General features: G+C 39.1%; 55 protein-coding genes (2 of these 55 cut by a window edge). 38 read left to right on the top strand and 17 right to left on the bottom strand.

The features are described from left to right. A protein-coding gene (locus AC4G3O_RS03550; protein WP_491135821.1) for a Cna B-type domain-containing protein crosses the window boundary here: on the top strand, positions 1 to 5,458 show its 3' portion. 1,436 nt of this gene lie to the left of the window's left edge; 5,458 of the gene's 6,894 nt are visible here — the last part of the coding sequence; its start codon lies off the left edge, out of view; its stop codon occupies positions 5,456 to 5,458. Between the two features lie 285 nt (positions 5,459 to 5,743). Here the strand turns inward: AC4G3O_RS03550 and AC4G3O_RS03545 are convergent, their stop codons facing one another. Continuing rightward, positions 5,744 to 6,034: a hypothetical protein gene (locus tag AC4G3O_RS03545; RefSeq protein ID WP_491135820.1), complete on the bottom strand. Its 291-nt coding sequence runs from the start codon at positions 6,032 to 6,034 to the stop codon at positions 5,744 to 5,746. 255 nt (positions 6,035 to 6,289) lie between these two features. Here AC4G3O_RS03545 and ypfJ point away from each other — a divergent pair, with 255 nt between their 5' ends. Further along, entirely contained in the window at positions 6,290 to 7,117 is an 828-nt protein-coding gene (ypfJ, locus tag AC4G3O_RS03540; protein WP_491135819.1) for a KPN_02809 family neutral zinc metallopeptidase, read from the top strand. A 113-nt stretch (positions 7,118 to 7,230) separates the two neighbouring features. Further along, the gene (locus tag AC4G3O_RS03535) at positions 7,231 to 7,668 is read left to right on the top strand and encodes a VOC family protein (protein ID WP_139891619.1); all 438 of its coding nucleotides are present in this window, start codon (positions 7,231 to 7,233) and stop codon (positions 7,666 to 7,668) included. 301 nt (positions 7,669 to 7,969) lie between these two features. Here AC4G3O_RS03535 and AC4G3O_RS03530 read toward each other — a convergent pair whose 3' ends face one another. Beyond that, entirely contained in the window at positions 7,970 to 9,145 is a 1,176-nt protein-coding gene (locus AC4G3O_RS03530) for an ROK family protein (protein ID WP_491135818.1), read from the bottom strand. A gap of 292 nt (positions 9,146 to 9,437) precedes the next feature. Between AC4G3O_RS03530 and AC4G3O_RS03525 the strand changes: the two genes are divergently transcribed. After that, complete coding sequence (locus AC4G3O_RS03525) at positions 9,438 to 11,078, top strand: hypothetical protein (protein ID WP_491135817.1); 1,641 nt, start codon at positions 9,438 to 9,440, stop codon at positions 11,076 to 11,078. A gap of 433 nt (positions 11,079 to 11,511) precedes the next feature. Here AC4G3O_RS03525 and rarD read toward each other — a convergent pair whose 3' ends face one another. The 4 genes from rarD to AC4G3O_RS03505 form a co-directional block, all read right to left on the bottom strand. After that, a complete protein-coding gene (rarD, locus tag AC4G3O_RS03520; protein ID WP_140461686.1) occupies positions 11,512 to 12,423 on the bottom strand; it encodes an EamA family transporter RarD in 912 nt (303 codons plus the stop codon). Between the two features lie 160 nt (positions 12,424 to 12,583). After that, a complete protein-coding gene (locus AC4G3O_RS03515; RefSeq protein WP_491135816.1) occupies positions 12,584 to 14,599 on the bottom strand; it encodes a metallophosphoesterase in 2,016 nt (671 codons plus the stop codon). A 38-nt stretch (positions 14,600 to 14,637) separates the two neighbouring features. After that, the gene (locus AC4G3O_RS03510; protein ID WP_491135815.1) at positions 14,638 to 15,171 is read right to left on the bottom strand and encodes an AAA family ATPase; all 534 of its coding nucleotides are present in this window, start codon (positions 15,169 to 15,171) and stop codon (positions 14,638 to 14,640) included. Continuing rightward, entirely contained in the window at positions 15,161 to 16,513 is a 1,353-nt protein-coding gene (locus tag AC4G3O_RS03505) for a methyltransferase domain-containing protein (RefSeq protein WP_491135814.1), read from the bottom strand. Before AC4G3O_RS03505 ends, AC4G3O_RS03510 begins: the two co-directional genes overlap by 11 nt. Positions 16,514 to 16,724: 211 nt before the next feature. Here AC4G3O_RS03505 and AC4G3O_RS03500 point away from each other — a divergent pair, with 211 nt between their 5' ends. Next, positions 16,725 to 17,342, top strand: a complete 618-nt coding sequence (locus AC4G3O_RS03500; RefSeq protein WP_491135813.1) for a histidine phosphatase family protein — start codon at positions 16,725 to 16,727, stop codon at positions 17,340 to 17,342. Positions 17,343 to 17,384: 42 nt separating this feature from the next. On the opposite strand, the gene AC4G3O_RS03495 is transcribed toward AC4G3O_RS03500, so the two are convergent. Continuing rightward, positions 17,385 to 17,651 (bottom strand): ribosomal maturation YjgA family protein, encoded by a 267-nt coding sequence (locus tag AC4G3O_RS03495; protein WP_306821545.1) that lies wholly within the window; start codon positions 17,649 to 17,651, stop codon positions 17,385 to 17,387. Positions 17,652 to 17,954: 303 nt separating this feature from the next. Between AC4G3O_RS03495 and AC4G3O_RS03490 the strand changes: the two genes are divergently transcribed. Next, the gene (locus tag AC4G3O_RS03490) at positions 17,955 to 18,674 is read left to right on the top strand and encodes an SGNH/GDSL hydrolase family protein (protein WP_491135812.1); all 720 of its coding nucleotides are present in this window, start codon (positions 17,955 to 17,957) and stop codon (positions 18,672 to 18,674) included. Positions 18,675 to 18,793: 119 nt separating this feature from the next. Here AC4G3O_RS03490 and trhO read toward each other — a convergent pair whose 3' ends face one another. Next, positions 18,794 to 19,759, bottom strand: a complete 966-nt coding sequence (gene trhO / locus AC4G3O_RS03485; RefSeq protein WP_066107775.1) for an oxygen-dependent tRNA uridine(34) hydroxylase TrhO — start codon at positions 19,757 to 19,759, stop codon at positions 18,794 to 18,796. 213 nt (positions 19,760 to 19,972) lie between these two features. Next, a complete protein-coding gene (locus tag AC4G3O_RS03480; protein ID WP_491135811.1) occupies positions 19,973 to 20,971 on the bottom strand; it encodes an acrylyl-CoA reductase family protein in 999 nt (332 codons plus the stop codon). Between the two features lie 328 nt (positions 20,972 to 21,299). On the opposite strand from AC4G3O_RS03480, the gene AC4G3O_RS03475 reads away from it, so the two are divergent. After that, positions 21,300 to 21,500 carry a cold-shock protein gene (locus tag AC4G3O_RS03475; RefSeq protein WP_066107773.1) on the top strand — a complete coding sequence of 67 codons (201 nt, stop codon included), beginning with the start codon at positions 21,300 to 21,302 and terminating at the stop codon, positions 21,498 to 21,500. 165 nt (positions 21,501 to 21,665) lie between these two features. Here AC4G3O_RS03475 and AC4G3O_RS03470 read toward each other — a convergent pair whose 3' ends face one another. Then, a complete protein-coding gene (locus tag AC4G3O_RS03470; protein ID WP_491135810.1) occupies positions 21,666 to 22,346 on the bottom strand; it encodes a DUF421 domain-containing protein in 681 nt (226 codons plus the stop codon). Positions 22,347 to 22,942: 596 nt separating this feature from the next. On the opposite strand from AC4G3O_RS03470, the gene AC4G3O_RS03465 reads away from it, so the two are divergent. Both AC4G3O_RS03465 and AC4G3O_RS03460 read left to right on the top strand, forming a co-directional pair. After that, positions 22,943 to 23,110 (top strand): SAP domain-containing protein, encoded by a 168-nt coding sequence (locus AC4G3O_RS03465; RefSeq protein ID WP_491135809.1) that lies wholly within the window; start codon positions 22,943 to 22,945, stop codon positions 23,108 to 23,110. Between the two features lie 156 nt (positions 23,111 to 23,266). Further along, entirely contained in the window at positions 23,267 to 23,488 is a 222-nt protein-coding gene (locus tag AC4G3O_RS03460; protein ID WP_491135808.1) for a hypothetical protein, read from the top strand. Between the two features lie 86 nt (positions 23,489 to 23,574). Here the strand turns inward: AC4G3O_RS03460 and AC4G3O_RS03455 are convergent, their stop codons facing one another. Then, the gene (locus AC4G3O_RS03455) at positions 23,575 to 23,742 is read right to left on the bottom strand and encodes a DUF4083 domain-containing protein (protein ID WP_491089707.1); all 168 of its coding nucleotides are present in this window, start codon (positions 23,740 to 23,742) and stop codon (positions 23,575 to 23,577) included. Between the two features lie 179 nt (positions 23,743 to 23,921). Here AC4G3O_RS03455 and AC4G3O_RS03450 point away from each other — a divergent pair, with 179 nt between their 5' ends. The 5 genes from AC4G3O_RS03450 to AC4G3O_RS03430 all read left to right on the top strand — a co-directional run bounded on the left by AC4G3O_RS03450 (position 23,922) and on the right by AC4G3O_RS03430 (position 27,411). After that, positions 23,922 to 24,278 (top strand): VOC family protein, encoded by a 357-nt coding sequence (locus tag AC4G3O_RS03450; protein ID WP_491135807.1) that lies wholly within the window; start codon positions 23,922 to 23,924, stop codon positions 24,276 to 24,278. A gap of 33 nt (positions 24,279 to 24,311) precedes the next feature. Then, positions 24,312 to 24,785 (top strand): GNAT family N-acetyltransferase, encoded by a 474-nt coding sequence (locus AC4G3O_RS03445; protein WP_491135806.1) that lies wholly within the window; start codon positions 24,312 to 24,314, stop codon positions 24,783 to 24,785. Positions 24,786 to 24,813: 28 nt separating this feature from the next. Beyond that, a complete protein-coding gene (locus AC4G3O_RS03440) occupies positions 24,814 to 25,227 on the top strand; it encodes a VOC family protein (RefSeq protein WP_491135805.1) in 414 nt (137 codons plus the stop codon). An 80-nt stretch (positions 25,228 to 25,307) separates the two neighbouring features. After that, entirely contained in the window at positions 25,308 to 27,110 is a 1,803-nt protein-coding gene (locus tag AC4G3O_RS03435) for a S9 family peptidase (protein ID WP_491135804.1), read from the top strand. A gap of 97 nt (positions 27,111 to 27,207) precedes the next feature. After that, on the top strand, positions 27,208 to 27,411 hold the full coding sequence (locus AC4G3O_RS03430; RefSeq protein WP_148629946.1) for a transcription initiation factor TFIIIB: 204 nt from the start codon (positions 27,208 to 27,210) through the stop codon (positions 27,409 to 27,411). A gap of 181 nt (positions 27,412 to 27,592) precedes the next feature. Here AC4G3O_RS03430 and AC4G3O_RS03425 read toward each other — a convergent pair whose 3' ends face one another. The 4 genes from AC4G3O_RS03425 to AC4G3O_RS03410 form a co-directional block, all read right to left on the bottom strand. Next, a complete protein-coding gene (locus tag AC4G3O_RS03425; protein ID WP_148629944.1) occupies positions 27,593 to 28,513 on the bottom strand; it encodes a VOC family protein in 921 nt (306 codons plus the stop codon). Between the two features lie 12 nt (positions 28,514 to 28,525). Further along, positions 28,526 to 29,488 carry a fumarylacetoacetate hydrolase family protein gene (locus tag AC4G3O_RS03420; RefSeq protein WP_139891638.1) on the bottom strand — a complete coding sequence of 321 codons (963 nt, stop codon included), beginning with the start codon at positions 29,486 to 29,488 and terminating at the stop codon, positions 28,526 to 28,528. 326 nt (positions 29,489 to 29,814) lie between these two features. After that, a complete protein-coding gene (locus AC4G3O_RS03415; RefSeq protein WP_139891640.1) occupies positions 29,815 to 31,029 on the bottom strand; it encodes an MFS transporter in 1,215 nt (404 codons plus the stop codon). Positions 31,030 to 31,355: 326 nt separating this feature from the next. Then, the gene (locus AC4G3O_RS03410) at positions 31,356 to 33,188 is read right to left on the bottom strand and encodes a XylR N-terminal domain-containing protein (protein WP_140461641.1); all 1,833 of its coding nucleotides are present in this window, start codon (positions 33,186 to 33,188) and stop codon (positions 31,356 to 31,358) included. 365 nt (positions 33,189 to 33,553) lie between these two features. Here AC4G3O_RS03410 and AC4G3O_RS03405 point away from each other — a divergent pair, with 365 nt between their 5' ends. The 20 genes from AC4G3O_RS03405 to AC4G3O_RS03310 all read left to right on the top strand — a co-directional run bounded on the left by AC4G3O_RS03405 (position 33,554) and on the right by AC4G3O_RS03310 (position 53,405). After that, a complete protein-coding gene (locus AC4G3O_RS03405) occupies positions 33,554 to 34,753 on the top strand; it encodes an acyl-CoA dehydrogenase family protein (protein WP_491135803.1) in 1,200 nt (399 codons plus the stop codon). A 98-nt stretch (positions 34,754 to 34,851) separates the two neighbouring features. Continuing rightward, complete coding sequence (locus AC4G3O_RS03400; protein ID WP_148629939.1) at positions 34,852 to 35,802, top strand: VOC family protein; 951 nt, start codon at positions 34,852 to 34,854, stop codon at positions 35,800 to 35,802. Between the two features lie 14 nt (positions 35,803 to 35,816). After that, positions 35,817 to 36,671 carry an alpha/beta fold hydrolase gene (locus tag AC4G3O_RS03395; RefSeq protein WP_140461638.1) on the top strand — a complete coding sequence of 285 codons (855 nt, stop codon included), beginning with the start codon at positions 35,817 to 35,819 and terminating at the stop codon, positions 36,669 to 36,671. 42 nt (positions 36,672 to 36,713) lie between these two features. Beyond that, entirely contained in the window at positions 36,714 to 38,216 is a 1,503-nt protein-coding gene (gene tcuA / locus AC4G3O_RS03390) for an FAD-dependent tricarballylate dehydrogenase TcuA (protein WP_491135802.1), read from the top strand. A gap of 22 nt (positions 38,217 to 38,238) precedes the next feature. Further along, positions 38,239 to 39,096: an alpha/beta fold hydrolase gene (locus AC4G3O_RS03385; RefSeq protein ID WP_139891653.1), complete on the top strand. Its 858-nt coding sequence runs from the start codon at positions 38,239 to 38,241 to the stop codon at positions 39,094 to 39,096. 27 nt (positions 39,097 to 39,123) lie between these two features. After that, positions 39,124 to 40,332, top strand: a complete 1,209-nt coding sequence (locus AC4G3O_RS03380) for an acyl-CoA dehydrogenase family protein (protein ID WP_140461635.1) — start codon at positions 39,124 to 39,126, stop codon at positions 40,330 to 40,332. A gap of 23 nt (positions 40,333 to 40,355) precedes the next feature. Beyond that, on the top strand, positions 40,356 to 41,309 hold the full coding sequence (locus AC4G3O_RS03375; RefSeq protein WP_139891657.1) for a VOC family protein: 954 nt from the start codon (positions 40,356 to 40,358) through the stop codon (positions 41,307 to 41,309). A 16-nt stretch (positions 41,310 to 41,325) separates the two neighbouring features. Next, the gene (locus AC4G3O_RS03370) at positions 41,326 to 41,796 is read left to right on the top strand and encodes a flavin reductase family protein (RefSeq protein ID WP_139891659.1); all 471 of its coding nucleotides are present in this window, start codon (positions 41,326 to 41,328) and stop codon (positions 41,794 to 41,796) included. 14 nt (positions 41,797 to 41,810) lie between these two features. Then, positions 41,811 to 42,581, top strand: a complete 771-nt coding sequence (locus tag AC4G3O_RS03365) for a 2-keto-4-pentenoate hydratase (RefSeq protein ID WP_140461633.1) — start codon at positions 41,811 to 41,813, stop codon at positions 42,579 to 42,581. A 9-nt stretch (positions 42,582 to 42,590) separates the two neighbouring features. Continuing rightward, the gene (locus tag AC4G3O_RS03360) at positions 42,591 to 43,478 is read left to right on the top strand and encodes an acetaldehyde dehydrogenase (acetylating) (RefSeq protein WP_140461632.1); all 888 of its coding nucleotides are present in this window, start codon (positions 42,591 to 42,593) and stop codon (positions 43,476 to 43,478) included. Further along, on the top strand, positions 43,475 to 44,476 hold the full coding sequence (gene dmpG, locus AC4G3O_RS03355; RefSeq protein ID WP_139891665.1) for a 4-hydroxy-2-oxovalerate aldolase: 1,002 nt from the start codon (positions 43,475 to 43,477) through the stop codon (positions 44,474 to 44,476). The genes AC4G3O_RS03360 and dmpG overlap by 4 nt, the downstream gene beginning before the upstream one ends. 316 nt (positions 44,477 to 44,792) lie before the next feature. Next, positions 44,793 to 45,746 (top strand): SMP-30/gluconolactonase/LRE family protein, encoded by a 954-nt coding sequence (locus tag AC4G3O_RS03350; protein WP_139891667.1) that lies wholly within the window; start codon positions 44,793 to 44,795, stop codon positions 45,744 to 45,746. Between the two features lie 141 nt (positions 45,747 to 45,887). Next, the gene (locus tag AC4G3O_RS03345; protein ID WP_139891669.1) at positions 45,888 to 46,838 is read left to right on the top strand and encodes a VOC family protein; all 951 of its coding nucleotides are present in this window, start codon (positions 45,888 to 45,890) and stop codon (positions 46,836 to 46,838) included. A 24-nt stretch (positions 46,839 to 46,862) separates the two neighbouring features. Beyond that, complete coding sequence (locus tag AC4G3O_RS03340) at positions 46,863 to 47,648, top strand: adenylyltransferase/cytidyltransferase family protein (RefSeq protein WP_491089701.1); 786 nt, start codon at positions 46,863 to 46,865, stop codon at positions 47,646 to 47,648. A gap of 14 nt (positions 47,649 to 47,662) precedes the next feature. Beyond that, positions 47,663 to 48,556, top strand: a complete 894-nt coding sequence (locus AC4G3O_RS03335; RefSeq protein WP_225983586.1) for an isocitrate lyase/PEP mutase family protein — start codon at positions 47,663 to 47,665, stop codon at positions 48,554 to 48,556. Then, on the top strand, positions 48,553 to 49,968 hold the full coding sequence (locus AC4G3O_RS03330) for an FAD-binding protein (protein WP_140461629.1): 1,416 nt from the start codon (positions 48,553 to 48,555) through the stop codon (positions 49,966 to 49,968). The genes AC4G3O_RS03335 and AC4G3O_RS03330 overlap by 4 nt, the downstream gene beginning before the upstream one ends. A 15-nt stretch (positions 49,969 to 49,983) precedes the next feature. Then, positions 49,984 to 50,718: an SDR family NAD(P)-dependent oxidoreductase gene (locus tag AC4G3O_RS03325; protein WP_139891675.1), complete on the top strand. Its 735-nt coding sequence runs from the start codon at positions 49,984 to 49,986 to the stop codon at positions 50,716 to 50,718. Between the two features lie 20 nt (positions 50,719 to 50,738). Beyond that, positions 50,739 to 51,182 (top strand): GlcG/HbpS family heme-binding protein, encoded by a 444-nt coding sequence (locus tag AC4G3O_RS03320; protein ID WP_139891677.1) that lies wholly within the window; start codon positions 50,739 to 50,741, stop codon positions 51,180 to 51,182. 4 nt (positions 51,183 to 51,186) lie between these two features. After that, positions 51,187 to 52,563, top strand: coding sequence for an FAD-dependent oxidoreductase (locus AC4G3O_RS03315; RefSeq protein ID WP_491135801.1), 1,377 nt, complete (start codon positions 51,187 to 51,189; stop codon positions 52,561 to 52,563). Beyond that, on the top strand, positions 52,560 to 53,405 hold the full coding sequence (locus tag AC4G3O_RS03310) for an aspartate/glutamate racemase family protein (RefSeq protein WP_148629935.1): 846 nt from the start codon (positions 52,560 to 52,562) through the stop codon (positions 53,403 to 53,405). Before AC4G3O_RS03315 ends, AC4G3O_RS03310 begins: the two co-directional genes overlap by 4 nt. A 79-nt stretch (positions 53,406 to 53,484) precedes the next feature. Here AC4G3O_RS03310 and AC4G3O_RS03305 read toward each other — a convergent pair whose 3' ends face one another. Further along, positions 53,485 to 53,823, bottom strand: coding sequence for a heme oxygenase (locus tag AC4G3O_RS03305; protein WP_148629933.1), 339 nt, complete (start codon positions 53,821 to 53,823; stop codon positions 53,485 to 53,487). Between the two features lie 730 nt (positions 53,824 to 54,553). Here AC4G3O_RS03305 and AC4G3O_RS03300 point away from each other — a divergent pair. The 4 genes from AC4G3O_RS03300 to AC4G3O_RS03285 all read left to right on the top strand — a co-directional run bounded on the left by AC4G3O_RS03300 (position 54,554) and on the right by AC4G3O_RS03285 (position 57,098). Beyond that, positions 54,554 to 55,813, top strand: a complete 1,260-nt coding sequence (locus AC4G3O_RS03300; protein ID WP_139891685.1) for a Y-family DNA polymerase — start codon at positions 54,554 to 54,556, stop codon at positions 55,811 to 55,813. A 28-nt stretch (positions 55,814 to 55,841) separates the two neighbouring features. Then, complete coding sequence (locus tag AC4G3O_RS03295) at positions 55,842 to 56,180, top strand: YolD-like family protein (protein ID WP_066107721.1); 339 nt, start codon at positions 55,842 to 55,844, stop codon at positions 56,178 to 56,180. Positions 56,181 to 56,421: 241 nt separating this feature from the next. Then, positions 56,422 to 56,634: a hypothetical protein gene (locus AC4G3O_RS03290; RefSeq protein ID WP_066107718.1), complete on the top strand. Its 213-nt coding sequence runs from the start codon at positions 56,422 to 56,424 to the stop codon at positions 56,632 to 56,634. A gap of 143 nt (positions 56,635 to 56,777) precedes the next feature. Continuing rightward, a complete protein-coding gene (locus AC4G3O_RS03285) occupies positions 56,778 to 57,098 on the top strand; it encodes an iron-sulfur cluster biosynthesis family protein (RefSeq protein WP_066107713.1) in 321 nt (106 codons plus the stop codon). A gap of 83 nt (positions 57,099 to 57,181) precedes the next feature. Here the strand turns inward: AC4G3O_RS03285 and AC4G3O_RS03280 are convergent, their stop codons facing one another. Further along, on the bottom strand, positions 57,182 to 57,671 hold the 3' portion of the coding sequence (locus tag AC4G3O_RS03280) for a DUF2339 domain-containing protein (RefSeq protein ID WP_490551296.1). The gene runs 1,160 nt beyond the window's last position; the window shows 490 of its 1,650 coding nt (coding positions 1,161-1,650); its start codon lies off the right edge, out of view; the stop codon is at positions 57,182 to 57,184.

The raw sequence follows: 57,671 nt of genomic DNA, 5'->3' as shown, positions 1-57,671 counted from the left end.
TGCATTAAACACAGGTGAAAAGAAAGCAACAAATGTTACTTTGACAGATACGCTTGATCCAGGATTATCATTAGACACAGATTCAATAACTTTGAATGGAAACCGTATCAATACTGCTACTTATGATAAAGATTCTAGAGTTCTAACAATCCCAATTGGAGAAATGGCAGCTAATAGTAGGGCTGAAATAAGTTTTAAAGCCACAGTTAACGTGGAAGAATCACTATTCGATAATGGGAATCAGTATATTATTCGTAACTCTGGGCTAATCGATGATACAGTCACAAACGAAGTTACAACAACCATAACTGGACCAGAGAAGACGAGCGTCAATGTCAGCAAGGTTTGGAATGATGCCAATAACCAGGAAAAACGCCCTGAAAACGTAACAGTGAAGCTGCTGGCTGATAAACAAGAGACAGGAAAGACGGTAGAATTAAACGAAGAGAATAGCTGGACTGCTACTTTTAGTGGGTTAAATAAATATAAGAGCGATGGAGAAGCAATCAACTACACCGTAGTTGAAGAAGACGTCGATGGCTATCGAGTTTCTATTACTGGTAATGCGACCGATGGTTATGTGTTAACTAATACCTTGCAGACTTCAGTGGAAGTAAAGAAAACTTGGGATGACGCAAACAACCAGGACGGAATTCGACCTACAAAAGTAACGGTGAACTTACTGGCTAATGAAAATGCGACGGGTAAGACTGTTGAGTTAGATAGTAATAACAACTGGACTGCTATTTTCGATGAGCTTGATAAATACTCTGAAAATGGAACGGAAATTAGCTACACAGTAGTCGAGTCTGCTGTTGAAGGCTATGAGGTTTCAGTCAGTGGAGATGCTGCCGCTGGATTTGAGTTAACCAATAGCCATAAGGTGGAGAAAATCTCTATCTCTGGTAAGAAAATTTGGAATGATAGCAACGATCAGGATGGAAAGCGACCTACATCTGTTACCATTAACTTGCTGGCTAACGGTAAATCAGTCAACTCTGTTACAGTAACGGCTGAGAATAACTGGGAGTTCTCTTTTAATAATCTTGATAAGTATGAGAAGGGAACGGAAATTGTCTATAGTGTGACAGAGATTACAGTTGAAGACTACAGCACTAAGATAGAAGGAACGACAATCACAAATACCTACACACCTGAGCAAACTTCTGTGACGGTGACCAAAGCATGGAATGACGGGCAAAAAGCGGACAATCTCCACCCTGACAAAGTAACAGTGAAGCTGCTGGCTGATGGAGAAGAGACTGGCGAGACTGTTGTGCTAAGCCCTGATAATAATTGGACCAGCACATTTACCAAACTTCCTGTGTATAAAGACGGCGGGAAGAAAATTACCTATACCGTAGCTGAGTCTGAAGTCGAAGGCTATCGGGCATCCATTACTGGAGATGCAAACAATGGTTTTGTGGTAACCAATACGGAGCAGACTTCAGTTCAAGTAACGAAAGTATGGAATGATAGCAATAATAAGGACAAGCTTCGTCCAGAAAAAGTATCAGTTAGTCTGCTGGCTGATGGGGATGAAACGGGAAAAACCATTGAATTGACTGGTGATAATGAATGGAAAGCCACATTCCTCAAACTTGATAAATACAATGAGAATGGGGAAGAAATCAACTACACGGTAGCTGAGTCTGAAGTCGAAGGCTATCGAGTATCTATTGCTGGAAATGCGACTGAGGGTTATGTGATAACGAATATCGAGCAGACTTCAGTAAAAGCAAACAAGGTTTGGTCTGATGCGAATAACAAGGATAACCTCCGTCCGGAAAAAGTAACGGTAAGTTTGTGGGCTAATGGTAAGGACACAGGTAAAACCGTTGAATTAAATGATAATAATAACTGGACAGATGAATTCCCTGCTCTTGATAAATACCATAAGGATGGGAAAGAAATCTACTACACCGTAGTTGAAGAAAACGTGGAAGGGTATCGGGTATCTACCACTGGAAACGCGAGCGATGGTTATGTGTTAACCAATACCTTGCAGACTTCAGTGGAAGTGACCAAAACTTGGAATGACGAGGATGACCAGGACGGAATTCGCCCGGACGAAATCACGGTGAGCTTGTTAGCTAATGGCGCTGAAACAGATAAAACCGTTCAGTTAAATGATACAAATAACTGGACAGATAAATTCCTCAAACTTGATAAATACAATGAGGATGGGGAATTAATCACCTACACCGTAGCCGAGTCCGCTGTTGAAGGCTATGAGGTTTCAATTAGTGGAGATGCTGCTAAGGGATTTGAGTTGACCAATACCCATAAGGTGGAGAAACTCTCTATCTCTGGTAAGAAGATCTGGGATGATGGAGACAATCGAGATGGAAAACGTCCAGAATCTGTCACTATTAACTTGTTGGCAAACGGTAATCTGCTCAACTCTGTTACAGTAACGGCTGAGGACAACTGGGAGTATACTTTTAATAATCTTGATAAGTATGCAAATGGAAATGAAATTGCCTATAGCCTAACTGAGAATAGGGTTGAAGATTATAGCACCAATTTTGAAGGAACGACAATAACTAATACCTATACACCTGAGCAAACTTCTGTGACGGTGACTAAAGCTTGGAATGACGGGGACAATGAGGGCAAACACCGCCCTGAGGAAGTAACGGTGAGCCTGATGGCTGACGGAAAAGAGACAGGCCAGACGGTTGCGTTGAACCCTGATAATAACTGGACCAATACTTTCACCGAGCTTAATGTATATAAGGACGGTGGAAAGAAAATCATCTATACCGTAGCTGAGTCTGATGTCGAAGGCTATCGTGTATCTATTACTGGAGATGCATCTCAGGGTTATGTAATAACCAATACTGAGCAGACATCAGTAAAAGTGACCAAAGTTTGGGACGATGCAGATGATCAGGACGGACTTCGTCCTGAGGAAGTAACAGTGAGCCTGTTGGCTGATGGTAATAAGACAGGTAAGAATATTGTATTGAATGGTAAAAATGATTGGACTTACACGTTCACTGAGCTTGATAAGTACAAGGAAAGTGGAGAGTTAATTGACTACACGGTAGTTGAACCCGAAGTGCCGAATGGCTACACCGATACTATCACTGGAGATGCAAATGAAGGTTATAAAGTATATAACATTCATCTGCCGAAACAGACTTCAGTGAAAGTGAATAAGACTTGGAATGACGCGGACAACCAAGATGGAGTTCGTCCGGATAAAGTCACTATGAGTCTATTTGCGGATGGTAAAGACACAGGCGAAACAATTGAGTTGAATGATGAAAATAATTGGACTGGCGTTTTTGCCCAACTCGATGTGTACAGGGATGGTGGTCAAGAGATTTCCTACACTGTAGTTGAGTCTAACGTACCAAAAGGCTATACCGATACGATTACGGGAGATGCTGCTGAAGGATTTAAGGTTACCAACACCCATGATCCTGAAACAATCGACGTTTCCGGTACAAAAACATGGAATGATGCCAACAACCAAGATGGTAAGCGTCCTGGAAGCATCATGGTGAACCTATTGGCTGACGGTAAGAAAGTTGACAGCAAGACTGTCACTGAAGAAGATGAGTGGACATACAGTTTCACCAACCTACCGAAATATAAGGTGGGTAAGGTAGGTCAGGAAGTCGAGTACACTTTAACCGAGGAAGAGGTCAAAGAATACAAGACAACCGTAAATGGCTATAACATCACCAACACCCATACACCTGAGAAAATCGATATCTCTGGAACAAAAACATGGGATGACAACAAGGATCAGGATGGTAAACGTCCAGAATCTATCACGGTGAATCTGTTGGCTAACGGCAAGAAAGTCGATAGTGTCAACGTGACGCCAGATGAAGATGGCAACTGGATGTATACCTTCAAAAATCTTGACAAGTACGCTGGTGGTAAGGAAATCAAGTACACTGTGACTGAGGAACCAGTTCCTGGATACAAAGCAACAGTTAAGGATTTCGACATCACTAACAGCTATGAGCTTGGTAGCGTATTGGTGAATAAAGAGGTGACTGGAGTATCTAAGGATCACTTGGATGCTGCTGAATTTTCCTTCATTATTACAGGCCCAGATGATTCTGAGCAAGAAATCATCATACCTGCCGGAGATAGTAGGGTACTTAAAGGCTTGAACCCTGGCAAGTATACCATCGAGGAAGTAAAACCTGATCAAGCTTACAGTAACGAATCTTACAACTATCTAGGAACAAGCTATCAAGTCAGCGGTGCGGAAGAATCTGTAGAAGCACTTGAAGGTCATATAGTGGTAAGTGAAAACAATAGAACGGTAGTAACCTTCACTAATCAGTATGAGCCGGTTGGGGACTTGAAAGTAGTTAAAGTCGATTCTGCAGATGACACGAAAGTCTTGGAAGGAGCAGAATTTACGCTTACTGATAAAGATGGAAATGTCCAAACTCTAACTACTGATAAAGAAGGGGTAGCGTTCTTTAAGAACTTGCCATATGGAGAATATGAATTAGAAGAAACGAAGGCTCCTAAAGGATACATTTTCAAAGAAGGACAAAAATGGACAGTTACAATCGACGATCAATCTGTAGTCGAAATGCCGATCGAAAACAAAAAAGGAACGCCTAGTCTTGAAGTATCCAAAACAACAGACAAACAACAGTACAAACAAGGTGAAACCATCCATTATACAATCACCGTGAAGAATACAGGTGATATTGATTTGGAAGGGATTGAACTTGAAGGCATCTTCAGTAAAAATGGCGATGCTAATATTGAACAATTGGAACTTGAAGGCTATACAGGTCCAATTAATCTTAAGATTGGCGAAAGAGCTACGTACAAAGTTGACTATGTGATTCCGAAAACCGACCTGGCTGATACAACGTATACAAATGTCATAACAGCTATTGTAGACGGTATGGATCCAATCAGTGATGAAGTCACTGTCATCGTTGATCCAACTTACGCTCTTGATGTGAATAAAGAAGCGGATAAAGAAGAGGTTAAAGTCGGAGAAACTATCACATACACAATTACGGTTACGAACACAGGCAAACACGTCTTGACTAATGTAAACGTAGTGGACGAAATGGTTGGTCTCGATACGGTTATTGAGAAACTAGAAGCAGGCGAAACTAAAACCCTTACAGTCACACATGTGGCTACTGCGGATGACGTTGGTGAATTAATGAACGTTGCATTAGCGAAGGTGGTTGTGAATGGTAAAGAAATAGTTGATGAAGGTTCTGTAACAGTAACAGTATCTGAGCAGGATGCTCCAGTAGTTACACCGGATCCTGAAGAACCAACCGTGGATCAGGGTGCTTCTGCTGAAAAGCAAGAGGAACCAACTATTATTGAAGTAGTGCAAAACTTCATTGAAAATCCTAAAACTGGCCAATCTACATTAAATATTCTATTGGTTTTAGGTGTATTCCTTATCGCTGGAAGCGGCTTGTATGTTTGGAAAAGAAAACACTAAGCTTTTAGAGTAAGTGAATACTAATTAATAGAAAACCAGCTTGGGTGGATTAATACCCTCAAGCTGGTTTTTCTTATTTTTATGAAAGTAGTATAAATCGTGATCCAATCTATATGGCTTTCTTATAAAAGTATCTAAAAATGATTCCAGCTTACTAATCCTTGCCCTGCTTCTTGGAGGAATATATCTCTATTAAATTTAGAAGGTAGTATTAATTCTTTTTACGATAGTAGTTTGTTTAGTAGCGGTAAGTAAATATTAATGTGTGAGATCAGTAAGCCGGGGTTAGTGTTTTTCAAGATTTTTTAAGTCAGACTTAAATTCTCCGTAAAGCTGATCTTGACTCAAAGACTTTGCCAGGTTCATAAGGTCTAGATAGTCGTCTGATGTCAGAGCTGTCTCATCTAAACTGTGTAGAAAATCATAACGGAATGTTCTTTTTCTTAGGTTATAAACTGGTTTTCTAAAATAGACAGTGGCTGTTTGCTTGGCTTTGTCAATTTGGGCAATGACTCCTTCTACCTTTTCTCCTTTTTCCATAATAAATACGGGATTACCAACCTTGAATGTTTTCATCTTTGAACATCCTTTATCATTGATTTTTATACTTCTTTATATAATATATATACCCTTTGTATAAAATTAGTATACAATTCGGAGATTCCAAGAGAAAATAATTAAATATTACTAGATAGCATGAACAGTGTGAGAGATTTGGCCCATCTTTATTTACAATCTGAAATAAGCTAGTCTGCCAATTCCATGAATTACTTCCATTCAATTACGGGTATAAGCAATAAATAGGATTAGAGAGGATTGGGAGGAAATTGTATGAAATATAAGGGCAGAAGAGCCAGTACTAACGTGGAGGACCGCAGAGGGATGGGCAGTAAAGGGATTATCGGCGGTGGAATTGGCGGAATTATACTATTGCTGGTGATTACGTTTTTAGGTGGGAATCCTGCTGATCTATTAAATCAGCTGGGAGGAGGCACATCTACTAATACATCAAATACAGAGTATGTTGGAACACAAGAGGAAGAGGAGCTCGCTGAATTTGTATCGGTCGTATTAGCTGATACAGAGCAGGTTTGGACTAAGCTTTTTAAAGAAGAAGGTCTGGTGTATGAAGAGCCTACTCTCGTTATCTATAATGACAGTGTTCAATCAGCCTGCGGAACGGCTGGGTCATCTGTAGGCCCATTCTATTGCCCGGGAGATCATAAGCTTTACATAGATTTAAGCTTTTATAATGAGCTGAAAAGGGAGTTTCAAGCACCGGGTGATTTTGCGATGGCCTATGTTGTTGCCCATGAAGTCGGCCACCATGTACAAACCTTATTGGAAACCGATAAAAATCAGCAGCGTACAAGCTCTAATGACTATTCAGTACGGTTTGAATTGCAGGCTGATTATTTAGCCGGTGTATGGGCTCATCATGCTGAGAGTATGGATTTACTTGAGGAAGGGGATCTGGAGGAGGCTATCACAGCAGCCAGTGCTGTTGGCGATGATACAATCCAAAAAAGGGCTCAAGGGTATGTGGTTCCGGAGAGTTTTACTCATGGTTCATCTGAACAGCGGATGCGCTGGTTTAAAAAAGGATTTAATTCCGGGAATTTAGAGGATGGGGACACCTTTAATGTGAAAAATCCATAAGGAAGAAAAGAAGGCCTGCTTCGCGAAGCAGGTTTTTTGTTTTTATCTATTTTAAACAGGAAAAGAATAATCGATATCGAACTAATAGAGTAAACCATTTAGGAGGAGAAAAAATGAATCGTCTAAACTTAGTAACGCTTGGCACAAGGAATATTATAGAATCCCATCGGTTTTATAAAGAATTGGGCTTTGACATGTCCATGATTGGTCCGAAATCTAGTCCGCATGTTATTTTCTTTAAAAATGAAGGGTCCCGTATTTCCTTGTATCCATTGGAGGATTTAGCGCGTGATCTTGATAAGAGTAATCCACCCAATTTAACTTCTGCTTTTTCAGGAATTACGCTAGGCTATAATGCGAAATCAGCCGAGGAGGTAGACCGTGTTATGGAAAAAGCGGAGCAGGCTGGCGCAAAAATTGTGAAACAGCCTGAAAAGACAGACTGGGGCGGATATGGCGGTTATTTTACAGATCCGGACGGATATTATTGGGAAGTGGCATATGGTGAGATGTGGCAATTTGATGAGTCCAACATGTTGGTTATTGAATAGAATTGGAGGATGTTAATCTACCTTTATAGGTACAAAAAATGACGTTCATAAACATATACGTCAACATACTAGTGTTATGAATCTTACGACTTTAGTTACCTTGGAACCGATATTGCTGGCTCTACGTTACGGTAATCGCTCATACAGTTCATTTTTTTTGATTTTTCTTTTGACTGTATGGGTACCTTTAGAATTGGATTTTGCTAGTCTAAATGTTTTCTTCCAGTCTGACTATAGAATTTACTTCTGCTTAAACATTCTTATCCACTTTGTTACGGGAGGCAATAAAAAAGGCCAACCTTTATAGGTTAACCTTTGATTGTTTACAAACCAATTGGACAAAATTTTCAACTGCGAAGGCTGAGACTCCAAGAGCAGCTGAATAGATGGATAAATTGGAAAACTGAATCTGCAGCTGGGATTTGGAAGCATCCAGGGCACATTCTTTTACAACATGTTCAACTTCATTTTTCAATAAATCTTTTGCCATAGCAAGGCGGTTTCCGATAATGATTTGCTCGGGATTCAACGTGTTTGCGATGCTGGCAATACCGATTCCAAGGTACTTTGCTGTTTCTGTAAAGATTGCTTGTATCTGTTTATCACTCTCTGCTTGTTCAATTAACTTCTCGAGCGTCCATTCTTCATTTGATGGGAGTAGGGTGGAAGCCTTTTTAATCAATGCCTTTTCAGAAGCATATAATTCCCAGCACCCTTTACTTCCGCATGAACATGGCAATCCATCGTATTGGATAATCATATGGCCCATTTCACCAGCAAACCCATTGGATCCACGGTAGAGTTCACCGTTTAAGATCATTCCAACCCCTATTCCAATTCCGGCACTTATATAAACTGTATTGTTTGATGATTGTCCGGGACCTATCATTTTCTCCGCAAAGGCACCTGCATTTGCTTCATTTTCGATGATGACAGGCAGATTAAATTCGTCCTGGATTTGCTTCTTTAATTGCTTCTGCTTCCAATCTAAATTAGGAGCGAGCAGAAGTTCCCCGTCTATGTTCACCATTCCTGGAACAGCCAGCCCAATCCCCACGATTCCATATGTACTTTCAGGAGCTGAAGAGAGGAGGGAACGAATTAACTCATTTATAATCTGTACAGCTTCGTCATAGTTGGGATTCATGGCTGGCTGTTTGAGTTCTTTGATGATGTTGCCATTAAGGTCTGTAAGGACACCAAGTATGTAATTCACTCCAATATCAATGCCGATCACATGAGCTGCGGAATGTTGAAAGAGAAGCATGACCGGACGCCTGCCGCCACTCGATTCCCCTGGCCCCGTTTCATAACAGATATTCGCTTCCAAAAGCTCGTTGACAAGGGTGGAGACCGTGCCCTTTGTCAGGCCGAGTTTTTGCGCTAAATCAGCTCTTGATATAGGTGCATTATCTCGAATGGACTCCAATATTTTTAGTTTATTATTGATTTTAATGGTTTGCTGATTCCACTTCATATCTATACTCCTTCTTTCTATCTCTATTGATAGTTATACCATACTCTTTCAAAACAAAAAACAAGTTCATCCGCCAGAGGAATGTAAGCTAAATGTAACGAAATAGATGATCAAAAAATGTGTAGAGGCTTTTCATAAAGACTGGTATGGGTAAGGAGCGATACTTAATCATTCAGGAACCTCTGCATTCTAACGAGAATGTAATATTATAATTATTTATAATATTAAAATAATAATTATTATTATGATATAATTTTTTTATCTATTAATATATTTGGAAGAGGGGAGTTCTTTGGCTATTAAGATACCATCGATGTTGTTTTCTCTATGCTTATTGATTGTTCTTACAGGTTGTTCGGACAAGAATGGTACTTCCACTTATCGGGAGCATGAAGTGAATGATGATGCGTATGTTATGTTAAAAGGTACGGACCTGTATATGAAAGAACATGAGTCTGATATCGAAAAGGTTGATTCAAATGTTAGAGAGGATACGATTCATTATCGGGATGAGCATCGCGGGCTCATGTATATAAATGGTGACGATGATTTGTACAGCTATAAAGATGGGGAGAAAAAAAGAATAGCTAAACAGGTTTCTGCCAGTAGAATACCGTATCTGCTTTCCTTTGATGAGAGCACTCTTGCCTATTTGACTGATGAAAATAATCAGTTATACGTGATCTTTGATGAGAGTAAACCTCGGAAAGTTCGTTCAGATATTGTCCAATACAGATTATCTATAGACGGTAAACGATTATTCTATATCAATGAAAATATGGACTTATATATCTTTACAAAAGATAGCGGTGAAGAAAAAATCGCTTCAAAGGTGGTTAATTTCCAGGAATCAGAGGGTGGTACCAGGTTACTCATCAGTACGGATGATGGTGAATTATACATCAGGGATTTAGAAAAGACTGAGAATGTCCATCTTCATGCAGATAGCCATGATTACGGGGGATTTCAGGTTGATGATTCTGGGCACTATTCCTATTTAGCAGATTATCAGGGTGATATAGGGGAGCTTTACAGCCTATCTGCTGAAAATGAACCAGTTCGAGTCGCTTCTGATGTTCTCGATTATGAAATGAAGGAAGATTCCTATATTTATTTAAATGGAAACCAGCAATTGCTTATGAAGCAGATGGAAGATCAGAAATCTGATTTACTCGCAGAGGGAGTTGTGGACTTCTTTATACTCAATGATGATATCTATTATTTAGATGAGACACAGGCGATGTATAAAGTAAAACAATCAGGTGTTCCTGAGGAAATTGCCCCCAATGTGATGATGGATTCCAGCAGCCGGCTTTGCTGGTCCATTGTAGATGATAAAATTATTTATTTATCTGCTAATCATTCTTTAATTCTAGATGGAAAGAAAATAGCGGATGATGTCACCGGTTTCGTGTCATATGTGGACCATGTCGTTTACAATACCGAGGATGGCCAAATAAAATCCGTAAGTGTTCATGACACGGATGAACTACAGACATTTGACCATGCTGATTCCTATACGAGGATTTATTACGGTAATCAGCTGGTCTATAGCAAGACATTATCTCTCGCAGATATAGACGGTATTTGGGGAGTAGAGGGCACGGAAGAGGAGAAGTTGGATGGGTATGGAGAGGAATATGGTCCATACTTTTTCGAAATCATTACGGGTGCCGATCGTAATATGGGGTATCTTGTCATGTATGATGAAGAGGAAGAGCTTGTATTGGAACTGAACATAGAAGACTCCGACTCTGAATATATTACAGTGATTACAGATGTGGAGGATACATCCTTCATGTTCAAAAAAGTAAGCGAACAGGATTTAGACTTTATTTTTGATGGGGATGAATCCGACCCGCTTCCTCTTTATAAAACTACTGTGGATGAACTTGAGCAGTATTATGAACAATATCAACTTGCTTATTTTTAAGTAGAAGCATGAAAAGAGATGTTTAGATTAGTCTTTCGGGGGCTGATCGACATCTCTTTTTTTTGTGGAGTAAGAGAGGGTAATTAGAGTATAGTTTGATAGAATCGCTCAATCATTTTTATGTACGCTCAATGGGTAAAATTTTAGCTCGATTGTTTATAATTTCGCTCATAAAAATGAAATCCGCTCAATTATGGTTATAATCAGTCAATTATGCAGAAATATAGCTCAATTATCCTCATAATCCGCTCAATTATAATAGAATTCTACTCGATTGCTTGAATTCTTTGCCTCATATCGGTCTAATAGAGGGAATTACCTCTTGAAAACTGGCAAACTAGTTAGAATTCAATGAAAAAATAGCATCTGACGCATTATTTAGCCAGCAACAGAGGCACACGTTAAGCCGCTCTTACGCTACAAACGAAAAAGATTAATTCGCTGCAGCTTTTCTGCTCTTTGCGGATCTGAACAGATTGGATGCTGTATAAATGATTAAGGCAATCCAGATAAACAGGAATGATATGCCTTGAATCAGGGTGAATGTTTCATCGTAGATCACGACAGCCATCACTAGCATGAGGGTTGGAGCTAAATACTGTAAAAATCCAATCATTGTATAACTGATTCGTTTTGTTCCTTCTGCAAACAACAATAACGGAATTGCGGTTACAATCCCCGCTCCCACAAGAACTAAATCAACTTGGGTACTGTATGATAAAAAGGAATGCTCGGCAAAGAATAACAGATAAATGAGTGCGAATGGTGCGATGATCATCGTTTCAAGTGTTAAGCCTGTCCATGGGTTGATTTGAACCATTTTCTTAATGAGCCCGTATAATCCGAAGGTCATTGCCATGCATATAGCAGGCCACGGGATTGAGCCCTGGCTCCATGTTAGAATGATCACGCCAATTGCCGCAGATAAAACAGCTATTTTTTCGCCATTGCTCAGCCTTTCCTTTAAGAAGATGGTTGCCAGTATGACATTGACGATTGGGTTAATATAATAGCCCATGCTGGCGGATAAAATATTATTGCTATTGACTGAAAAAATAAAGATAAACCAGTTGGCTGAGATTAATAGGGTTGCCAGGGTGATTGCCAACGTCAATTTAGGCTGTTTAAGGATGGTGGTGATTTCCCCAAAAACATCCTTCGACTTTCCGAAACAAAAGACGAGCAGCACCATAAACACAAAGGACCATAAAATACGGTGTGCCAGGATTTCCAAATCAGATACATCACCGGCTAATTTCCAATAGACTGGTAGGCATCCCCATAAAAAATAAGCTCCGCCGCCAGCTAAAATGCCGAGCTTTTTTTCTTTTGCTTGATTCTCCATGCTTACACTTCTTTCTACTATAACTTTCATTTATATCAACCTATTATACTGCTGAACAGTTGAAACGAAAATATTAATTGTGATAATTAAAATTATTGTTTTACCTAAAGGAAGATGAACCTGTCAATCACAACAGGTTCATCTTCCTTTGTTCTGTATCTTACAGCCTTGGGTCGACCGGGTCTGATTCGAGAGAGAGAGTGCCAAGGACACATTCATGTACGCGTTGCAGAGAATCTCCGTTGACAAAGCGGCGAATGCCTTCTACTCCGAGAACAAATTCACGTAACGCCAATTTTTGTTTTTTGGAGGTGTTTCTATTTTTCAAGCGTGCTAGATTAGCAGGGGATAAATAATCCATCCCATAAATAATCGATAAATATTTTCTGCCTCTTACTTTAATAGCGGGCTGCAACAGCTTACCTCGTTCTTTAGCGATAAAAGTTTCAGGCTTAATGACAATGCCTTCATGTCCTTCCTCAGTCATTTCCCTCCACCATTCTATGACATCTTGCTCGCTCGCCTCGCTATCGATTACTTTAAATTCGGTTTCAATAAAGAATTTGGATAGAGCGGCTAATTCACGATTCATGTGCATATGCCATAGATGCGGTTGGTCAAAGAAAGTTTCCTTGCTGTGGGCTAGGACATGAAAGGGAGCAATCTGAATTTGGTGAATATCCTCGACCTCCCAGCAATAGGTTTCATATACTTTTTTGAAATTCTGCGCATTTGCCAATTTTTCAATATATTCGTTTAGCCAACTGTGGAGTTCGGAATTTGTTGATACGGCCTGTTCCAGCTTGTTTTTGAGAGAATTTCGATCCATGATGGCATTTTCAGCAACATGCGCATATTGGTTTTGGATAAGCTCCTTCGCTTTCAGATTCCACGGCATAATTTCCGCATCCAGCAAAACAAAATCTGTATTATATTTTTCGAAATAGCCATGATTGATCAAATCAGAATGTAATTCGTGAACCACTTTCTCTTCAGTGATGGAGTCAAAGAAGCGTCGGCCTCTTCGCGTATAAATAACACCAAGCGTTTCATATCCAACATAATGAAGAGCGGAGGGCAGATCCTTGAATAGTAATAAAACAGCACGGCTGCCCATATGTTTCTTTTCGGCAATCATCTTTTGAATACCATGATTGCGATAATAATCAATCGCTTCCTTTGGATGCTCTAAATAATCCGGCAGCTGAGAGGGCTTTGGAGTAGGGCTCATGGTTGGCGGAATATAAAGCAATTTCTCTATAGGGATGGTGAAATGCGAAACTGTATCAATGGCAGCCTTCACATGCTCCTTATACAATTTTACTTCACCGAACTCTTCTGTCAGGACAGAATACCCATTTATAAAGCTGCCGATATTAGGCGGATTTAATCGATTCCTTTCCCATTCCATCAAGGGGTTGTCATCGCTGTTTGAATAATCCTGACCGGCTTTTGCGCTGACGAATTTTTCCTCCGGGTAACGGAAGGCAGTAAGTTGGCCGCCAAAAACAACACCCTGATCTATATTTATCGTGTTATTGATGCGCAGGGGCTGAGGTTTCGGATCATGTCCCCATATAATGAGGGGACTGCTGTTATGATTAACAAACCAATCCTTCCGGCGCGGTTTTCCAGCTTCATCAAAGCCATCTGTATCTCCATATCGGCAAAAATCACTGATTTCCTGAGATTGTCTGCCGATATAGTCATCCTTTATCCCGGCGTGAGTACAAACCAGTACAGGTACGTCATTTTGTAAAAACACATAATGGGAAGGGGCTTCTATCAGCATCTTCTTCATCTTATTTTTAAGTAGATTCGTTTCTTCAGAGCCGTACTTGTCTTCAAATTGTTTAAACTCGTCTGCCGTCTGCTCGTCTCCATGCTTGAGGGTAACGTTTCGCCCATCCAGCCAGCGGGCGATTTTCCAGCCGTGATTGCTATCAATCATGTATGCCAATCCATGTTCTATATGACGCTCGAAAAATTGCATTGTTTTTAAAGAGTGGGGGCCGCGGCTCATAATATCTCCAACAGATACAAGCCTTCTACCATCCGGATGAATGTACAAGCCACTATCTTTAGCTTGATAACCCAGCTTTTCAAGTAATTCAATCATTTCCTCATAGCAGCCATGTATATCACCAATTAGATCAAGACCGCTGCCGACCTCCATATATAGCGGATTTTCCAGCCTATGAAGAGAGACTTCTTCTATATCCTTGCATAGATTGCTCGGAAGCCTTCCTTTTTGATAAAACGTTTTTCGCTTTTGAAGGTCTGGTATTGCTGTTTAATTCGGCGTTTTCCTCTTGGCTGCTCGCGCTTTTCATCTCGTTCAAGAAGTGTTTGTTGATCCGTATCCAGTATAAGGGCAATAATCGGCAAGTGGTGCTTCCTGGCAATATCGATATATTTTTTTCGATCATCGGTCTTAAGATGAGTGGCATCAATGAAAGTTAGCTTATTTAACTGACATCTAGCTTCTATGACAGAGTACATGACCTCAAATGCTTTTTTTGAGATGGAATGATAGTGTTCCACCAGATAATCTGCTTCTGTTTTGGAGCGGTTCTTCCAATCTATAAAATCGGTATCCCCAACGATTTTTCGGAAAGCATCTGAACTAACAACCTCGGAAGGGAGGAGTGTTTGATTATTGATTAATTTGGATAACAGAGTTGTTTTACCGGAATTGGACGGACCGACTAAAAGGATAATCCCGGCACTTGGTATGTTAATGTTCATCTGATTGGCCTTCCTTTCGTTTGAAAATGCACATTTGAGTAGGTGAGCCATGCAGTTCATGAATATCGCCAATCTCTTGAAACTGAAGATTATATGGCTGATTGGCCACGTTCATCCAGCACCAGTCCTCAAATTGCTGCCTCGACCATTCGAAGCGATGGTCGGAATGGCGGAAGTGTTCATGTAAGTCATATACAGCGTTGTACTCTTTATTTGGTGTTGTGATCATAAGGGTTTTTGGTCGATAATCCTCCAGGATCATTCTCATGATTTTGGGTAAACGTGTCTCATCAATATGCTCAATGACCTCGCATAAAATCATGCAATCCTTATTCTTTAGACGCTCATCATAATAAAAAAGCGAACCCCAAATCAGTGTGGGAGAGAGGAATCCTACCTTGCCTGCCACTTTTTCGAACCTTTTGATTGCCTGTAAAGTCATATACTCAGATGGCTCGACTGCCAGGATTTCTTTAACTCCATCCAAAAATCCTAGTTTTAGAGAAAGCTTTCCCTCACCTGAACCCATGTCTACAATCGTTTCTTTATCATCAAGTTCACTGACTGTTTTCAGTATTTTTTCATAGCGAAGGGCAGCCAGAGATGGTTTGGATGGAGTTTTTTGCTCCTTATCCAGCTTTTTAGATGCTTCTGTTGGTTCATATAGTTCCTTGAATCGTAATGCTCTTTGTAAAATGAATGACCTCATGGGATGATCCTCAAGCCATCCTTGTCCATAACGTTGAAGCTTTTCAACTTCCTTCTCGTCTATGAAGTAGTGCTTATAATTATCCAGCACAGGGATGAGAACGAACAGCTGTCTTAAAGCATTTTGCAGGGTTGTTAACCCATCCAGGGTGATCATTCTTGCCGATTTAGTTGGGGAGGACGTATTTTTACCATGCGTGATGGCGATTTCAAACCCCAGCGGACTAAATAAACGTTCTATTTCTTGATCAGTTAATTCTGATGAAACAGGTCCAAGGGTAAATTGAAAAGGAAAAGCATGGCTGACCCATTGTCTATATTCCTCTTTTGGCTGTCCATTCAGGGCAGTTCCGAGAGCATTTCGTATAAATGAACAGAAGATACTGCTTACGGCAAATTCACGATCATTTATATAATGTGTAATTTCATATTGATTGGATTGATGATCCAACAGCTCGATTGGATCAGGTGTGACAAATATAGTCGCTTCCACTTCTTTTTCTTCAAATCTACTATAAAAAAGACGAACTAAATGTCCTTTACTGGACCGTTCATACAGGGAGGCTGGGTTTTTAGCAAGCAGATAGGATAAGACTTGTACATGATCACTGGTCGCTTTCATAGTTAATTGCATCGTATCACTCCGATATGGAAAATATTAAAATAATAAACTAATAATACCATTTTAAGCTATGGAGGGTCACATATTAATTCTGGTTCCAAGAGGGGTTTGGCAATGAAGGATAGAATAAATTAAGTGGAATTACTGCCAGGAAAGAATCTGCAAAACTAGCAATGAGGTTCTATACAGAATAGAGTAGCGTTGATTTAGGAGGCTGAGAAATTTGATTACACTCTATATAACCAGGCATGGAGAAACAGTTTGGAATACGGAGAAAAGAATGCAGGGAAGATTAGATTCACCTTTAACAGTAAAGGGTATTCAAAATGCGATTTCACTGAGCAAAGGACTGCTGGATATTGATTTAACAGCTATTTATTCAAGCCCGAGTGGCAGAGCAGCAGATACAGCAACATATATTAAGGGTAATCGGGATATTCCGCTAGCCTTTGATGAAAATCTACAAGAGATTAATATGGGAGAGTGGGAGGGAGAAACAAAAGGAGCCATCGAGGCTGCCTATCCAATCGAGTTTGATGCTTTCTGGAACAATCCCCATTTATATAAGCCTGTAAAAGGGGAAACATTTGTAGAAGTTAAAGAACGGGCGGTGAACATATTGAATCGTATTCAGCATGAATATGAATCAGGCAATATCCTGATTGTTACTCACTCCGTTGTCATAAAATGCTTCTATTCTATTTTCAAAAACACCTCTATTGAGAGCCTATGGGATCCTCCTTTTATCCATGATACGAGTCTTACTGTTGTAAAGATAGAGGAAGATGGTTTTAACATCGTCCTGGAAGGGGATTTATCACATAGACAGATTATTATATAGGATGTCTATATCAGAAGAGGAAAGGTAGGCTGATTGAATTTATCATTTATTTGTTTTAATAGAGTTTATTTTCGACCAATCTATGATTACTGCCATCATAATACCCAGTGTATACCGCAATAGATCTATCCACAGAAATCCCTTACCGAGGATTAAAGCCCCGATGGTTGTGTTTCGTATTTGGTTGATCCATGCTGCTTGATATAACTGGCTGAATTCAATCCCGAAGCTGAATAGGACGCTGAACCAAAAAGCAGTAAATGGTTTCTTTTGAACGAAAAGAAATCGAAACCCAAAATAGACCATCATTGCCTATAAAGCATCTCCGGCATGCTGAGCTACAAAAGTATGCAGGATCGAACTATATATACGGGAAGTTAATCCGAGAATGATACATAGAGTAATGGCTGCTAAATAAAAGAATCTATTTATATGGTTGGTTGGATTCATATTCATTCACTCATTTACTATTTTTTATAACGGCAAATTTTAATCTATAAGAATATAAACATCTATCAAGTAATTTTTGAAATATTCTTGATATAATTAAAGTAACAAAGGATTATCATGCTTTGCAACACAGAAACTACTAAGAGATATGAGGGATGGCCTATGAAATTAATATGCTTTGGTGATAGTTTAACTAGGGGAGTATCCTGTGTTAAGGGTCGTTTGAGAATTTTAAGAAATAATTATCCTGCCTATTTACAAAAGCTTATGTCAGAGGATAAATTGAATCCAGAGATTAGCCGGGCAGAAGTGATCAATAAGGGAGTATTCAATGATAACTCTGATTTACTTTTATCCAGACTTGAAAAGGATGTTATTCAAGAAGAACCGACCTACGTGATTATTGGGATTGGCGGGAATGATTGTGACTTTGTTTGGAAGGAAGTAGCGGCTAAACCGAATGACGAGCATCAGCCAAAAGTGCCTCTATCACGGTATGCCAATAATTTAAAAGAGCTTATTACCAAATTAAAATCAAATGGAATTACACCGGTTTTAACCACGCTGCCTCCATTGGATCCGGCTCGCTATTATCAGACAATTTCCACGCGTTTCGGTACAGAAGTGAGTCAATGGATATGCAAGGTGGGGGGAATAGCCTACTGGCACAGTAAGTATAATCGAACCGTAAAAAATATAGCAGAAGAAATGGATGTATTCCTGATTGATGTAAGGAATGCGCTGAAAAACAGAGGTCAGTTAAAGGATTTAATTAGTGAAGATGGCATTCATCTGACCGAAAAAGGCTATAAGGTTATGGCGGCTGAGATTTATGATAACTTAGGTAAGCTAGCCCCGCAAAAAGTACTGCAGGAACAATAATTTTGGTTATTATGAAGAATTCGAGAGCGGAATAAGGTGATTATAATAGCCGCAGATGAAAAGTTATAATCGTATAATTAAAAGGAGACCTCTCAATCGAAAGGTCTCCTTTAATTATATTACTCAGCTGAAATTAATTCTAGTTTACGCAGTCTTTCTGCAACCTCTTCCTCAGTTAGGTTATGCTCTACAACATAACGATTGCGAGGATGTACACGACATTCATCCGTGCAGCTGCGCATATATTTATGCTCATTTTCTTCACTGCAAAGAATTTGATCGTTACATTCAGGGTTTGCACAATTAACGTAGCGTTCACACGGTTCACCATCGAAGTGATCTCTTCCGACGATCACATGTTCTACTTGGTTAATTGGAACAGCGATTCTTTCATCGAATACATACATTTGTCCATCCCATAATTGACCTTGTACTTCCGGATCTTTCCCATATGTGGCAATCCCGCCATGGAGCTGACCGACATCTTTAAATCCTTCTCTTACTAACCAACCGGAAAATTTCTCACAACGGATTCCGCCTGTACAATAGGTTAGGACGCGTTTTCCTTCAAACATTTCTTTATTATCACGAACCCATTGAGGAAGCTCGCGGAACGTTTCAATGTCCGGCTTGATGGCGCCGCGGAAATGTCCAAGTTCATATTCATAGTCATTACGCGCATCTAAAACAATTGTGTTTTCATCCTGTAAGCCCTCGAAAAATTCTTTTGGGCTCAAATACTGTCCAGTTAATTCGTTCGGATTAATATCATCTTCTAAAGATAAATGAACAAGCTCAGGGCGTGGTCTCACATGCATTTTTTTAAACGCATGACCGTCCGCTTCATCTATTTTAAATACAATCCCTTCGAATTGAGGATCGTTCTTCATCTTATCCATATAAGCATTTGTTTGTTCCACAGTACCGGAAACCGTACCATTAATTCCTTCTTTGGCCACAAGTATACGGCCTTTCAGTTCAATCCCCTTACAAAATGCAAGGTGTTCTGCCGCGAATGCAGCTGGATCTTCAATTGGAGTATAAAAATAATAAAGCAAAACTCTGTATGGTTTGTTTTCTGTCATGGTTCTTACCACCTATTTTTTAATATTTGCAAGATACGTATTCAAAAGGTGATTTTTAGATACTTTTCTTACACATCAAAACATTATAACAATTGTTAGTAAAATGTGCTAATTAAACAACTTATTTCCTCTGGAAAATAAAGAGATAGGTGGTTAGTGCATAAAAAAACACCAATTCTTCTATTGAAAAGAATTGGTGTTGAATAGAGTTCTTTAATCCGGGAAAACAACGATTGTTCTGCCGCGTGCTTCACCTTTTAGAAGGACAGGAAATACATTTGGCAGTTCTTCGAGCTTTACTTCTTGCTGGATATGATTCTCATACTGATTGAGCTTTAAATCCGTAGCTAAACGTTCCCAAATTTGTTGGCGTGTATTCATCGGGCATTGTACAGAATCAATGCCTAATAAATTAATCCCTCTTAATATAAATGGGAATACGGAGGAGGGAATCTTCGTGCCAGCCGTCAGTCCGCTGGCAGCAACAGAACCGCCATATTTAATTTGGCTTAAAAGAGATGCTAAAGGTTCCCCGCCAACAGGGTCAACTCCAGCGGCCCAACGCTGTTTCCCTAAGGCGCGAACCTTACCGTTGTATACTTCATCCCTTGAGATCACATTCGCAGCACCGATGGATTTTAAGTACTCAGCTTCCTCTAATTTTCCTGTGCTGGCTTCAACGGTAAATCCGAGTTTTGCTAAGAAGGAGACCGCGAAACTGCCAACGCCTCCTGTAGCTCCAGTAACAATCACAGGACCTCGATCAGGAGTTACCTTATTTTCCTCCAAACGCTGGACGGATAAAGCGGCGGTAAATCCAGCTGTACCAATGATCATTGCTTCTTTTAGAGTGAGCCCTTTTGGCAATGAGACAACCCAATCAGCAGGAATATAAGCATATTCCGCATATCCTCCATCACGGGATACACCGATTTCGTAGCTTGTGGCAATTACCTCATCTCCTTCCTTAAAGCGAGTGTCAGTCGATAAAATAATCGTACCTGCTAGGTCGATGCCTGGTACCATCGGGTAGGAAGTCACAATATTTCCATTCGGAATTGTAGCTAGGCAATCCTTATAATTTACACCTGAATATTTTACTTTTATGAGAACTTCGCCATCTTGTGGGGTATGTAACGGTTTTTGTATAAATTTGATTGCTGTTTGTTCATCCTGTTTATCTACGATTAACGCTTTATAGCTTTGATCCATTATTCTTACCAGCTCCTTTTCTTCACTATATACCATTATATAATGAACGTTGAACCTTCTTTGTAAAAGTGATTTTTGATGATTTGTTTTATTTACCATCGCTTTAATAGGTATAATCTTGCAAAAGAGTTTCAAAAAAATCATGATTTGAAGAAAAATTTAAAAATAATTGAGGTAATCGTTTGCACTTCCGTTCAGAACCTGTTATTATTAGGTAGAATTATTTTTGTTTGATGCGGTTGAAAGTTGAACAATTATTGTCGTCTTACGATCGAAAAGCAAGGATAGTAATACAATTGTGTGTTAGCACACTAGGAGGCAACAAAAAATGGAACATGGTAAAGTAAAATGGTTTAACGCAGAAAAAGGTTTCGGATTTATCGAGCGCGAAGGTGGAGACGATGTATTCGTACACTTCTCAGCTATCCAAGGTGAAGGTTTCAAAACACTTGACGAAGGTCAAGAAGTTACTTTTGAAGTAGAACAAGGTCAACGTGGACCACAAGCTACTAACGTTCAAAAAAACTAATCTGATCGACACATAAATAAAACAGATCCTGGTTACAGGATCTGTTTTTCTTTTGTCTAAGCTTTGTTTGAATGAGTATTATTAGTATGTATTTCCTGAGGATTGAGAATTAAATTGTACGGAAAACTATCTATCTCTACTAGAAAACGTTTATACACAGCGTTTTTATTTAGGTGAAATGTGTATCCCTTCATCACTTTTCCACTCAGCATAAAAAATGCTTTTTAAATCAAAACCTTTATTATTCAACTCACTAATCAACCAATTTTCGTCAAATCCACATTCTGCTAAATTATCACGTATAATTTCCCCATCGCTAATAAGGGTTCTCGGTAGCAGGACTTGTTTTTCCGTAAGGTTTAAATCCTCGATTGTTGGATTTTTATATTTAGACTTCAGAGCGATACTTATTTGACCATTATATTCTAATATTGCAAATTCAACTTCTCTTACAGAAAAGATACTTTTTTGCCGTAACATGCTTAATAGTTGATGTAGATCCAACCTTGCTTTTTTGACGGCTTTATAATCAATTATGCCATTTCTAATGAATAGAATTGGCTTCCTCTGAATGAAAAATCTAATCTTTGTAAACTTAAGCGTGGCATACTCTAAAATAATCATTAAAAAAGTCCATATTCCAATTGCATATAGATATTTTAAAATACTTACATTATTTTCATAGATGATACGTCCTAAAAAATCATCGAGCAATAGAATAAAAACAAAATGAATTGGTGTTAATTGAGAAATGGAGGTTCTTCCAGTTAAAATGAGTATGATGTTTATAGATATAAATCCAACCAGTACCTTTATTGCTATTAAGCCTAAACTTATCTCATCCACGTTTCTATCCTCCAAAATTCTCACACTGCAGTATTGTTTATCTTCTCATTATAAAAAAGCATAGAATATGCAAATTAGCTATTGCCTGTAATTGCTAATCCAAGATGGTTCTATGGCATTATCCATTATTCATAATATAAAAGTAGAACATTATACAGCTGAGAGAATTAGTGTAACAGGCGTGAAATGTAAACCATATTAAAACGGGTAGATATACTGGGATATTCAGAAATGAATTTCGGGGGATTAATCCAAGGTGGTTTAAACCTTAGTATATCAACTTCTTTTGTGCTGGTATAAGGTAGATTAGTGGAAGAAATAAAAATGCCCTGCTCAAGGCGAAGAGAGCAAGGCAATTGAAACAGTAAAGCATAAAATAGTATAACAGTTTTAAAGGTTGACTAGATTATAGCATATAATTAAAATCGTGGCTAATATATTTCTCCTGTTAATTTTAGTAAATTCGTTTTTGTCATGTACGTTGCTAAATAAGTACTAGTTTTCTATAATTAAATGGATATATATGGAGGTGGATTATACTGAGACCTAAGCTTACTAGAAGTAGTAGTGTCCAAAGTTTTAGAGATTTTTATTGGTTGAAGGAAGAGCTGCAATCATTTTGCAGAGAAAATGGACTTGCTGTTTCAGGCTCAAAGATAGAGATTTTCGATCGAATCGAAACCTTTCTTAAAACAGGAGAAATAAAAAAGCCGATTAGAAAAGTAAAGGCCTATGTGAAACCACAAACACCCGAAAAATCTTAAGCCTCGATACAATCATCAAAGAAAATCACCGTTGCAGTCAAGAAGTAAGAGCATTTTTTCAAACGGTTATTCCTACCTTTCATTTTACTACCCACATCCAGGAATATTTTAAAAGGCTTTAATATTTTTGAACCGGAAGATTATGATGGTTCAGGCATGGGTTTCGGCTATTCCTATGCTGGTATTCTTGAAGAAAATGAAACAGGAGAATTCACCATCTATTATGATTTAGGCGTTGAAGAAAAAACAGAGGAAGTTCTTCCAGTACCTTCAATAGACAAGATAGAACATTTAAAAGAGAACGCAATGGAGGCAACTTTAATTGTATCCTTGGGCAAAGAAGAAATAACTCGTTTTGATTTGAGTAAAAAGAAATAATAGCTGTCTTGGTAGTGTTTAGTTAGTAATAGCTTTATAAAATGATCCCGCAAAGAAAAACATAAAGGCCCGGTTTATAAACCGAGCTAATTTTTAGATGATTGCCCTGACAGTTTATCCAATTTACTTTCAATTCGATCTAGCTGTTCCTTCCGTTTTTTTGAAGAACGAAAGAAAGATACAATTATAACAATAAAAAAGACAACAACTAAAATTGAGATTAACTGAAAAATGATGTCACCGATGTTCAACATAAAATCCACCTCACTTTAGAATATTATACCATTTTTGCTTATGGGTTTTTTCCTCTTAAGGTAAGAATCTATTTAGTTAAGAGTAAATAAATCATTTATCACCTATGTGTGTGTTGCCCTCAGAAATTCTATATAAAATTTTTGCAATATTATGAACTATTAAAGGAGGTGAAATATTCTTGGTAGCTGAAATGACGTATCAGGTCCGTGTGGCTGATTTTGAACAAGGCAGGAAATGGTATGAAGTATTTTTGAACAGGACACCAGATCTTGAGCCGCATGCTGATTTTGCAGAGTGGGAGATAATTCCCGGGGGCTGGCTGCAAGTCGCTAAAGGGACACCGGCAGAAGGAAGTGGTCCGCTTCGGCTTGAGGTTACATCTATAGAAAAAGAAAGACAAAGAATGATGGAAGAGCTGCATATTGATTTTTTTGAAATCTACTCCCGTGAAGAAGTACCGGTTAAATGGGCCACATTTACAGATCCATGGGGAAATCGTTTAGGCTTCTTTGAAAATATGAACGAAGAGATGTAGCAACCTAAATACAATTAGATAAGAGGCAAAAATATGGAGTATTTATTAAGAAAACGTACCGAAGAGGATATAGAGGACTTTTTATCATGGACGTACGATGATATGTATTCGTTTTACGATAATTCAATTCAGCAAGAAAAGATAGATAGTTTTAGGCAAAGTGTGCAAAAAGAACGGGAATTATCGGTAGTAAATGAATGGGGTGAACTTGTAGGTAACTGCGAGTTTTTTGATGTAAGCGATGAGGATGAAGCGGAGATACTGGCAGTTGGAATTCAGATGAAGCCATCTATGACTGGAAAAGGACATGGCCCTGCTTTCTTCCATGCCATTGTGGAGCAAGGGAGATCCCTTTTTCACTATGACCATTTAGAGTTGTCCGTAGTGGACTTTAATCACCGGGCCATTAAAGTGTATGAAAGAGAAGGATTTCAACAAGTGGGAGAATTCATGAATGACATAAGAGGAGAATCATATCGATTTATCATTATGGCGAAGGATTGGTAATGACCAGATTGATTACAGGGAGGATGGCATGAAAAATAAGTTAATAAGAGTTGGTACATTTTATATTCCTGTAAAGGATGTTAAAGAGTCTTCAGCATGGTATGTAGATAAGCTTGGAGCAGAATTAAGCTATAAAGATGAGGATAAATCGATTATTAATCTTGCAAATCAAAGTTTTTTCCTTGTTCATGCACCAGATGGCGAAAGTTCTAATTTTATAGACAAGCATGAAAGTGAACGTTTTTCGATTACCTTTGAAGTAGATGGATTGGAAAAGTTAACAGAGCTTCATATGGAATTAACGGAGAAGAATGTAAGGGTAGGTGACATTGAAGATCGAGGGCACCCAGGAAGGAATTTTGTTTTTTATGATTTAGATGGTCATATATTTGATGTCTGGAGTGAATTAAGTCCAAGATTTAAGGACAACTATTCGCTGTAAGTCGTTATCTTTCATATGTTTTACATAAAGTTGGTTAGATTGATTGTGTATCACAAAAAATGAATATGAGGAGTATGTTTATGTTTACATTTCCAAAGCCAGATGTAGAACAATTGCTGCGAACTGTTTCTATGATTGATTTTGCTGTCAGCCCCGATGAAAAACAGATTATCATCAGTACCAATATAAGTGGAAAATATAATCTTTGGGCGATGAATATGCCTAATGCCTTTCCATATCGGCTGACCTTCAATGATCAGCCATCTGAGTATTTACTGTATGACCCAAAAGGAAGATTTGTTATAGCTGGCTTTGATCATGACGGTGATGAGAATACTCAATTTTATGCCATGCCGACATATGGCGGTGCCTTGAAGGAGCTAGTTTTTCAAGAGAATACACGTAATTTTCATCCGTTTCTATCGAAGGACGGCGAGCGATTATACTATACATCTACCAAAGAAAATGCGTCTTTCCTCAGTAGCTATTGCTTACAAATGGACACGGGGGAAGAGACAAAAGTATTGGATGGGAACGGAGGCATTACCATTCTAGCGGAAGTGAGTGAGGATGAATCCGTTATTCTCTATACCAAACAATTTTCTAATACTAATTCTCTATATTATGTGAAAAAAGCGGATGAAAATATCCTGCTAACTCCGCCAACTGATGAGGAGCATACCGTTAGTGAAGCTGTTTTCGTTTCGGATCAGGAGGTCTATTTAATCACGGATTATGATGCGGATTTTTCTTATTTAGCAAGCTTTAATTTGGAAACCAGGGAGTTTACTAAGCTTAAAGAATTGCCGCAGGAGAGCTTCACCAATCTTACATACGATCAGAAAAACAAAATAGTCTATATTACTGCTGAAAAAGGAGTGCGGGATTATTTATACGCCTATCGTATTGATAATCAAGCATGGGTAAAATTGAACCCTCCATGTGACCTCCTAACGAAAAAGGTTGTCTCTAATTCTGGTTCCCTTTATTTGCTCGGAAAGAGTTCAAACACACTTGCGAATATATTTAAACAGATTGGTGAGGATGAATGGGTCACAATTACTGACAATACCCTAGCTGGTGTTCAGAAGGAGGATATAGTAGAGCCCGAGATTATTACGTATTCATCTTTTGACGGTCTCCAAATTGAAGCGCTTTTATATAAAGCAAAACCTGAAAATGATAACGGAGAGACTCTTTTATGGGTTCATGGGGGACCGCAGTCTGCAGTACGGAAAGGTTTTAATCCATTCTTTCAATATGCCTTAGATAATGGATATAGTGTTTTTACTCCTAACTTCCGTGGTTCCACTGGATATGGATTACCATTCACCAAAATGGTGGAGCGTGCCTGGGGTGCAGGAGCCCGATTGGATATTATTGCTGGTCTCGATTGGCTGATTGACCGTGGATATACGAAGAAAGGCGATATCTTGCTGATCGGAGGCAGTTACGGTGGATATATGTCATTGCTTTTACATGGACGCCATGCTGATTACTTTAAGGCTGTGGTAGATATTTTTGGGCCATCCAATTTATTTTCCTTTGTTCATTCAGTGCCGGAAGATTGGAAACCAATCATGGATGCTTGGGTAGGTCACCCCGAAAAAGATCGCGAGAAATTGATAGAATACTCACCTATTACCTATATTGAGCAGATGATAAAGCCGATGCTTGTTATCCAAGGTGCCAATGATCCAAGAGTTGTAAAGGCCGAATCAGACCAAATTGTGGAGACTCTTAAGGAACAGGGGAGAGATATCTCCTATATGGTCATGGAGGATGAAGGACATGGATTTTCTAAAAAGGAGAATGAAATCGTTGTGTATCGCAGGGTTTTAGCTTTTTTTGAAGAGCATCGTCTTGTGGAAGTAAAATCCTAGCCTAGATTTTCTCAAACGGCGAAAAGTAATGTATTGCAGTTTGTGGCGTTTTCCTTATGGAGAAAATGATAGGAGATTTTCGAGTGGAGGGACTAACGTGAAGCATTCTAAAGTAAAAGAATGTCCTCAATGTGGTGAGAAAGAGCTGGGGATCGGGAAACATACCGGATATGGAGTCATGTACCCCAAAAATAAAGTAAGTATAGGTTCAGAGATTGAATACATGATTTGCACCGGATGTGGATTTATCATCGAAGGCTATGTGAAAAAGCCGGAGAAATTTAAAGAAACGCTTTACTGAGAAAGATGACTAAAAAGAAAAGAATTAGCTGAATAAAGTGTTGACCCTATTCAACGCTTAAACCCAGGGAACATAAACTTACTGATATCAAAAATGCTTGGAATTATATGATCCAAGCATTTTTTGTCTGGTTTCAACAAATAGGGACATTTCATGAGGTACCAGAAATATAAGTTTGTTTTTATATAGGGAAGATAGCCTTAGGGCGATCTTGTTTCCAATCTTCAACTGTAGGCAATGTATCGCCAAATTGTGTTTCCCAGTGTTCGAAGGATTGCCATGTTTTTGGACGTAAGGGTAATTCTTTGTGCCACGGGCGTGGCTCCAAAATATTTAATTCAGGAATGTATTTATCCATATCCGTATATAACTCAATGACATGCTTATCGGGATCTAGATGGTAAGACGCGATATTGTGACCAGCTGTATGGCGGCTGGGTCCCCAAATTGTTGGTATATTGTGTTTCATTAAAATATCAGAGCTGTCATATTGATGAGCGGGATTGCGTAATTGAAAGGCAATATGATGCATGTACGATTTTTTACCTTGAATGATATTAATCGTATGATGATCTTCATTACATGTTAAAAAGTTGGCTAAATCAAGTATACGGTCGGTTTTGTAAAAACCTAAAATATGGTGGTAGAAGTCCACCGTTTTCTTCGCATCTTTTACGCTGATTGATAAGTGGCCCAATTTAGTAGGAATAATACCGGATGTTGCGTATCCGGGAGCGCTGTAGTCTATACTATGATATAAAAAAATGCGGTTTCCATCCGGATCATGCAACTGCAATTGTTCAGGTATGCCAACTTGTCTATCATGGACAAGCTCACTTACGATTCCTTCTTCTTCTAAAAGGGATTGAACGTATTCTAATGATACTTCAGGATTTACTTGCCATCCGATTCCTTCCATGAAACTTTCGTTACTTGGTTGAATGACAATATTATGATGTTCTGCACCTGTACTGATATAGGCAACTCCGTCTCCTCCGCGTTCTACAAGCTTACATCCGAGAACAGTGATATAGTAATCGACCATGGCCTCAACATCTTTCGAAAAAAACGTCACAAACCCTAACCGGAAAACTGGAATCATGTGGACGCCCCTTTACTTTACAGCAGCTGCCTGTATTATTTTATTTTCTTGTACACCTAAATCAATGGAACCATCCGTGCTTTTTATTTCGAGAAGCATGATATCTCCAGATTTTAAATAACCATTGTTTTGTTGAGTTTCAATAAAATGGTCAATTTTATCCTGATGTGAAATTGTATTATCATAAATATGGTTGATGATTTCAGAATTTAAACGAAGACATACTCCACCTGGGGTACCTGTTAAAATTAAATCACCAGTTTTTAAATTAAAAATCTCTGACATCTCAGTCAGTGTTTCCGTCGGTTTAAATAATAATTGATCAGTTAAAACCCTTTGACGTGTTTCACCATTTATTTGTAAATGTAATTCCAATTGATTCAAGTAAGGAAATTCATCTTCATCGAGTAAATAAATATATGGTCCCACCGGACAAAAACCACGATAACTTTTTCCTTTGAACCATTGCTGTTCCAGAATTTGAACATCACGCGCCGAAATATCATTGGCAATCACTATTCCAGCAATATAATGGACTAAATTATTTTCTGTAATTTGGATGGGCTCAGTAATGTCAGTTTTAATAATTAATCCCAGTTCGATTTCATAATCCAATAGTTGAACATGAGTTGGGCAAATAATATCAGCAGCGGCAGATGTTAAGGTACTGGATGCCTTTGTGAACAATAAGTTATATGGTGGCTTTTGCTTAGTAAAACCAGCTTCTTCACGGTGTACGCTATAGTTTGTACCCTGACAAAATATATTTGCATCATCTGTTACGGGTGATAGGATTGTGATTTCATCTGTATAAATAATTGTTCCGGTGTGTTTTGCCCGCTCAATTGCCTCTCGACCGTTAGATAGTAAGTCATGTAAGGTTTCAGCCTCGTGTTCAACAATGCGGATTTGTTCACTGAAAACACCCCAATATGTACGGTCTGATTGTTTGAATCGAAGTAATTTTGTCCCCATATTTTGATAGCCTCCCAGAAAATAATTTGTTTGTTTAAGTGTAGATGATAGAAAAGGCACTTAACTAGAATAAGAATTATTGAAATACATAATGAAATTAAGTAAAAATCATTGAATCAATCTAACTGGGGGAAGAACTTGGCTTACCGTTATCTGATTATGCGACTGGACAAAATACCAAGGTTGGAGGGAATTGGTAATATCGTTTCTCGGAATTCCACATTTACGGAATTACTCGGCAATAAAGTACTATAAAATAAAAATGATCTCATAGAGACTCTCCTTATGAGATCATTTTTATTCTCGAATTAGGTAAATACTTACCGTTAAATAATATGTGTGGTCTTTGAGGTTGCGTTTGATTGTGAGTCTTTTTCTTTGATGAGAGTCGTGACCGCAGACCAAGCAATCGCTAAAAGGAATAGGCCAATAGATGCTAGAAGCAGAGTGAATCGGCCGTTTTCCTGGCCTGTTATATTAAGTAAAAACTGGTACATAAACGAACTGGTAATACCACCTAATCCTTGGGCCGCAGCAGCGAATCCTACAAAGGAAATACCCTTCGCAAGGTTTGACAATTCAGATACTCGGGCGAGTACGCCTGGAATCACAATTCCTAATCCCATTCCTCCAAGAAAACTAGCCATATTGATCATCATTAAAGTGTTTGCATAATAACACCATAAGATACCAACAGCGGTTAGTAAAATTCCAAAGGGAATATTGAAGTTTGGCCAAAGTTGGCGCATGGGACCAAAGAAAAGTCCGACAACCAAGGTACCAAAGGTGAATAAAGAGATGGCAAAACCGGCCTCCGTAGCATTCCCAAGGTTTTCCGCTTGGATGATAATAGAAATATTTGTTACATACCCAAACACCAATGCTGTGAAGATAACTTGGCCAATCGTAAAACCATAAACGGTTTTTGGTGCAGAGAACAGGATCTCTTTAAAGGATGCATTGTGTACTTCTTGTTTTTTAGGCTCAGGCAAATATAAGAAGGTGAGTGCTAAAATCAAGATCGGGAATAAGTAAACTAAAAAGCCAAACTGCCAATTGTACGCATCAGCCAGCATACCTCCGACTACCTGGAAGAAAATCGCTCCGATACATGCAACTGTGGATGTTCCCAAACCAATTAAGAAATCACGATCACGACCATCAAAGAAACTTGTGATAATATCAACCGATAATGGTAATGTAATGCCGACTCCAAGTCCCAATAGTCCACGGAAGGCAATAATTAAAAAGAGATTATCAATGAAAAATGGCATGATACCGCCAATGATGAAGAAGGCTAGTCCTGTAAATAATAATCCTCGTTTTGAGTACTTATTAGCCAGTTTCCCATAAAGCAATGAAGGTATTATTTGAAAAAATCCTGGGATAGTAGCAATTAACATGACTACCGACGGATTGTAGTTTGGGAACGCTTTAATTAAATCGGCCATGATAGATCCTGCAACCCCGGCAGCAACGTCCTGAAATGCAATTAAAACAATTAAAAATTTCAAGAAAGCAGTACTCTTTGCCTTCGCCATCTTTTAATAACCCCCTGTTTTACTATTTCTATACGCAAGCAGCCTCACTACTATCCTCTTGTTATAACAACTCATGCGATAATCGTCATGAAGATGAGCAGAACTCCTTACGTTTAGATTACACTCGATATTAGCACAGATAATCGAGGCATAAATCAATGATTTTTAGGGGAAAAATTCATTGATTTTGTATAAAGATATTTGTTTTTTACTCCATTAAATAACGAAAAATCAATATGGCAAAGAGCATAAAGGTGTAAATTAGACTATTTTAGAAAGTATATAAAAATCTGCGTATTTCACTAAAATTTATTGAAAAAAGAGAGCTAATCAATTTCAATTTCACCAAGAATAATTAGAGAGTTTAAGAGCAACATCAACTCAAAGGAGTGCTTGGAATTTCTTAAGTCTTTTTGTAGTAGTTCTTCTAGCTTTTGAATTCGATAGACTAATCCGCTCATGGATAAATTCAAGTCCAGCATGGTTTGTTGCAAATTCCCGTAATTGTTTAAAAATGCGTAAAGAGTTTTAAGAAACTCCTCTTTTTTATTTGGCTTCAATGATAGGATGGGCTCTAATTCACGTTGCGCGATTTCGATAATGATAGAGCTATTAGTTTGGTTAATGATTGATCCCATCACACTTGTATCTTCAAAATAAATGATATCACTGGCTTTATTGACATTAAGTGATGTAATGGATTGCCGTTTTGCCTCTGGAATATCGTCTATATCATGGATAGCCCGGCTTAATCCAATACGGAATTCATGGTTTTTGAATGTACGATGCAGGTGTTTTAATATATTTCTTAGTATTTCTTGTGTTTTATCAATTTTTGGGAATAAAAACGTCACTTCTTCCTGAAATTCTGTAATAAATATAGGGATTTGATGCATTTCTAAATAAATAGTAAAAGACTGGATTATTTTATTAATCATGATGGAATCTTTAATAGGAATGCCCTTTTTGGTAATGCGTAAGTTTCCAATATAGAAGTCTTCATTTAAATCTATCTGGAGTAAATAACTGCGATAAATCATATTGCTTTTGGAAGTATACTGCTGTTGTAAAAGTTGCTCGAAAAAATACGCTTTCATGTTCTCAATTGCTTCTAAGCTCGACTTTTCATTCAAATAACATAGTGATATGGAATTAGCAGCACGCTGTAGAAAATTCATTTCATCTTTGAAGTTATGGTCAGTTGACCGATAAATAAACGAAATATATCCAATAATTTGGTTTTGGACATTTATGGGGCTGATCAGGCGAATATGTTTTTCGCAGTTTACTTGAATAGAGTGCATCGGCTCAAGATGCTGCATTAAAATCTTCCCTGAACGTGTTTGAGGCATCTGGCTGGCAAAATCTAAGGTTAACTCATTTAATTCTTCTTCAGTAATTCCAATTAAGTGATGGGTATTAAAATTTAAATCCTGAAGGATGACTGGAACGTTTAAATTATCATAGATTGTTTCTAAAATTTGTTCTATTCGCATACCTTGGGCGATTCCAAGGGTTAAGTTGTTATGGAATGAAGATACCTTCTCGGTTAGTTTTTTCTCTTCATACAATTGTTCATATGTCTGGTTTAGTTCATCAATCATACGGGATTGGTGAATTTTTTTAAATTGTGCCTGTGTTGCTTCATCCCAATTCTCAATCATGCGCATTTCAAAGGCACATTCATCATCCCCTCTAGCTTTACATGTGACCTCTACAATATAGATTTTACGTTTGGTTAAGTAGGATGTGTAACCACTTGAATAGCCTGCTAATGTATGGCAAATACAGGTTTGGCTTTTTCCGAAATATTTGGTGTGTTCAGTTACTTCGTAAGAATTGATCCAAACCCCCTTTGCATGCATAAAACGAACCGTATCATCGGGATTCAGCTCTAAAATGCGATTGGAGATTAAATCTGTAATTTGTCCGGAATTGAGATGGTAACCTGATGCGCTATCAAGCTTTTCACGCAAACTTAATGGACGCTGTTCTACTTCTTTGGCATGAGTGACCCCGATATTCCATCCATAACGCTGTAAGAAAATCTTTGCATGCTCCAAACCTAATGTTTCTATTAATTCTTTTCGTAATAGTCCAATCGTATTGGCTGTTGTAAAAAGTTCTTTATCTGCTATATTAGTAGAATTTGTTGTCATAAGAATACCTCCTCTAACTAATAAATACTTAATTGAAGCGCTTACAGTATATATTAGCAGATATAATTTTAATTTTATAAAAATTTTGAAAATACTTTATCTAAAATCCATTAGTGCAAAGTGCCTAAAAGATAATCGGTAAATTTGAGGTGATATTTTTCTATATGCCAGATTGAAGGAATGCCAGATTAGGTAGGGGAAAGGCCATGGGATTAGAGGAACTGATACAGATAATACCATTGTATTTTATTTATGATTCGGTAGTTTTTATTGGAAATAAGGTTGAAAATTCAAATAATTTAATCAGACTTTTATGAAAGTAGGTTTGATAAATTAAAGATACATTCAGATAAGGAGTTGAACATATGGATACAATTTTAAAAGAAACAGAATTGGATCTTATGACAAAAACGAAAGCGGTTGCAGATGATATTCGCAAACGTGTTAAGGAAACTGAAGAAATTCGCAGAATTCCAGAATCGACTATTAAACAATTAAAAGACAATCAAATTTTCAAAATGCTTCGCCCTAAACGATATGGTGGACTTGAAGTCAGTATTCAAACATACAGCCAGGTTATTGTTGAAATTTCAAAAGCCTGTGCGTCTACAGGATGGATTGCCTCCTTATGCGCAATACGAGAAATGATGGTGGCTGAATCATTTACAGAAAAAGCTCATTTGGAGATTTTCGTAAACGATCCTGAAGATGTATTATTTGCCGGAGTGTATGAGCCACGTTCTTGTGAAGTGAAAAAGGTTGATGGCGGTTACCTCGTTGAAGAAGGACATTGGATGTTTTGTTCGGGATCTTTACATGCAACATGGGGTTATTTTGGCATGTATTTGAAGAACGAACAAGGTGAAATTGAAAAGCAGTTACTAGCAACTCTGCCGTTTAGTGAATTGGAAATAGAAGATGATTGGAATACATTGGGGCTTCGTGGTACTGGTAGTAATGCAGTCCGTATGAAGAATGTTTTTATACCCGATCATCGTTGTACATCCTTTGTAGACATTTTAAATGGAAACTTTCAATCAGAGCATTTACGGGATATCCCATTATATCATTCTGCTTTGTTTCCATGTTTAATTTTATCGCTTGGATTGCCGGGATTAGGGGTCGTAAAAGAGATGCTTGATAAGTTTCATGCTAGTTTGCCGTATCGTACAGCCCAGCATATGGGGGTAAAAATGATTAAGGATGCAGCAAGCACGCATTCATTAATTGCTGAAGCAACTTTAAAAATCGAAACAGCCGAAATTTACTTAATGAATATTGCCAAAAAAATTGATGAATGGGCAGAGAAAAAAACAATTATGCCAAGTGATGAGAGATTAAAAGTACTGGCAGATATCGGCTATAGTAACAAATTAATGAATGAGGCAGTACAACATATTTTAGCAGCAAGTGGATCAGGATTTGTATATGATGCGAGCCCAATGCAGCGATTGATTCGTGATTTTATTACATTGCATTCCCACCGTTCATTGTCGCCGGTTATTACCCAGGAAAATTATGGGCGTCAGCTTGTTGGTCTACAACCTAATGCGGTTCGTTATTAAGTAAATTTTATTGAAAAATAAGCAGTTATTAGTGAACTTTTTATATAGTTTACCAGTACTTAGATCCTTAATATAAAAAATGAGGGGGATTCTTACTCATGGGACCGCGAATTGCCCAATTAGGTTATGTTGCTCTTGAATCTTCCGATATTGAAAAATCGGTGGATTTTTTTCAAAACATCATTGGTTTAGAGCTGACTGAAAAAGTAGGCGAACAATACTATTTCAGAGCCTGGGGAGATTTTCAGCATCATACATTATCAATCTCACCCGGCATTAAGGGCAAGGTGAAGCATATCAGTTTTCGCACCAAATGTGCAGAAGATGTGGATTCGTTTGCAAGCAGACTGAATCAAAAGGGCTATGAGATTGAATATGTGCAAGCTGGAACGACACCTGGTATTGGCAGAGCGATTCGATTTATGGCAGCTTCCGGGCATAGAATTGAATTGTTTTATGATGTCGTAAAGACAGAGGTAGAAGAACATCGACGTTCTGTGCTCAAGAATCAAACGTATAAAGCATGGGCAAAGGGTATTTCACCAAGGCGTTTCGATCATGTCAATATTCATACAGCTGCGCCGGAGAATACAGCTTATGATTTCTTTATTGAAGAATTAGGATTCCGCATGAATGAATGTATTGAAACCGAGGATGGGAAAATATTGGCGGGTTGGATGAGCGTTACTCCATTGGTGCATGATGTCGCACTTGTTGCTCATGAATCATTGGAAACAACAGCACGCTTCCATCATATCTCCTATTGGTTGGACAGTTCAGGGGATTTAATGCGGGCAGCTGATATTTTAAAAGAACATGACCTGAAATTCATAGGACCAGGTAAACATAGCATTTCGCAGGCTATCTATTTATATGTTATTGATCCGGGAAGTGGATGCAGAGTTGAATTATTTACAGGTGGATACTTAATATTTGAACCTGATTGGGAAACAGTGGTTTGGCGCCCGGAAGAAAGGGCTTTTGGCAATACGTATTGGGGAGATAGCATTACGGGAAATCCGTTAATTGTTCCAACAATTGAAGCATAGGGAGGCATGGGTAAATGGCAATGACAAAAGAGGTAACCATTACATCAAAGCATCTGAAAACAGGTCATTATACAACATGGATAAACGAAGCTGGTAAAGGAAATGCAGAAACCATTTTATTTTTACATGGTTCTGGACCAGGGGTAACATCATTGGCTAACTGGAATTATGCATTACAGGAATGCGCTGATTCTTTCTATTGTTTAGCACCAGATTTATACGGTTTTGCCCAAAGTGATCATCCGGCTGAGCCATTAAAAAATCGCCAAATGTGGATGGATTGTTGGATTGAACAAATCATAGAGTTGCTCGATTATTACGAATTAGAGAAAGTGCATGTTGTTGGAAACTCCTTAGGCTGTTCTATAGCCCTGGAATTGCTGTTGGAGTATCCAGAGCGTTTTGACCGAGTTGTCCTGATGGGGCCGGGTGGTACACCAAATACTAAACTAAGTTTTGAGCTGGCACGTGCTAAAGCATTTTATGATAACCCGTCAAAAAAACGACTTCAACAAATTATGGGCTGGTTTGTCTACGACAAGGAAGCAATGCAGCCAGTCATTGATGGGCTTACGGATTCCCGATATGAAAATGCAATGCGTGAAGAAGTTCGCCGTTCAAACAATTCTATTTTTTCAACGGCTGCTGTCCCAGTCCCAACCGTGGCATTACGCAGAATTAAGAACCAGATCTTACTGGTCCATGGCCGTGATGATCAAGTATGTTCGATTGAGTCAAGTTATTATTTATTAGAGCATCTAAATGATGCCCAACTCCACGTTTTTAGTAAATGTGGGCACTGGACACAAATTGAAAAGAAAAATGAATTCAACAATCTTATTCAGCAATTCTTTAAAGGTATTTTATGAAACTCTTATTAAGCGCTTACAAGATGGATAGGAGTGAATAAAATGAGCGAAGCAACAGACATTGTGGTGGTTGGGGCTGGAAATGCTGCTTTGTGTGCTGCGATTGCGGCAGCAGAAAAAGGAGCCCATGTGACGGTACTTGAAATTTCTTCAGAAGAAGAAAAAGGGGGAAACACGGCTTATACACATGGTTCGATTCGCTTCGCCTACAATGATGGAGCACAGGTTCGATCGCTAATGCCAGAAATGACAGATAAGGACTTCGAAATAACGGAGTTTGGGACATATATAGAAGGGAAATTTTTTGATGACTTGTGCCGGATGTCCAATTATCGCACAGATTACGATTTGGCTTCCATCATGACAAAGAAGAGTTATGAGACTGTACTATGGCTAACAGAGCACCATGTGAAATGGCTTCCGATTTATGGGCGCCAAGCTTATAAAATGAATGGGAAATTCGTGTTTTGGGGCGGCATGGTCATTGAAGCTGTGGGCGGAGGAAAGGGCTTAGTAGATTCTCTGCATAATGAAGCCAAGCGTTTAGGCATAACGATTCATTATAATACAGCAGCGGTCGAGCTTGTCCATGAGAATCGGACGATTGAAGGTGTGATTGTCCGTTCGAATGGAAAAGAGCACAAAATAGCTTGTCAAGCAGTCGTGCTGGCATCCGGCGGTTTTCATGCCAATGTTGAAATGCGAACAAAGTATTTGGGGGCTGGTTGGGATACTGTCCATACACGCGGCTGTAAATACAATGTTGGTGACGGCCTGCGAATGGCCATGTCATTAGGTGCACGAACAACCGGCAATTGGTCTGCGGCACATGCCGTAAGTGGTGATCGATACTTAGCTGATTATAAGGAAGGTTTTCAAAAATTGAGCTTTCCATTCGGAATTATGGTCAACAAGGATGGCAAGCGTTTTATTGATGAGGCTGCTGATTTTCGCAATTATATTTATGCAAAAGTAGGACGTGAAATTTTAAAACAACCGGGTCAGCATGCATGGCAAGTGTATGACGCTAGAGCTAAACCTTATTTACGTGAAGAATATAATGGTCGTCATGTTTCAAAAGTGGCTGCAAATACACTCGAAGAATTAGCAGAAAAAATGGAAGGCATTGATGCCGATAGTTTTTTGAGAGAGATTGAGAGGTATAATGACTCGATTGATCAGAATATACCATTTAATCCAAACCAGTTAGATGGGAAAAAAACAACAGGCCTTTCTGTTCCTAAATCAAATTGGGCGAATCCAATTGATGAAGCGCCGTTTGAAGCATACGAAGTTACGTGTGGAATTACCTTTACTTACGGCGGTTTGAAGATTAACAAACGAGCGCAAGTGATCCACAATGATTTCACGCCTATTGAAGGCTTATACGCAGCCGGTGAAATAGTAGGGGGATTATACTATGACAATTATCCTGGCGGAGCCGGTTTAACCTCAGGTTCTGTATTTGGAAAAATTGCTGGGGAGAATGCGAGTCTATATAGTACGAAACGAAAAAATAAGATGTCGATTGTGAATAAAATGTAGTTGTAAACAAAGGAGGATTCTTATGACGATTTTACAAAGAAAAGTGAAAACCGGAGATTATGAAACCTATTTTCATGAAGGAGGTTCGGAAAATAAAGAAGTTGTGATATTAATTCATGGTTCCGGACCGGGGGCAAATGCAAAAGCAAATTGGCAATTTGTTTTAGAAGATTATGCGAAAGATTTCCATGTCATTGCACCTGATCTAGTTGGCTTTGGAGAAACGGATCATCCTGAAGTATATCCAGAAAACGGAGTACAGTGGATGTCATGGCGTATCAAACAAATTTTAGATTTAATGGATGCTTTAAATATTGAAAAAGCGAATTTAGTCGGCAATTCACTCGGTGGCGTCGTATCCATGTATTTAAATATGCAGGCTCCGGAGCGGTTTAACAAAATCGTATTAATGGGCGCCGGTGTATTGTTAAAGGAGCCGACACCTGAATTACTAAAATTAACAAACTTCCACTTAGAGCCGAGTAAAGAGAACTTACGCAATCTATTAAGCTGGTTCGTTTATGATTTAGATAAAATGGAGGATTTCGTGACCCAAGTGGTCGAAGCACGTTTTGAAATGTTCCAGCGTCCAGAAATTTTCCGTTCTTATCGTGAAAACTTTACCAAGTCATCCTTAACCGAAATGCTGATTCCACAAACGGCACTTGAGAGAATGAAAAATGAATTTTTATTAATCCATGGTTACTACGATCGGTTTGTTCCTTTACAAAGCAGCCTTTACGCTTTAGAACACTTACCAAATGCCGAACTGCGCGTATTTAAAAAATGCGGCCACTGGGCCATGATTGAGCAACGTGAGGAGTTTTTACACGCAACCAAACATTTCTTTACAAAGGATAAAACGCAAGTTGAAATTTAAGAATATTCAAAAAGTAGGGGTGAACTTATGAGTGAAACTATCGTAAAAAGAGAAGAAATCAGCGAGGTATTAATCGAAAAGGCGCGTTCGCTGCAAAAGCAATTACGTGATGCAACCCTTGAAATTGATCAAACGAGCAAAATATCAGACGAGATTATTCAGGCGATACGTGAGAACGGATTACTGAAAATCCTTCGACCAAAAATGTTCGGAGGCTTTGAAACAGATATGCGTACGTATTTTGATGTAGTCACAGAAATTAGCCGCGGAAATCCGTCAGCCGGCTGGTTCGTATCGTTAAGCAATATTCGTGATTACATGATTTCATATGCATTTGGGCGCGAAGCTCTGCACGAGATTTTTGGACCGAATCGTGACCAGGATGTCGTTCTAGCCGGGAACTTCAAACCGATTCGTATTGATATTGAAAAGGTCGATGGTGGTTATTTTATCAAAGATGCACAATGGCCATTTGTTTCTGGATCTCCATATGCAGACTGGTTCTACTTTGGGGCACCGGTAGATGATGGGAATGGCGGAGTAGAAATGGCGATTTTAGTCATCCCACGGAGAGATGTAGAAGTAATGGATGACTGGAATGTAGTTGGTTTACGTGGTTCAGGCAGTAATAGTGTAGTAGTCAAGGATGTCTTTATTCCTGACCATCGTGTGTCATTAGATCGACTGGCACAGCAAGGTCACTATATTATTGAAGAATTACAGGGGAATCCATTATATCGAACGCCGTTTGTGCCATCCTTAACCTTGTCTATTGCAGCCCCAGCACTGGGAATTGCCCAAGGTGGATTTGATCTACATAAGGAGCGTGTGTCAAAAGCAAGCATTGGAAATACCTTTTATTCCAAAATGAGCGAGGCTGCCGTGACACATTTACAAATTTCTGAGACTGATATGAAACTGGAATGTGCTCGCATGCTGTTTAATCAAGCTATCAATGATTTAGATGATTATTCAACACGCGGACAGGATTTCACACAAAAGGAAAGTATTCGAATCAAAGCTATGTTTGGATATGCCAACCAGCTCTGCAAAGAAGCTTTTGATCTCATGCTTGCAGGAGCAGGATCTGTATTTGCTTACAATAATAATGTATTCCAAACCTTTTATCGTGATTTTATTTCTATGCATTTACACGGCTTCATTACTCCATCGAGTTTATTAGAGACATATGGACGCACTATGTGTGATTTGGAACCAAATACGTATTTTGCTTGATTGATAAATAGGAGGTAGGGAAAATGAGTAAACCGGAAATTTCAAAATTAGGGCATTTTGGATTAGTAAGTACAGATTTAGAGAAATCATTATGGTTCTTTAAAGAAGTTATTGGTTTGGAAGAAACAGATGTTCAGGATGGTGTGCATTATTTGCGTGCTTGGGGGGATTTTGAGCATCATACATTAACGATTCGTGCAGGAGAAGAATCCCATTTGGATCATATTGCCTGGCGTACAAAACGTCGTGAAGATGTGGATCTATTTGCGGAGCAGTTGCAAAATAGTGGTATGACAATCGAATGGGTAGAAGAAGGGGCAGAAAAAGGACAGGGGAAGGCATTTCGCTTTAAACTCCCTAGTAATCATACATTTGAAATTTACTTCGATATGGAAAAAACCTTGGCTTCACCTGAAACACGTTCTGTATTAAAAAACCAAACACATAAGTCTTGGAATCGTGGGGTTTCACCCCGAAGGATTGACCATGTTAATCTATTAAGCTCTCTTCCGGCTAACGAGCTATCCGATTTTATGCAAGAACACTTAGGTTTCAATTTACGGGAATATGTAGAAGCACCGGACGGTACCTATGTAGGTGCCTGGTTAAGTGTGACACCGCTTGTCCATGATATTGCATTTAGCTTTGATCCGAATTCACCATCCACACATGAAGTTCACCATATTGCCTATTGGTTGGATAACGCACAGGATTTATTGCGTGCAGCTGATATTTTGAAGGAGAATGGAATTTACTTCAAAGGACCAGGGAAGCACGGAATCTCGCAGGCTATGTATATTTATGCCATTGATCCAGGCAGTGGGGTAAGGCTGGAGATCTTCACAAATGGTTATCTCATTTTTGAACCGGATTGGGAGCCAATTCGTTGGACAGTCGAAGAAATGGAGATTGGTTTCACCTATTGGGGAGACCAAATGGACGCCAATACTGAAAACAATCCAACCATTAAAGCATAAAAAGGAGGTTAACCAAATGGATGATCGTTTATTTCGAAATGCAATGAGTAAGTTTGCTACGGGCGTGACCGTCATAACAACAGAGCATGAAGGACAGGCTCACGGTATGACAGCAAATGCATTTATGTCCGTCTCACTCGATCCGAAATTGGTTGTCATTTCAATCGGTGAAAAAGCGCGTTGTTTAAATAAAATCCGTGAAAGTAAACAGTTTGCGGTCAATATTCTGGCAGAGGATCAACAAGACTATTCAATGATTTTTGCTGGACAGAAGAAAGACGGTGCTGCTATTACATTTGATCGATTGGCGGATGTTCCGGTATTAAGCGGTGTTTTGGCACAGATTAGTTGTGACGTTGTTTCAGAGTATGTTGAAGGAGACCATACCTTATTTATTGGTAAAGTCCGGGCAATCCAGCTTGAAGATAAAAATCCCCTTGTATTCTTTGCGGGGCAATACAGGTTATTAGAGTCTGTAACCGTTTAAGGAGGCCATGTAAATTGGATATTCAAAAAGCAGCTTTCGATTTACTTGTAGCTGAACGTTTGAAAACACCGATTGAACCTTTTACATCGTCAACCGATCTCTCGGTTGACGATGCTTATCGTATTCAGCTTTTGCAAATTAATGAGAAGTTAAAAGATGCACATTTGGTAGGAATGAAGATTGGTTTAACAAGTAAAGTTATGCAAACGATGTTTAATGTCGATACTCCTGATTTTGGGCATATTTTAAATACGATGGTATTTGAAAATAGACAGACACTTTCGGTTTCTCAATTTATTGAACCGAAAGTTGAATTTGAGCTGGCCTTTGTTTTGAAGGAAGATTTAAAAGGTCCTGATGTGACCAGTGAACAAGTTTTGGCAGCGACTGAGGCAATTGTCCCTGCCATTGAAATCATTGATAGCCGTATTAAGAATTGGCAATTTAAATTTCAGGATACGGTTGCAGATAATGGATCCTCTGCCGGTGCAGTATTGGGGGAAAAACACCCTGTGCCTTCATTGGAGCAATTAGCTAATATTCGAGTTGTCGCCAAGAAGAATGGTGAAGTATTTGATGAAGGTATGAGCAGTGCAGTGATGGGAAATCCGGCCAAAGCGGTGGCCTGGTTGGCCAATATGCTTGCAGACTATGATATTACTTTGAAGGCAGGGCATTTTATTTTAGCCGGTGCGATTACGGCTGCGGTACCATTTGAATCAGGAGATGTCTTTGAAGTGGATTTTGGTTCCTATGGAGAAGTGAAACTATCTTTTACGGAATGAGGTGAGCATATGGAAAAGTTGAAAGTAGGAATCATTGGTTCAGGAAATATCGGGACAGATTTAATGTATAAAATCGAACGATGCGATGCTTTGGAAATGTCAGTTATGGTCGGGATTGATCCTGAATCGGAAGGTTTAAAGCGAGCCCGTGACCGGGGATATGTCACAATTGATAACGGTATTGAGGGTTTATCTGAAAAAATGGAACTGGTCGATATCGTTTTTGATGCAACAAGCGCTTATGCTCACAAGGCAAATTATGAAGCTGTTAAATCAGCGGGAAAGAAAATGATTGATTTAACACCGGCGGCAATTGGACCATACATGGTGCCGCCGGTTAATTTAATGGAACATTTAGATAAGGATAATGTCAATTTGGTAACTTGCGGAGGCCAGGCTACGATACCAATCGTTCATGCAATTGGCCGGATTGTTCCTGTAGAATATGCAGAAATTATAGCAACAGTCGCAAGTAAAAGTGCAGGACCTGGCACACGCGCCAATATTGATGAATTTACAAGGACAACCTCTAAAGCAATAGAAGTTGTCGGAGGAGCTAAGAAAGGTAAAGCAATCATTATATTAAATCCAGCAGAACCGCCGATTATCATGCGCGATACGGTTCATGCCATTGTGGAAGCGTCAGGACAGGAAGCGGAAATTACACAGTCCATTCAAACAATGATTAAAGAAGTTCAACAATATGTACCTGGTTATCGGCTGCGGGGAGAACCTATTTTTGAAGGGAATAAGGTTTCTGTATTCCTCGAAGTAGAGGGTGCAGGAGATTTCTTCCCTTCCTATTCTGGGAATCTGGATATAATGACAGCTGCGGCTGCCCGTGTAGCTAATGAAATGGCGAAGAACATTGTGATGCAGGGAGGTGCTATTTCATGAGAGATATTCACGTATTAGACGTATCCTTACGTGATGGGAGCCATTCAATGAAACATGCTTTCACAGAGCAACAAGTCCGGAATATTGCGAGTGGTCTGGAGCGAGCGAATATTGAATATTTCGAAGTGGCACATGGAGATGGACTAGGTGGTTCAAGTCTGCAATATGGTCTATCTGCGGTTGATGAACTGAAATTAATAGAAGCTGCGGTAGAAGAATGCACCAATGCAAAAGTGGCTGTGTTACTCATTCCGGGAATTGGGATTAAAGATGACCTGAAAGAGGCGGTAAAAGCAGGTGCTAAAATGGCAAGAATTGCGACACATGTAACGGAAGCTGATATTGGAGCGCAACATATAGCCATGAGCCGTGAATTAGGTTTGAAAACGGTTGGTTTTTTAATGATGGCCCATATGGCACCGACAGATGTTATCGTGAAGCAGGCTCAATTATTTGAGAGCTATGGAGCTGAGATCGTATATGTGACCGATTCGGCAGGAAATATGTTACCTCATCAGGTGACAGAGCGGATCCGTGCATTGAAAGAAAATGTCGGAATTGAAATTGGTTTCCATGCACATAACAATCTATCTCTGGCTATGGCTAATTCATTAGCCGCGATTGAAGCAGGTGCCACGTATATCGACGGCTCACTACGTGCACTTGGGGCGGGCAGCGGCAATACACAAACAGAAGTCCTGGTAGCTGTTTTGCAAAGACTTGGTATTCAAACGGGTGTTGATTTATATAACATAATCGATGTTGCCAATAAGATGGTTGCGCCCATCCTGCCAAGACCGCAAGAAATCTCAGGTTCCAGCCTTATTATGGGCTATGCGGGAGTTTACTCAAGCTTCTTATTACATACAGAAAAAGCTGCCCGACAATTTGGAGTGGACGAACGAGAGATTTTAATAGAATTGGGTGAACGCAAAACGGTTGGGGGACAAGAGGATCTTATTTATGAAGTTGCCCAGCAATTAATGTTAGCTAAATAGATCTATAGCAATCTCTAAGAGAAAAGAAGGAAGATTAATTAGCGATCTTTCTTCTTTTTTCAAATTCTATCGATTTTTTGAATCATGAATGGTAGTTCCACTAAGAATTTTACCATTTGTAAGATTAATTGGCAGATAAGGTTTCAGGTGGTAGGGGAAATACTTTACTGGTTTTTAGATTATGGTGATGATGGCTTCTGTAAGGCACGGACATCCGAGTAAATGGATTTCATGCAGTTAAATTTTAATGAGGGATGGTGAATAGAAGAACTTCGATTAAATTGACACACTATCCATAAACGTAGGTGATGAAAATATGAAAAAATGTGGACAGTATCGTGCCAAATTTGGTAAAGGCCCCATTTGGCACGAAGCGTATGGAATTATGTGGCTGGATATCGCTTCTAAACGAATTATTACGTATAATCCCGCAACTGAACAAGAGAATGTATATGATGCTTTAGGCTGGATTAAGGCGATCATTCCATTAAAGGATGGAAGATTTATTGGTATATATAAAGACGGTTTATATCATTTAAACTTTAAACAGGGAATTAAGTCTCCTTTTGTTATACAGGAATCATGGAATAATATGTGTTATTTGAATGATGGAAAGTGTGGACCTGATGGACAAATTTGGGTTGGTTCATCGGATGGCTTTTTTAAAAGCTTTAAAGAATCACCTCATACTGCCTTTTCGCAATATCCTTTTTCGAATTCAAAATTATATTGTATAAATACGTTCGGTAATGTTTCAGTACAAGTGGATGGAATCACGCTATCTAATGGATTAGATTGGGACAGGAAAACAAATAAATTTTATCATATTGATTCGTCGAAATACTCTATTTACCAATATCAACTTATGGAAAACGATCAGATTCAATTTGAAAAAATTGTGTATACATTTGAGATGGATGAAGGGTTTCCTGCTGGCATGGCAGTAGATGGAGAGGGAAACTTGTGGGTTTCCCTTTTTAAAGGTGGAATTGTGGCATCCATTTCAAAAAAGCCGACTCGTATTGTTTGTATCAATCCGAGGAAGATGCAGGTTATTAAGGAAATTGTGATTCCCTTATCCCATATATCTTCGTGTACGATTGGCGGAGAGAAAATGGATACCTTATTTGTTACCACGGCCTATGAACCACTTTCTGAAGAAAAAGTGAAGCAGGAACCGTTTGCGGGTTATTTATTACAAATGAAGATTGAATCTATCGGTGTAGCAAACTATGAATTTGCACTGAATAATGAAAATAGTAAGAGATAAAATTCGGTATATTTTTATGGAAAATCAATTAGTTTTAAGAAAAATGCTGTGTAGCTATCCGTATTGTTGTTTTGTAAGATTAAAACGAAGTAAGCGGAAGGCTCAGATAAATAGAATTGTAGCAAGGAGGTCATGGAGAAGATGAAGCCGGAAATTGCAAAGCTTGGGCATGTTGCACTTGTGACAAGTGATTTAGAGAAGTCATTATTCTTTTTTAAAGAAGTCATTGGTTTGGAAGAAACAGAAGAAGTAGATGGTGTCCATTATTTACGCGCGTACAGTGATTTTCAACATCATACATTAAGTGTCGAAGCTGGTGACAGCGGTTACATTAAGCGGATCGGCTGGCGTACAAAAACACCTCAATGTCTGCAGGGATTTAAACAGCTGCTGGCAGATCAAGAGGTTGAAGTAACAGAATATCCAAAAGGGACAACAGTAGGTATTGGAGAGTCCATACGTTTTAAAATGCCAAGTGGCCATACTTTTGAATTGTATTATGATGTTGAAAAGCCAAAGGCACTCAATGGGCATGCTTCCGTTTTGAAAAATCAAGTTTATAAGTCATGGAGGAAAGGGATCTCTCCACGTCGTTTTGATCATGTTAATATACACACATCTACTGATGCTGATCAATCTTATGACTTTTTAATCGATGTCTTAGGATTCAATATGAGAGAGTATATGCGTGGGGATGAGGGGATTTTGGCAGGATGGTTAAGTGTTACCGCATTGGTACATGATGTTGCCTTATTAAAGAAAGACACGTTACCAACCCCTGCACGCCTACACCATATTTCATACTGGTTGGATGATTCGCAGGATATTTTACGTGCAGCTGATATTTTAAAAGAAAACGGAATGACGTTTATCGGTCCTGGAAAACATGGTGCATCACAAGCAATTTACTTATATGTCATGGACCCGGGCAGTGGCTGCCGGGTGGAACTGTTTTCCGGCGGTTATTTAATTTTTGAACCAGACTGGGAGCCGGTTGAATGGACATTGGAAGAACGCTCATTATGTAACACATATTGGGGAGATACCGTCCAGGATAAAGAGCTTAACAATATTACTATCGAAGCGCGGTAATACCTAAAAAGGCAGGGGAGGAATATGAAAACGATTATTGTCAACGAGAAAAATCTATCCATAGTGCAGGAGAATAGTCAGCAGAATGTCATGGCTTTAGGATTTTTTGATGGAGTTCATAGAGGTCATCAAAAAGTAATTATGCGTGCTAAAGAAATAGCAAATGAGAAAGATTGTTCTCTTGCCGTAATGAGTTTCTTTCCACACCCCAAAACGGTGTTTTCAAACCAGGAAGTTGATTATTTAATGCCAATGGAACAAAAGGCAGAGCGGCTAAAAGAGTTGGGTGTAGATATTTTTTATATTACTGAGTTCACGAAGGACTTTGCTGCTCTTTCACCAGAAACATTTGTACAAGAATATTTAGTGAAGATGCAAGTGAAACATGCTGTGGCTGGCTTTGATTACACCTATGGTAAAAGGGGAGCTGGCACCATTCATACGATTGCCCCGCACAGTCAGTTTAAGATTGGTATTGAAGTTGTTGAAAAGTTTGAGATGTATGGCTCAAAGGTGAGTTCAACCAACATCCGGGAACTTCTTCAAAATGGTCAGATCGACACCGTCACAAAGTTACTGGGCAAGCCTTATCAAGTCAAATACTCCTTTAAAGAAGGCGTTGCGCCGTACTATACACTTCCTGAAAAAGGTCTGTATTATGTAAGCATTATTTTTGAAGTAAGAATGGTTTCGCAAACAATTTATGTACAGGATTGCCACACTATACTTTTTAATCGAGAATTCTCCAATCAAGATTGTACAATCATTTTTCATCAGCGAGTAACCCAGCATGAACAAGTAATTAGTTAAGGGATTGAACTGATATGATATCAAAAACAAAACAGTTTCAACATTTATTAAATGGTTCTGAAACATTTATTTTGCCAGGTGCTTATGATGCGATGACTGCCCGATTAGTCGAAGAAGCTGGATTTGGAGCTATATATGCGACAGGTGCAGGAATATCAAATGCCCAGCTAGGTTGGGCCGATGTTGGTTTAACCACGTTAACAGAAATTGCACAGGTAGTTGCCTGGATGGCTGATGTAACAACTGTTCCTCTTGTAGTGGATGCAGATACGGGGTTTGGCAATGCCATTAACATGCAAAGAACGGTCAGAATATTGGAGCGTGCCGGTGCGGCAGCCATTCAGATCGAGGATCAGGTGATGCCCAAAAAATGTGGTCATTTTAATGGAAAAGAAGTGATCTCTAAAGAGGAGATGATAGGAAAAATAAAAGCAGCCCTTGATGCTCGGGCCGATGAAGACTTTGCGATTATCGCGCGTACAGATGCACTGGCGGTCCATGGGATTGAAGAAGCGGTTGACCGAGCGAATGCGTATAAGGAAGCTGGTGCACATGCCATATTTGTTGAGGCACCAACTGCCATCGATCAGATAGCATCCATTCCAAAGTTAGTGCCGGATATTCCTTTAATATTAAACTTGGTGGAAGGCGGTAAAACACCTCTTATTTCAAAAGAAGAAGCCCAGGCAATGGGATATAAAATTGTGCTTTGTGCCAATACAGTGTTACGAGGTGCCATTAAAGGGGCAATGGATGCACTGCGAGTGTTGCAGCAGGACCAATCACAAGAAAATATTCATGACTATATATGCTCATGGAAAACAAGACAGGAGTTATTTAAATTACATGAAATAAATGAATTGGAAGTAAAATATTCTGAATCTTTAAAAAGTGGTGATTCCAGATGACTGAAGTAGATTACGATTTAATTATTGTTGGTTGTGGTGCAGCCGGAACAGCCACGGCTTTGGCGGCTGCTGAAAAGGCTAAAGAATCAGGAGAAAATATGTCAATTGCTATTCTCGAACGTGCGCCATTTGAAAAACGAGGCGGGAATACACGGTGGACAGCAGCTTATATGCGCATGGAAAACATTGATACACCTGCTCCAAACTTCGTTGAAGACATGTTGAATTTTTCGGATCAAGCGATGGGCCGCGAATATGCAGAGACCTTACAAAGCGAAGCAGGACCGACACTGCGTTGGGTTGAATCAAAAGGGGTGGATTTTGATTTTCTGCCAACCATGTTTTTGACAGCTTCACGTCCGCGTTTACTGCCTGTTGGGGGTGGACGTGCCATCATCGATACCCTAAGTCAGCGTGCCCGTGCTTTGGGAGTAGAAATTATTTATGAAGCAGCAGCCTGGAATTTGTCCCTAAATGATGAAGGAGCTATTAACGGAATCTTCGTACGTTCTGCAGATGGAAGCAGTATGCATTTGAAAACAAATGCTGTTGTTTTGGCTGCTGGTGGATTTCAGGGAAATAAAGAAATGATGGCCCAGTATATAGGCCATGACGCTCATAAAATACCTCCCGTATCAGAAGGAGGGCTCTTTAATAAAGGTGAAGCTATTCGAATGGCTTTAAATATTGGGGCAGCGGGGAATGGCCAATTTGATTCCTTCCACGCTGAAACGGTTGATCCACGCAGTAAACGTGAGGAAGCCGGAGTCATGTTGTTTCCGTATGCTATTTTAGTAAATCAAAATGGAGAGCGTTTTACGGATGAGGGTGTAACCACCATTGATGAACAATATGAAGAAGTGGCCCGTAAAATCTTCTATACCTGTGAAAATCATATTGCCTATATGATTACAGATCAAAAAATGTATTCGATTCCAAACTATGAAGAAGCACTTCAGACAGATATACCAGCAGTTGTCGCTGATTCTATTGAACAATTGGCCGAAAAACTAAATGTGAATTCAGAGAATCTCGTAAAAACGGTGGAGGAATTTAATAGCGCTTGTCCGGAAGGTGAATTTATCTATAACCGGTTAGATGGATTAGCAACCAATGGATTGACTTTAAATAAATCCAATTGGTCCATTCCTATCAACGAAGGCCCCTATATTGCTTACCCAGTTCATTGCTGCAATGTGTTTACAAATGGCGGATTAGCTACTGATACAGATGGAAGGGTGTTAACGGGAGACGATATTGCTATTCCGGGTTTATATGCAGTTGGTGAAACTTCAGGCGTATACTACGGGAAATATCCGGGTGGTACATCTGTGCTTCGATGTCTGGTATTTGGTCGACGGGCTGGTAAACATGCGGTCTCGTATATTTCCAGTTTCCAAACAACCCGGTAAAAAGGAGATGATTGGGTGGAATTAAAGGGAAAAGTGGCTCTTGTCACAGGTGCAAGCCGTGGAATTGGTAAAGAAACCGTCGCTTTATTGGCTTCTCGTGGCGCGGATATCGCCATCTGTGCACTGGATCAGGAAGAGTGTGAAAAAGTTGCTGATTTTATTCGTACAACCTATTCAGTAAAAGCGATAGCTGTATCTTGTGATGTAGCCAATCAAGAGGAAGTAAAAAAAGCCGTATATGAGGTTAACAAGCAATTGGGACCGATTGATATATTAATTAACAATGCAGGTGCCATGCTGCTAAAGCCATTTACAGAAACGACAACCGCAGAATGGATGAACATGTTTGATGTTAATGTACACGGACCATATTATTTCTGCCGTGAGGTTGTGGACTCGATGAAAAATCGCCAGGAAGGGATTATTATAAATATTTCTTCCATTTGGGGAACAAAAGGCGGTCCCAATCGCAGTGCATATATTTCCTCTAAGCATGCAGTTATTGGTTTTTCAAAGGCATTGGGAGAAGAATTGAAACCTTTTGGCATACGCGTTAATGCAGTTTGCCCCGGTCCGGTAGACTCACAAATGACGGATGCATTGGGGACTAACATTGATAAAACAGGCTGGCTGCAGCCGATTGATATTGCTCATGTTATAGCTGATTTAGCACTGCCAAAAAGCAAAGCTATTACCGCTACTTCGGTTGAGGCTTTTGGTGCCGGAACGCCTGTCGGTATAGCAAAATAAATAATAAAGGGGATAGGATCATGAAAGAATTTACTTATGCTTACACGCAACAAACGATTACATTGGAACTAGCCAAAGCTATGCTTGAAAAAGCAGAGGAAAAGGGAAGAGAACTGGGAATGAAATTTGCGATTTCTATTGTTGATAAAGCAGGTAATTTAAAAGCATTTTCAGCAATGGATGGAGCACCTGTATTGGCATTGGAGATTTCTCAAAACAAGGCATTTTCAGCTGCAGCATACAATCGTGCAACCCATGAGTGGTATGATCGCTTAAAAGATGATCCACCTTTAATGACAGGTTTAGTACATACCAATCGCCTGGTCGTTTTTGGCGGCGGTTATCCAATTCACGTTAATGGTGAGTGTGTAGGCGGAATAGGCGTCAGCGGCGGTCACTATACGCATGATATGCAGCTTTGTGAGGCAGGATTAAGTGTAGTCGAGGCAGTAAAGGAAGTGTAGCTTTTTGAATCAGTTTGATTTGATTATTGTTGGTGCTGGCATGGCAGGTCTTTGTGCAGCTGTTGAGGCATCAGAGCGAGGTGCCAATGTTGTCATTTTCGAAAAGCAGGCAGACATCGGTGGCAGTTCATTGCTTAGCGGTTGTTTTATGGCGTTTGCTGAAACAGAACTTCAAAGTAAGCTTGGCATAAGTGATACTACCGAGAGTTTGATGAATGATTTGTATGTTGTCGGTCAATTTAAAAATGATAAAAATCTGGTTCAGGCATATGGGAAACATCAGCTTTCCACTTATAACTGGTTAGTTTCACATGGAGTAATATTTCAAAATTGTCAGGCCGTAAGTGGCCATTCAAGCCCTCGGGGGCATAGGATCATTCCTGATCAGGCCATTCAAACACTGAAAAACCATGCTTTGAATAATGGTGTTTCACTGCATGTTAATAGTCCTGTCGTACGTTTGCTAACTGAGCAACAAAAAGTAGTGGGTGTACTTTATCAACAAAATGGCGAGCAAAAGGAATGCTATACATCTAAAGGGGTCGCTTTAACCGCAGGTGGATTCTCACAAAGTGAAGATTTATTAGGAGCCTTTGCACCACAGCTTGAACACACAATCAGGTTAGGTGGAGAAGGGAACCATGGAGATGGCATTAAATTAGCAGCTTCCGTAGGTGCCTGGTTAGAGGATTTTCCATACTTAAAAGGAACATACGGCTTTCATCCGAGTTCTACTAATCAAAAGAAACGGCAGGCTCATGCCTTTTATAAAGGCGGCATCATTGTGAATGAACAGGGGAAACGATTTGTTAATGAGTCGATTTCCTACAAATTATTGGGTGATGCTGCATTGCAGCAGCCTAATCAACATACATTTCAAGTTTGGGATCAAACGGTTATGGATCAGGGTGTCGAACATGATGCGCTATATGATTTTCAATTATTGTTTAATGAAGGCTTAATTATCCAGGCTGAGACACTTGAGGAATTGGCCGAAAAAACAGGTCTCCCAAGTCAATCTCTTCACCAAACGATTGACTCATATAATAGGCATCTTATTACCAGTGATGACCCATTCGGTCGTAACACATTGACCCATACATTTGGTAAGCCACCCCCGATTCAAACCGGTCCTTTTTACGCAATGGAAACAGTGACTGCTATGCTCGCTACATATGCAGGAGTTCGTGTAAACGAGGATGCAGAAGTTTTAAATCCGTTCGGCGACCCAATTAAAGGATTATATGCAGCCGGAGAAATGGTGGGTGGCTTCCATGGAGCGGGTTATATGACAGGGAGCTCGCTCGGAAAGGCAGCTATTTTTGGACGTATTGCTGCTGAACAAGCCCTTCGAATAAAGGAAGAGGAGGTAGCGCAATGAAAATTTGGCATCAAAGCTTAACTTCCATTGAAGACATACCTGAATATCGTGATGCGGTCATACAGCATGTATCCAAAATTGCTCGACCAGATGTTGATGTCGTCTTACATGGAATGACAAAGGAGACTTATCCTGCTCAATACCCGGGGCACTATATTACCTACAACTATCTGCAAAGCCTGCATAAAGAGCAATTTATTCGAAACACATTGATTGCTGAAAGGGCAGGGTATGATGCTGTTTTTATAGCTACCATACCGGATGTCGGCTTGATTGAGGCTCGTTCATTAGTGGACATCCCGGTTATTGGCTACGGCCAGGCATCCATGCATATTGCCTCAATGCTTGGAACAAGAATAGGCATCGTGAATTTTTTAGCTCCACTGGCAGATCAGTTACGTTTTAATGCGAAGCAATATGGTCTTGAACAAAAATTGGGCCCGATTATTCAGGCGGATATTGGATTTTATGATATTTTGGAAGGATTTAAAAATCCTGAGCCGATTTTGGAGAAATTTAAAGCTGCCGCAAAAACAGCTATTGCCGAAGGGGCAGATGTCATTATTCCTGGAGAAGGTCCGATGAATATATTTTTAGCAACCCACGGTATTCATCATATTGAAGATGTCCCGATTATCGATTCATTCGGCTCGGCCATTAAAATGTGTGAATCACTTGTCGATTTGCAGAAAATTAGTGGTATGACGACTACGCGAAAAGGGTATTATCATGCAAAACCACCCGAAGAGATTGTTGAAAAACTGCGTGACTATTATCAGTTGCAAGCTATAACCAAGGAAATGGATTTTGGATTATCCGTGCGTGAGTTTGCTGCTAATTAATACAATTGAGCATGATTATATTGATAGAATATAGCATAAAAGGTCTTTCCTAAGTTTTTGGAAAGACCTTTTGCGTACATTATTTTGTTGGAGCTGCTTCTTTTACAGACGCTACTCTAAATGTAGTTTGTTGGCTTCCTAACATAGGAGAGTCCTGTTTAGCTTCATCCGGTTTGCCTTCCGGACGTTTGTGCGCTTTTTTGAAGGAGTCGCTGTTTTTCCAGGCAAGGAAGCTTTCTTCATCCTCCCAGTACATATTGACGCTCATCTCATCATATTCTGTCAGGCCCTCTGTAAGTAAAACCTCTACTTTAACAAATCCTTTAAATTTATCTAATTCGTTACCGGAAGTGAAACGGCCTGCCATTTTTTCTGCGAAACCTGGTTTGGTTTTAATTTTGTTTTGAACAACAATCATGTGATCATTCTCCTTTTATTTTTATTTTTCTGGAAAATATATCAGATTACTTCTTTGAAAATCACTCTTACACTGCTATTATATATCTTTTTCGAAGATTTTGAATTCATTATGCTTTAGGATTTGCTAATCATGGCTCTATCATATTTTTTCTATATGATTGAAAAGCATTGCATGATGAAATAACCAACATAGTTCGTTCATCCTTCTATATAACCCTTCAAATAGATTAGTAATCAATTTTTCTATTATTTTTTGCAAAAAGATCTTAAATTAAGAGTTTTCGAGACTTACGAGTCAAAATTTGAGTGACTAAATGACTGTATAAGCTAGATTAGTCTAGTAATCCAGCCGATTTTCGCAGGAATTGAGCGGAAATTGATATTAATTGAGCGGAATTCCATATAATCGAGCGGAAATGGAGTGGAATTGAGCGATTTTCGTAATAATTGAACGAAACTCAACATAATTGCTCTAATTTACTTATTTATGGGCGAATTGAAAAGGGAAAAGTGAAAATACTAGTAGATGAATGCATTTGGACGACTATTTTAAAACGTTTTCGTTAAATTACTTGATGAATATGTCCGTTGTCTTAAAGTATTTGCACGCTTCCATGCTCTTATACATAAATTGTAAATAATTTTCCATTGAATACGAACGTATATTCGCTTATCATTAAGAATATAATAAAGACGAACATACATTCTATTTAAAAGAAGGTTTTAACATGATTGATTACAGTACTTTACCGCATCATTATGTTATGTGCGTGGATATGAAAAGTTTTTTTGCCAGCTGTTCAGCGGTGATGATGGGACTGGATCCGCTTGAATGTTATTTGGCTGTGGTGAGTGACACGGAACGGAGCGGCAGTGTGGTGCTGGCTTCATCTCCCAAAATGAAGAAAGAGTTTGGCATTAAGACAGGCTCGAGATTGTTTGAGATTCCGGATGATCCGCGCATTATAAAGGTTAATCCTAATATGGCTACGTATTTGCGTATCTCTACTGAAATCAGCCGTTTATTCAATCGATATGTACCTAAAAGCGCAATTCATACGTACAGTGTGGATGAAAGCTTCTTAAAGGTGGATGGGACCACTCGTCTATGGGGAGATATCGTAGAAATTGCTGAAAAAATCCAGGATGAAATTGATCGGGAATTCCAGCTTCCATGCGCGATTGGAATCGGTCCGAATATGCTGCTTGCTAAGCTGTGTCTTGATTTGGAGGCCAAGAAAAAAGGAATCTCCCAATGGACCTATGAGGATGTACCAGAAAAATTATGGCCCTTATCCCCCTTGAGCGAAATGTGGGGAATCGGAAAGCCGATGGAAAAGAAGCTGAATGGAATGGGGATTTTTTCAATCGGTCAATTGGCGCGTTATGATCTGGCGACGCTTGAAAAGAAGTTTGGCATTATGGGCAATCAATTGTATCACCATGCCTGGGGTGTTGATTTATCGGATATCGGTGCTCCGATTATGGAAGGGCAAATCAGCTTTGGAAAAGGCCAGGTTTTACTGCGTGATTATAAAAAGCCTGAGGAAATCAAGCATGTTATTCTGGAAATGAGTGAGGAAGTAGCAAGAAGAACACGTGCAAGCGGGATGGCGGGCAGAACCGTCAGCTTGGGGATTTATTATAGCCAGGATGAATTTGGAGGTGGATTTCATCGCTCTATGACAAGAGAAACACCGACCAATATTACGATGGATATTTATGAAATGTGTTTAACCTTGTTTGAACGGTTTTATACAGGCAAAACAGTTAGGAAAATTTCTATTACACTTTCGAATGTTATCCCCGATCGAGAGATGCAAATCAGTCTATTTGACCAGGATAGCTGGCGCAAACGCGAACTTGGCTTTGTGATGGATCGAATGCGTAAAAAATTTGGATCGAATGCGATTTTACGTGCCGTGTCGTATACAGAGGCAGGAACGGCCAAGCATCGAAGTACGTTGGTTGGAGGACATAGAGCATAACAGACAAGTGAAATGGAGGCTGCAGGGAATGATTCGAGATCGCGGAAAAATAAAATGGACATCAATGATGCTGCCTGAACACGTAACAATGCTTAGAGCATGGGCACATGAGGACAGCTATGAAACAAGGAATGAGCTTGATGAACAGCAAGTGGAAGCGATGAATACGATAATTATGGAGGCTTTGGAATATGGGAAGCCTGTGATGATCCGCTATTACCGTACAGCCAGTCGCCGGTACGGTACGGTGGAAGGACATATTCATTATTGCAATGAACAGGCTCAAAAGCTTCATATCGTTGATGAGGACGGAGATGTTTGTTTTGTATTTTATCAGGAAATTATGGACGTACAATTGAAAAATTGATGGCCTGCAATTTGCTATAAGCTTATGCATATGTTGGTTATGGCTCTTCTTTTTTGTTCTAAATAAACTTTACTACCCAATTTTGAGGACATGAAAACGCAAATATTAGACAAAATTCCACAAAAAGTTTACTATGTATATAGACCTAGAAGTAAGAAATATACAGATAATGAATTTTTAACATCGATTTCAGTTCTGATAACTTTGCCATGGGATATCAAAACAAAAGGGGTAAAGAAAAATGGAAAAAGAAAAATATAGCACGATTTATCAAGCACCTTATGGATTAGTTATAGGAGAGTTAAAAAAAGAAATGACTAAAGAAGATGCTGTAGCATTAGGGCAAAAATATTGCTCAGAGAATGGTTTCAGTTATAAAGGTACGTATACTGGCGATGAAGCAGTGGCGGCTTTACAAAGTTTGATACAAAAACATACGAGAGCAGTTCATTAAGCTGAACGTTCATTTTTAAGACATAGAGGCAGTGTTCATTGAATGCTGCTTTTTTTATTTCAGATTTAATTATTAACAGGTTTGCGGGTTAAGTGAAATCGGGAACCTATGAGATAAATAGAGAGAAAGCATGGTGGACAACAGTGGAAATTACATGGACAGACGCAGCATTAGAAAAGGTAAAAGACAAGCTGACAGATCAAGAAGGCGTATTTTGTTTGAAGTATGAAACAGAAGGCTGTGGCTGCGTAGTAAGCGGTGTAACCAATTTATATTTTGTTAAAGAAACTACTTCTCAAGAAGTAAAATGGGAAACCAATGCCTATCCTGTATGGTTAAATAAATATCATGAAATCTTTTTAGATGAAAAGCTTATTATTGATTATTCCAGCAGTACAAATAGCTATCAGCTGAAAAGCCCTAATCAGTATTTAAATCCAATGATGAATGTCATCTTTCAATAGGCTCTATAAGGAGAAAATTCAAAAGGTTCAGTCAGAAATTTTGACTGAACCTTTTTTTAAACGAAAGCAAAGGGAAATCCCACTTATTTTTTTGTATAAAACACCTTAGAAATAAGCAGCCCAATTACGCCAAGTATGATGAATAATATTGCTTTCCAAACTACATCTATACCTGATAGGTCGTAGAAAGTAACTTTTAATAGCGTAATAAACAGGAATATTAAGCCGATGTTTTTCCAAACTTTTTCTTTAAAGTAACTAAATAACCCGTATGTTACTCCAACGATAATGATCCAAGATAATGACAAACCGATATTCTTAATCATTAAAGAAGAATCATCTGTGAAATAGTATGCCATTTTGCTTATAAATATGATCAGTAATACTTCTATTATATAGGGTAAAGTAGATTTCATTATATTTCTGTCGATGATTTTTGTTATTGTTTCTTTTATATAGAGAACAAAGAAGAAGCTGATTATGATCATCCATACAACAAAAGTTTCTAGTGATAGCATGTATCCCGGCTTGTCGAATAATTGTACCAATACGGATAAGAGCAGTATTATGCTA

The organism is Bacillus sp. z14 (2026), assembly GCF_058313575.1.
Note: the sequence above shows the minus strand (reverse complement) of the source record. Positions and strands in the feature narration are given on the sequence as shown.

Bases quoted from the DNA above. Each gene is read 5' to 3' on its own strand.
- AC4G3O_RS03330 (WP_140461629.1), top strand. From the start codon at position 48,553: ATGACTGAAGTAGATTACGATTTAATTATTGTTGGTTGTGGTGCAGCC.
- AC4G3O_RS03400 (WP_148629939.1), top strand. From the start codon at position 34,852: ATGGGACCGCGAATTGCCCAATTAGGTTATGTTGCTCTTGAATCTTCC.
- AC4G3O_RS03455 (WP_491089707.1), bottom strand. From the start codon at position 23,742: ATGTTGAACATCGGTGACATCATTTTTCAGTTAATCTCAATTTTAGTT.
- AC4G3O_RS03320 (WP_139891677.1), top strand. From the start codon at position 50,739: ATGAAAGAATTTACTTATGCTTACACGCAACAAACGATTACATTGGAA.
- AC4G3O_RS03415 (WP_139891640.1), bottom strand. From the start codon at position 31,029: ATGGCGAAGGCAAAGAGTACTGCTTTCTTGAAATTTTTAATTGTTTTA.
- AC4G3O_RS03475 (WP_066107773.1), top strand. From the start codon at position 21,300: ATGGAACATGGTAAAGTAAAATGGTTTAACGCAGAAAAAGGTTTCGGA.
- AC4G3O_RS03375 (WP_139891657.1), top strand. From the start codon at position 40,356: ATGAGTAAACCGGAAATTTCAAAATTAGGGCATTTTGGATTAGTAAGT.
- AC4G3O_RS03410 (WP_140461641.1), bottom strand. From the start codon at position 33,188: ATGACAACAAATTCTACTAATATAGCAGATAAAGAACTTTTTACAACA.
- AC4G3O_RS03290 (WP_066107718.1), top strand. From the start codon at position 56,422: ATGGAAAAAGAAAAATATAGCACGATTTATCAAGCACCTTATGGATTA.
- AC4G3O_RS03360 (WP_140461632.1), top strand. From the start codon at position 42,591: ATGGAAAAGTTGAAAGTAGGAATCATTGGTTCAGGAAATATCGGGACA.
- AC4G3O_RS03295 (WP_066107721.1), top strand. From the start codon at position 55,842: ATGATTCGAGATCGCGGAAAAATAAAATGGACATCAATGATGCTGCCT.
- rarD (WP_140461686.1), bottom strand. From the start codon at position 12,423: ATGGAGAATCAAGCAAAAGAAAAAAAGCTCGGCATTTTAGCTGGCGGC.
- AC4G3O_RS03300 (WP_139891685.1), top strand. From the start codon at position 54,554: ATGATTGATTACAGTACTTTACCGCATCATTATGTTATGTGCGTGGAT.
- AC4G3O_RS03350 (WP_139891667.1), top strand. From the start codon at position 44,793: ATGAAAAAATGTGGACAGTATCGTGCCAAATTTGGTAAAGGCCCCATT.
- AC4G3O_RS03380 (WP_140461635.1), top strand. From the start codon at position 39,124: ATGAGTGAAACTATCGTAAAAAGAGAAGAAATCAGCGAGGTATTAATC.
- AC4G3O_RS03495 (WP_306821545.1), bottom strand. From the start codon at position 17,651: ATGATGGTCTATTTTGGGTTTCGATTTCTTTTCGTTCAAAAGAAACCA.
- AC4G3O_RS03535 (WP_139891619.1), top strand. From the start codon at position 7,231: ATGAATCGTCTAAACTTAGTAACGCTTGGCACAAGGAATATTATAGAA.
- AC4G3O_RS03530 (WP_491135818.1), bottom strand. From the start codon at position 9,145: ATGAAGTGGAATCAGCAAACCATTAAAATCAATAATAAACTAAAAATA.
- AC4G3O_RS03405 (WP_491135803.1), top strand. From the start codon at position 33,554: ATGGATACAATTTTAAAAGAAACAGAATTGGATCTTATGACAAAAACG.
- dmpG (WP_139891665.1), top strand. From the start codon at position 43,475: ATGAGAGATATTCACGTATTAGACGTATCCTTACGTGATGGGAGCCAT.
- AC4G3O_RS03340 (WP_491089701.1), top strand. From the start codon at position 46,863: ATGAAAACGATTATTGTCAACGAGAAAAATCTATCCATAGTGCAGGAG.
- AC4G3O_RS03460 (WP_491135808.1), top strand. From the start codon at position 23,267: ATGGGTTTCGGCTATTCCTATGCTGGTATTCTTGAAGAAAATGAAACA.
- tcuA (WP_491135802.1), top strand. From the start codon at position 36,714: ATGAGCGAAGCAACAGACATTGTGGTGGTTGGGGCTGGAAATGCTGCT.
- AC4G3O_RS03395 (WP_140461638.1), top strand. From the start codon at position 35,817: ATGGCAATGACAAAAGAGGTAACCATTACATCAAAGCATCTGAAAACA.
- AC4G3O_RS03480 (WP_491135811.1), bottom strand. From the start codon at position 20,971: ATGGATCAAAGCTATAAAGCGTTAATCGTAGATAAACAGGATGAACAA.
- AC4G3O_RS03440 (WP_491135805.1), top strand. From the start codon at position 24,814: ATGAAAAATAAGTTAATAAGAGTTGGTACATTTTATATTCCTGTAAAG.
- AC4G3O_RS03515 (WP_491135816.1), bottom strand. From the start codon at position 14,599: ATGGAGGTCGGCAGCGGTCTTGATCTAATTGGTGATATACATGGCTGC.
- AC4G3O_RS03435 (WP_491135804.1), top strand. From the start codon at position 25,308: ATGTTTACATTTCCAAAGCCAGATGTAGAACAATTGCTGCGAACTGTT.
- AC4G3O_RS03305 (WP_148629933.1), bottom strand. From the start codon at position 53,823: ATGATTGTTGTTCAAAACAAAATTAAAACCAAACCAGGTTTCGCAGAA.
- AC4G3O_RS03385 (WP_139891653.1), top strand. From the start codon at position 38,239: ATGACGATTTTACAAAGAAAAGTGAAAACCGGAGATTATGAAACCTAT.
- AC4G3O_RS03510 (WP_491135815.1), bottom strand. From the start codon at position 15,171: ATGAACATTAACATACCAAGTGCCGGGATTATCCTTTTAGTCGGTCCG.
- AC4G3O_RS03545 (WP_491135820.1), bottom strand. From the start codon at position 6,034: ATGAAAACATTCAAGGTTGGTAATCCCGTATTTATTATGGAAAAAGGA.
- AC4G3O_RS03335 (WP_225983586.1), top strand. From the start codon at position 47,663: ATGATATCAAAAACAAAACAGTTTCAACATTTATTAAATGGTTCTGAA.
- AC4G3O_RS03370 (WP_139891659.1), top strand. From the start codon at position 41,326: ATGGATGATCGTTTATTTCGAAATGCAATGAGTAAGTTTGCTACGGGC.
- AC4G3O_RS03490 (WP_491135812.1), top strand. From the start codon at position 17,955: ATGAAATTAATATGCTTTGGTGATAGTTTAACTAGGGGAGTATCCTGT.
- ypfJ (WP_491135819.1), top strand. From the start codon at position 6,290: ATGAAATATAAGGGCAGAAGAGCCAGTACTAACGTGGAGGACCGCAGA.
- AC4G3O_RS03310 (WP_148629935.1), top strand. From the start codon at position 52,560: ATGAAAATTTGGCATCAAAGCTTAACTTCCATTGAAGACATACCTGAA.
- AC4G3O_RS03445 (WP_491135806.1), top strand. From the start codon at position 24,312: ATGGAGTATTTATTAAGAAAACGTACCGAAGAGGATATAGAGGACTTT.
- trhO (WP_066107775.1), bottom strand. From the start codon at position 19,759: ATGACAGAAAACAAACCATACAGAGTTTTGCTTTATTATTTTTATACT.
- AC4G3O_RS03505 (WP_491135814.1), bottom strand. From the start codon at position 16,513: ATGCAATTAACTATGAAAGCGACCAGTGATCATGTACAAGTCTTATCC.
- AC4G3O_RS03420 (WP_139891638.1), bottom strand. From the start codon at position 29,488: ATGGGGACAAAATTACTTCGATTCAAACAATCAGACCGTACATATTGG.
- AC4G3O_RS03345 (WP_139891669.1), top strand. From the start codon at position 45,888: ATGAAGCCGGAAATTGCAAAGCTTGGGCATGTTGCACTTGTGACAAGT.
- AC4G3O_RS03425 (WP_148629944.1), bottom strand. From the start codon at position 28,513: ATGATTCCAGTTTTCCGGTTAGGGTTTGTGACGTTTTTTTCGAAAGAT.